Raw genomic sequence first — 57,671 nt, 5'->3', positions numbered from 1 at the left:
TATCCGGGCAATTGCTCCTACTCCACGCCATTTGATGGTTGTTGGCAAAGACAAAGAAGAAAAGCGCTACAAACATTTGGCAGCCAGTTTAGGTTGCCAGAATCGTGTACATTTTATTGGCGTACAAAATAACGTATTACCCTATTACCAGATAGCTGATGGCTTATTGCTACCGTCCTTATACGATCCATTTCCTAACGTTATTTTAGAGGCGATGGCTTGTGGGCTGCCGGTCATCACAAGCAATACCTGCGGTGGGGCAGAATTTATTGAGTCAGGAATCAATGGCTTTGTTTGCGATGCACTGGATATCCATGCATTAACCACAGCAATTAACGACTTACCGCAACATGCATTGGGCTCTTCCATGGGCCAGGCAGCCAGAGAAAGAGTGCTGCACCAAAATGCCAGCCTGCTTTCTCAGCAATTAGTGAATCTGTATCAACGCCTGATGAGTAACTAAATGAGAATTCTATTTGTTATTGACGGACTTCCCGGCGGCGGAGCCGAAAAAGTGGTACTGACGCTAGCCGAAGGCATAAAAAATTTAGGGCATCAGGTTTCGCTAATCTCTCTGCGTGATGTCTGTGATTACCCTATCCCGACCGGTATTGAATATACTGTGTTGTCCGATGATACTCGTGTTTTCTGGCGAAAACTGACAGAAATTAAACGCCGCGCCAGGCGACTCGATCAAGAAATTATTCATCGTCAAAACAGCGATGGTCAATTCGATCTGATATTTTCTAATCTGCATAAAACAGACCGTATTGTTAGTCATTGCCAAAGTCTCGATTGGTCAAAAGTTTGGTTCTGTATTCATGGTGTTTTTTCTACCTCCTATCTGGGAAACAAACAGGGTTTCAGTCGTTGGTTGAAAAAACAAAAAATCAGTCGTGTTTATCAACATAAAAATATTGTTGGCGTTTCTCAGGCTGCGCTCGACGATCTGATTCAACAATTTAGTATCACTCCGGGAAAAACGGCGCATATTGCGAACCCATTTGATATTGATGCTATCCGCGCTCTTGCTTCTGAGCCTTGTGAATTAGCCGGAACGGACTATTTAATCCATGTTGGTCGTTTACATCCTAATAAACGCCACGATCGACTGCTGAAAGCCTATGCTAAAACCCAGCTCCCTGACTCCTTAGTATTAATCGGGAAAGGCAGTAAGGAATATACGGAAAAACTGAAGAATCTGGCGAAAGCACTCAATATTGAAGATAGAGTAAAATTCATGGGCTTCTGCCCTAATCCATATCCTTATATCAAACATGCCAAAACACTGATACTAAGCTCAGATAGTGAAGGTTTTGGAAATGTATTGGTTGAGGCACTTATCTGCGGAACTCCGGTAGTCAGTACTAACTGTCCGGGAGGGCCTGCAAGCATACTCACAGGCAATTTAGCGATTGGCCTGTCTGAACTGAATGAGGACGATTTAGCGAAAAAGATCATTTCAGTGACGACTCAGCCACCAACAATAGAAGAAAAACCGCTTCTGGACTATGGTATTATTCCGACCAGTTCAAAGTACCTCGCTCTCGCGAACACTTAATTAGTTTAAAATATTACCGGATGCCAAATAGCATCCGGTAATTGTGGATATATTATGTTGCGGTTGATTTACTCATTTCTGCTGTACTTACTACAACCTCTGATATGGCTTCGCCTGTTTTTGCGTGGCCGTAAAGCGCCAGCCTACCGAAAACGCTGGGCAGAGAGATATGGCTTTTGCAAAGGCAAAGTTAAACCTGATGGCATCATGCTGCATTCTGTTTCCGTGGGTGAAACATTAACAGCGATCCCTTTGGTCAGGGCATTACGTTACCGTTATCCCACCTTGCCGATTACCGTAACAACAATGACACCAACTGGTTCAGAACGCGTATTATCTGCATTTGGTGATGATGTTCACCACGTTTACCTGCCCTATGATTTACCGGGTTCAGTGAACCGCTTCCTGAATCAGGTCAGGCCCAAGTTAGTTATCATTATGGAAACTGAACTTTGGCCAAATTTGATCCATCAACTAAATAAACGTCATGTTCCTCTGGTTATCGCCAATGCTCGTCTGTCAGAACGCTCTGCTAACGGCTACAGTAAACTGGGCAATACAATACGAACCATGCTACAAAAGATCACACTGATTGCCGCGCAAAACCAGGAAGATGGTGAACGATTTATTCAACTGGGCCTGAAACGTTCGCATTTAGCTATAACCGGTAGCCTCAAATTTGATATTTCCGTTACTCCCGAACTTTCTGCCAGGGCGTTAAGCTTAAGGCGTCAGTGGGCGCCTCATCGCCCGATTTGGATCGCGGCCAGTACTCATGATGGAGAAGAAGGCATCATATTGGACGCTCACGCCAAACTTCTTAAGCGCTTCCCTGAGCTATTACTCATTCTGGTTCCGCGCCATCCTGAGCGTTTTCCGGTTGCGCAGCAATTGACATCTCAGGCCGGAATGAATTTTATTACCCGTAGTAGTGGCGATGTTCCTGCAACTGATACGCAGGTAGTGATAGGCGATACCATGGGAGAACTCATGTTGCTATATGGTATTGCCGATCTGGCTTTTGTTGGCGGTAGTCTGGTTGAACGTGGTGGTCACAACCCTCTGGAACCAGCAGCTCATGCTATTCCGGTATTAATGGGGCCTTACATTTTCAATTTTAAAGATATCTGTAACAAGCTGGAACAGGCTGAAGGGTTGATAACCATTAAAGATGCAGACTCTCTGGTTGACGCTATCTATCCTCTACTGACTGATGAAGAGTACCGCAGCTATCGCGGACAAAGAGCCGTTAATGTATTGCTGCAAAATCAGGGGGCGCTGGAAAAACTTCTGACGCTTTTAGAACCCTATTTACCAGCCCGGAGCCATTAACTCGTGGATAAAAAACGCCTTTCCGTGGTAATAATTGCAAAAAATGAAGCCGAGCTATTGGCTGATTGCCTGCAATCTGTTCAATGGGCCGATGAAATTGTTTTGCTGGATAGCGGAAGTACAGATGGCACCCTGCAAATCGCCCAACAACATAATGCCAAAGTGTTCACTCACACAGAATGGCTGGGTTACGGTAAACAGCGTCAGATAGCTCAAAGCTATGCCAGCGGCGATTATATTTTTATGATTGATGCCGATGAACGAATTACGCCTGAGCTGCGGGCATCTATCGAGCAAATTATTCATAGTGAAACCCGTCCTGAACAGGTTTATAGCTGCGCGCGTCGTAACTACTTTTTAGGCCGGTTTATGCGCCATAGCGGTTGGTATCCCGATCGGGTTATTCGGCTTTATCAAAATAGTCTTTATCGCTACAACGATAATCTGGTTCATGAATCGGTAGATTATGGTAATGCACAGATCATTTCCCTGAATGGTGATTTATTACACTTAACTTGCCGGGATTATTTTGTCTTTCAAAGAAAACAGTTCAACTATGCGGAAGGCTGGGCTAAGCAAAGCTATCAACGAGGTAAAAGAGCATCAATGTTCTCTGCGGTAACTCATGCTTCCGGGGCATTTTTTAAAACGTGGCTGTTACGGCGTGGTTTTATGGATGGAAAACACGGTTTTCTTCTTGCCTGTATCAATGCCCAATACACATTTAATAAATATGCGGCACTCTGGGCAATCCACCAACAGGAGAACATCAGCAAATGACACTACGCAGAGCTGAATTCACTAAAGCAATCTATCCGGGTACCTTTGATCCCATGACCAATGGTCATCTGGATATCATCACCCGCAGTGTACATATGTTTGACCATCTGGTACTTGCCATTGCTCGCAGCCCGAGCAAAAACACGCTTTTCTCTCTGGAAGAGCGGGTTGAACTGGCCAAAGCAGTGACGGCTCATCTTCCCAGTGTTGAAGTCATCGGTTTTGGTGAGCTGATGGCTCACTTTGCCCAAAAACAAAAAGCCAATGTCTTGATCCGTGGGTTACGGGCAATATCAGATTTTGAGTATGAACTTCAACTTGCCAGTATGAACCGCCACCTTATGGCTGATTTAGAAAGCATTTTTCTAATGCCATCAGAAAAGTGGTCATTCGTTTCATCTTCTCTGGTAAAAGAAGTTGCCCGCCACGGCGGTGATGTAAGTTCATTTTTGCCCCCCGTTGTTGCAGAGGCTTTGCTGAAAAAGTTGAGTTAATTAACGCTGGCAGTGTCGACAGAAAAAGGTTGTTCGCTGCCCGTGCTTTTCACTTTCAATCAACATACCACAAGCCTTACAAGGTTCTCCGGCTCTGCCATAAACCTGTAATTCCTGAGCAAAATAACCGGGTTTACCATCCGCCTGTAGAAAATCCTTCAAGGTTGTTCCACCTTGCTCAATGGAACGCTGCAAAACTTTTTTGATAGTTAAGGCCAACCGCTGCGCTTCAGGTTCCGTTAATGACCCTGCCGGTCGTTGTGGCAATATTTTTGCCTCAAACAGTGATTCGCTGGCGTAGATATTGCCGACACCAACCACCAGTTTATTATCCATCAGCCATGGCTTGATAAGCGTCTTTTTGGCGCGTGAGCGAGTAAACAGATATTCTCCACTAAATCCTTCACTCAGTGGTTCCGGCCCCAGATGTTTAAGTACATTACTGGTGGCCAAATCTTCCTCCCACAGCCAGGCACCAAAACGTCTTGGATCGGTATAACGCAATACTTGCCCCGTCGACAGAATGAAATCCACATGGTCATGCTTACCCGGTTCAATAAATTCTGGCAGAATTCTGACACTGCCCGACATCCCCAGATGACCGATAATCCAGCCGTCAGGCAGTTCAATCAGCAGATATTTAGCTCGTCGCTGAACGCTTATAACAGGTGCATTTTCTAACGCCATAATTTGTCCGGAAACTGGCCAGCGTAATTTAGGCTGGCGAACGATGGTTTTGACAATATGATGCCCAACCATATAGGGCTCTATTCCGCGACGGCTGGTTTCTATTTCCGGTAATTCTGGCATTCGCCACCTTCCTGTTTTTACTTTTATGCCACAAAACATCGATCATACACATAAGCGGGTATGGCATAAAGTTACCCCGAGATTTCATCGGAAGAGAATATTGAGGCAATAAAAAACCCGACCGAAGTCGGGTTTTGATATACGTTATACAACGAAAATAAAATTACTTAATTTTAGCTTCTTTGTACAGTACGTGTTGACGGACAACTGGATCGAATTTCTTCAATTCCAATTTTTCCGGCTTAGTACGCTTGTTCTTCGTGGTGGTATAGTAGTGACCTGTACCAGCTGAAGAAACCAGCTTGATCTTCTCGCGAATACCTTTAGCCATGGTTCAGTTCCTTAAAACTTCTCACCGCGGGCACGAAGATCGGCTAACACCGCATCGATACCCTTTTTATCAATTACACGCATACCTTTAGCAGATACACGCAAAGTTACAAAGCGCTTTTCACTCTCAATCCAAAAACGATGTGAGTGCAGGTTAGGCAGAAAACGACGCTTGGTCGCATTCAGTGCGTGAGAACGGTTGTTACCGCTCATTGGGCGCTTGCCGGTAACTTGGCAGACTCGTGACATGTCAAAATTCTCCAAAAATCAAATCAGCTCGAGCTTCGTTAGGATGTTGGCTGCCTCGTCAGGCTTTAGAGCCAATCTCAGCAAATTCAGCCGAGATGAGACGTTAAGTCAGGTCGGAACCTGCTGAAATAGGCTCTCATACCACATCCGTGATCCTCAAAGGTGGCGTAGTATACGCCCTTAGCCGGCAGGGCTCAAGTACTGAACGGACAAAGATCCCATAAGATCGCAAAAAATACCTTAAATCCACCCTCTTTCAGCGAATGAAACGTATTCTCCACGCCCAATAACAATATGATCAAGCACTTGAATATCCAGTAACGAACAGGCTTCCCGCACTTTTTCAGTGACGTAACGATCCGCCTGACTGGGTTCTGCCATTCCGGAGGGATGATTATGCGCTAATATGACTGCCGCTGCATTTGATTTTAATGCCTCACGTACAATCTCTCGGGGATGTACCTCAACGCTGTTTAGCGTACCGGTGAACATTTCCTTATGATAAAGCACCCTATTCTGGTTATTCAAAAACATTACAATAAAAATTTCACGATCCCGCTGAGCCAGCAAACTTTGTAAATAACGTCGGGTAATCTGTGGATTATTGATCGAACACTCTTTAGCCAGTTGATGCCCTAAAAAGCGCCGGGAGAGTTCAACGGATGCTTGTAACTGAGAATATTTTGCTAGTCCCAGCCCCCTGACATCACAAAATCGAACATAATCTGCAGAGATCAGCCCATATAAAGAACCGAATTCTTTTAATAATTGCCGGGCAAAATCCAGCACATGAACCCCGGAAACGCCCGTACGTAAAAAAATAGCCAGTAATTCATCATCAGAAAGTGATGCAGCCCCATTTTGTAGCAGTTTCTCTCTGGGAGCACCCTCAGCACTCCATATATTTATTGTTGCACTTGTCATTTTATCCTCCCGCTATCAATATTCTGATAGGGGAGGAAAAGAGATACGAACCGGAAAAATGATTTCTGGAAGAAGTATCGAAAAAATAAAATGGTAGAGTTCATTCGTTACTATTTATTCCGGGGGATATCACACAAATCATTCATCAAGACAGTATTAGAAAGGGGATAAACAAGACGCTGAGTCGACAAACAGTTATGATTTTTTGTTATAGCATCTTGCAATTACTGTATATATAATCAGTAAAAGATGTTCGTTTTATGCTCATCTCGTCGACATTGATATATAACGGTATTCATACAGCAGACACCGCTTGCCTGTAATCTGTCACTGTAACAGTGGCAAAGTTACCTCAGACAGATAGCTCGCCTTCGACGGGGTTATGATAAAATCCGCAACACGCTTTTAATCATCAGGGGCAATGACCCTGACAATCTATAGGGCAGTTATCATGGCAATGTTGAATGGTAAAAAAATTGTGCTGGGTATGAGTGGTGGTATTGCTGCATATAAATGCCCGGAAATTGTACGTCGCCTGAAAGATCAGGGAGCAGATGTACGCGTTGTCATGACGGCAGCGGCAAAAGCATTTATTACCCCACTCACTCTGCAGGCTGTTTCTGGTTATCCGGTATCCGATGATTTACTTGATCCCGCGGCCGAAGCCTCTATGGGCCACATCGAGCTGGGTAAATGGGCCGATCTGGTGGTTATTGCCCCTGCCACTGCAGATATACTGGCTCGTATTGCAGCCGGAATGGCAAACGATCTGCTAACAACGATTTGCCTGGCTACCAGTGCTCCTGTGGCTGTGGTTCCTGCCATGAATCAGCAAATGTACCGGGCTCAGGCAACTCAACATAATTTACACACTTTAGCGTCACGAAATCTCCTTTTATGGGGGCCTGACAGCGGTTCACAAGCATGTGGTGATGTCGGCCCGGGAAGAATGTTAGATCCGCTTTGTATTGTTAAGCACTGCGTTGATTTTTTTAATCCCGTTCAGGATCTTGCAGGTATCAACATTATGCTTACCGCAGGCCCGACCCGGGAAGCGCTGGATCCGGTGCGCTTTATCAGCAACCACAGCTCAGGAAAAATGGGTTATGCTATTGCAAAAGCCGCTGCTGAGCGGGGTGCTTCCGTCACGCTGGTCAGTGGCCCGGTTCAATTACCCACTCCTGTGAACGTTACTCGCATTAATGTCACCAGTGCGTTGGAAATGCGCGAGGCCGTTATGCAGTTGGCGGGGTCACAAAACATTTTTATTGCCTGCGCTGCCGTTGCCGACTACCGTGCTGAACATATCGCCAATGAGAAAATTAAAAAACAGGGCGACGATTTAGTCTTAAAAATGGTAAAAAACCCCGACATTGTTGCTGAGGTAGCGGCGATGACCGCTAACCGCCCTTTTGTTGTAGGGTTTGCGGCTGAAACCCAGAATGTGGAAGAATATGCGCGGCTCAAGCTGGCCCGCAAGAATCTTGATCTTATTTGCGCGAATAATGTATCGCTATCTGGTCAAGGTTTTAACAGTGATACCAATGCATTACACCTGTACTGGTCAAACGGCGAGATGAGTCTGCCTTTAAGTGATAAATCTTCGCTTGGTCAAAAACTGATGGACGAGATAGTCAAACGTTATGATGAAAAAAATTGACGTAAAAATTCTGGATCCGCGCATTGGCAGTACTTTTCCGCTGCCAACCTACGCAACTGTGGGTTCTGCCGGGTTAGATCTGCGCGCCTGTCTGGATGCAGCAGTTACATTAAATCCGGGAGAAACCCAGCTGCTACCAACCGGTCTGGCGATTCATATTGCCGATCCTTCGCTTGCTGCAGTGATCTTACCTCGTTCGGGTCTTGGTCATAAGCATGGCGTGGTATTAGGCAATCTGGTTGGTTTAATTGATTCTGACTATCAGGGGCAGCTTATGGTTTCCGTCTGGAACCGCGGTCAAACCCCATTTGTCGTCGAACCCGGTGAACGTATTGCCCAAATGGTTTTTGTACCTGTGGTGCAGGCCGAATTTAATATTGTTGAAGACTTTGAAAGCAGTGAACGTGGTGAAGGTGGTTTTGGCCACTCTGGCCGCCAGTAATTATTTCCGTTCTGAATGCCATAATAAAATAGTGTAACTCAACACTATACTATCGTTAGTTGTTTGGAAGTGGGCGGAACCCCACTTCTTATTAGGATGTCACTGGACATGGTCGAAAAAGTAACAAAGAAAAATCGCAAGGAAGACATACTGCAGGCACTGGCTCAAATGCTTGAGTCAAGCGACGGTAGTCAGCGAATTACTACAGCAAAACTTGCTGCCACTGTTGGTGTTTCAGAGGCGGCTTTGTATCGCCATTTTCCCAGCAAAATGCGCATGTTTGATAGCCTGATTGAGTTTATCGAAGATAGCCTCAATAGCCGTATTAACCTAATCTTGCAGGATGAGAAGGATACCTATAATCGCATCCGCCTAATCATATTATTAGTGCTTGGTTTTGCCGAAAAAAATCCGGGTCTAACCCGAATTATGACCGGACACGCGTTAATGTTTGAGCAAGACAGGCTTCAGGGACGAATTAACCAGCTATTTGAACGAATAGAGACCCAACTACGTCAGGTTCTAAGGGAGAGGAAACTGCGTGAGGGACAGTCGTTTAGTTATGATGAAGGGCTGATTGCCAGCCAGTTACTCGCCTTCTGTGAAGGGATGATGTCACGCTTTGTTCGCTCAGAATTCCGTTATCGCCCAACGGAAGAGTTTGAACTGCGTTGGCCAATGCTGGTTTTGCAATTACAGTAACCTGTACGGCATTATCAAATACCTGAATAGAAAAACCCCCGAAGCATTAACCTCCGGGGGTTTTCTTTTAGCTAAATGGAAACAGAGAGTAAAGACTCGACGCTTACGGGTTATTTCTGGCTGTTTTCAGGTTTAGCGGCTGCACCATATTTTTCGGCTTTTACCTCTTCCCGTACTTTTGCTACATCACTTTCAGTCACCGTAGATGCCTTATTGCCCCAACTGTTGCGAATAAAATTAACCACATCAGCGATTTGTTTATCCGTCAGTCGGACATCAAAAGCCGGCATATCATACGATGTTGGCGCTTTTATGGTCGCAGGTACAACCCCACCTTTCAGAACAATATGGATCAGCGAGGTGGCATCGCCGGTTGCCAATACCGGATTACCTGCCAGTGCAGGGAACACTTCTGCATAACCTTTACCATCAGTTCGGTGGCAGGCTGCACAGTTATCAACATAAACACTACCACCAACCATACTGTCATCGCCGTTGAACAGTGCTTTAGATACTGTTTCATCGTACTTAAACGGTTGTTGATCGGCAGATTTCGGCGGCAAGGTTTTCAGATAGCGGGCAATGGCCGTCAAATCTTCGTTGCTCATATACTGCATACTTTGAACAACCACATCGCTCATACCGCCAAACACGGCAGTATGGGCGGTACGCCCGGTACTGAGAAATTGAACCAGTTGCTCTTCAGTCCAACTACCTAAACCGTCCCGCTGATCGCCACGTAGGTTCTTCGGTACCCATCCATCCATCGGCTCACCGCCGGACAAATAAAGATCGCCCTCTTCACTGGTTAACGCTTTTTCCTGCATCCCAAAACCACGAGGGCTATGACATGCACCACAGTGTCCTAATCCTTCAACCAGATATGCACCGCGCGCAACCACGGGATCCTGATGCTCTGTTGCTTTAAATGCTTTAACTTCCGGCGCAAACGTCCAGCGCCAAACAGAAAGTGGCCAACGCATAGAGAGCGGCCAGGTAATATCAGTATCTTTGTTTGCCTGATTAACCGGTTGTACACCATGCATAAAATAAGCATACAACGCCTGCATGTCCTCATCCGTCACCCGAGCATAAGAAGGGTAAGGCATGGCCGGATACAGCGTATGATCCTTACCAATACCGTGACGTACAGCATTATCAAAATCGGTAAAGCTGTACTCACCGATACCCGTCTGTTTGTCTGGCGTTATGTTAGTAGAAAAGATGGTGCCGATCGGAGACTCAATGGGCAATCCTCCGGCAAATGGCTGACCACCCGATGCGGTATGACATGCCACGCAGTCACCGGCACGGGCGAGGTATTCACCCTGCTTAATCAGCTTGGCATCAGTATAATCAATATTTTCCGCAGCCCAGGCAGACGTTACCAAGCCCATGGTTAAACTGGCGGCAAGAAGCAGTTTTTTCATTTTTCCGTCTCCTGTTATGCCTGCACCAGTGGGCCAGGGTTTTTCAGATATTGCTCACGTATGGCATGTGCTGACCAGTAGGTCAATGCTCCCACCAACCCGGTTGGGTTATAACCAAAGTTCTGCGGAAACACGCAAGCCCCCATAACAAAGACGTTCGGTACATCCCAGCTTTGCAAATAACGGTTTACCACACTGGTTTTAGGGGCGCTGCCCATAATCGCGCCCCCGGTATTATGGGTTGTCTGGTAAGGTCGGGTGTCATACTGAGCACCCAATTTTTTGGCATTCACCTTATAAGATTCAGGGTTCATTGCTTTAGCAATTTCCCCGGCTTTGTTGGTCGTAAACTGCGCCATCTTGATCTCATTGTCATGCCAGTTAAAGGTCATACGTAGCAGCGGTTGGCCGTTGCTATCAGTATAGTTGGGATCCAGATCCAGATAGCTGTCGCGATATGACATTACCGAACCGGATGAACTGATGCTCATTGCTCGTTGATAGCTATCCTGAACAGCACCCTTCCATTCAGAGCCCCATGCTGGCGTACCGGCAGGAACCGTTGTTTGTTTAATTGGACGACCACCGGAACGGTGATGGTTAATATTCGCACCACCAACAAACCCTAATGGGCCGTGGTCAAAGTTATCACCGTTAAAATCATCAATCGCCTGCCCACCGGCACCGGTACCAATAAATGGATTTAGTGTTGTACCTTTAGGCATCATCAGGCTAACGGAGGTCAGCATTTGATAGGCATAGTTTTTACCCACTACCCCTTCATTAGTCATTGGATTATAAGGTTGACCAATTTTAGATAGCAGCAGTAAACGCACATTATGCATCTGGAAAGCACTCAAAATAACGATACTGGCAGGCTGCTCCACTTCCCGTCCCTGTGGATCTATATAAGTTACTCCAGTAGCTTTTTTACCGGTGGAATCGAGATTGACCCGAATAACCTGGGACTGAGTACGCAACTCAAAGTTAGGTTTTCTTAGTAACACGGGAAGAATGGTGGTTTGTGGTGATGCCTTAGAATAGAGATAGCAGGTATAGTGCTCACAGTAACCACAGAAATTACACGGCCCCAGCCTGACACCATAGGGGTTAGTATAGGCCTCCGAAGCGTTGGATGCCGGAATAGGGAATGGTTTATAACCCAGTTCGCTGGCTGCTTTAGCAAACAGCTGAGCGCTGTATACATCTTTTAGCGGTGGTAGTGGGTAAGGCTTGCTGCGCGATGCTTCAAACCGGTTACCGCCTTCCAGCTTTTCACCATTTACGTTACCCGCTAATCCGGAAACACCGCATACATATTCAAACTGAGTAAAATAGGGTTCAAGTTCTTCATAACTGACCCCAAAATCCTGAATCGTCATCCCTTCCGGAATAAAATCTTTACCGTATCGCTCTTCATAATGGCTACGAATTTTCAACTCTTCCGGTAAGGCTCGCCAGTGTAAACCATTCCAGTGCAGACCTGCACCACCTACGCCGGTACCTAATAAAAACGATCCGTGCTGGCGATAAGGTACGGCCTGTTCACTCACACTGTGACGGATAGTCACCGTCTCTTTGGAGAGATCCTGAAATAGCTTACCGCGAACAGAATAGGCCAGCTCATCCGCCACATTTGGGTATTTACCATCCGTTGGCGTATCGCGCATTTCTCCGCGCTCCAGCGCCAGCACGCTTAAACCCGCTTCAGTTAACTCTTGCCCCATAATGGCACCAGTCCAGCCAAAACCGACCAGAACAACATCACGGCTTCTTTTTTTATCGACATGTTTATTATCCCCGCTCGCCTGATATGGATACTGGCCCCAGTGGATAAGGCCGTTCAGAATGCTCAACCCAATCCATAAAGTCGGCACGAGCACCAGGGAAGCCAACCATCTTCCATCCCACCAGATGACGATTTCCGCCATATTGAGGATCGGCAAAATAGCCCTCTTTGGTATTGGTCAGCAAATAGGAAAAGAAAGTTTTCGCCGGCACGTCACCCAAATCAATCTTTCCTGCTTCCAATTGCTTAAGCACCGCTATCTGGGTCTCTTTATCCAGTTCCGCGAAAGTTTTCTTATATTGTTGCTGGCACCATTTATCACAACCGCTGATGCCCAGGTGGTAAAGATCCCGGGGTACCAGCTTTAACTGATAGCCAAACTCGGGGGCTGCATCCGGATGAAAAGGCCCTTTCATGTACCAGAGTTCACCACGACCGTAAGGGGTATCCATCTGGCGATCGATAAACTCCGGAACGCAGGCTTTAATCGCGCCAGCGCCGTATTGATCTTCAGGGATCAGTAAATCGCAGGCCGCTATAACGAAGGCCCATTCCGCTTGATTAAAAAATGTTGGCTTATAGTCGCTGGATGGTGAAGGGGAATCCGCCTGAGCGATATTAGAAACTAATCCGCTGCTGGCAATGGCGACCACGGGAATAACACCAAACCCTTTACGCAAGAAGTCGCGCCGGGAATTGGAATGTTTGATATCAGACATTGGCTTCCTCGCTTATCCTATTTTTATCGCTTTTTTTGATTTTGATCATATTTTATTAACATAATTGCTTAAATAGAATAACTCTTCATTTACAACTCAAACGAACATATCGTGCCTAATAACAGAAAATAACCAGAATAATTATAAGGGGATGCCGGGAAAGGAAAGTGTAACCACCCGCGAGATTGAAATCAGTTTATCTGTTTGAATTTTATAATTATTAATAAAAAAGCCCTGAGTAATACTCAGGGCCTTGATGATGACTAAACGACAGACTTAGTGCTTATTTAAATTTCTGGAAGAAGTCATTACCTTTATCATCCACCAGGATGAATGCCGGGAAGTTTTCTACTTCGATTTTCCAAATAGCTTCCATATCCAGCTCAGGATAAGCCACGCACTCCAGGCTCTTAATGCTGTTTTGTGCCAGAATAGCGGCCGGCCCACCAATACTACCCAGGTAGAAACCACCGTGTTTCTTACAGGCATCCGTTACCTGCTGACTACGGTTGCCCTTAGACAACATAATCAGGCTACCACCGCGGGACTGGAAGGCATCCACATAAGAGTCCATACGACCCGCTGTAGTTGGGCCCAGTGAACCGGAAGCATAACCTTCAGGCTTCTTCGCCGGCCCCGCATAATAGATTGGGTGGTCTTTAATGTACTGCGGCAGATCTTCGCCTTTATCCAGTAGCGCCTGCAAGCGTGCGTGAGCGATGTCACGACCAACGATGATAGTCCCCGTCAGAGAAACGCGGGTAGAAACCGGATATTTCGACAGTTCAGCAAGGATCTCAGGCATCGGACGGTTGAGATTGATATGTACCGCTTCGCCTTCACCCGCTTCCCGATATGATTGTGGAATATATTTACCCGGATTATCTTCCAGCTTCTCAATCCAGATACCTTCTTTGTTAATTTTCGCTTTAATATTACGGTCTGCGGAGCAGGAAACCCCCATGCCGATTGGGCAAGAAGCGCCGTGACGAGGCAGACGGATCACGCGAATATCATGAGCAAAATATTTACCACCAAACTGCGCCCCGATACCCAGGTTTTGCGCCGCCTTCAGCAGTTTTGCTTCCATATCTAAATCACGGAATGCCTGACCGCCTTCGTTACCCGTGGTTGGTAGCTCATCATAATATTTGGCAGAAGCCAGCTTCACGACTTTCAGGTTAGTTTCAGCAGAAGTACCACCAATAACGAAAGCCACATGATATGGAGGGCAAGCCGCCGTACCCAGACTTTTCATTTTTTCGATCAGGTATTTTTCCAGTTTTTCTGGCGTCAGCAGCGCTTTGGTTTCCTGATACAGCATGGTTTTATTCGCCGAACCACCGCCCTTAACAATGCACAGGAACTTATACTCGGAGCCCTCGGTGCTATAAATATCGATTTGTGCAGGCAGGTTACAGCCAGTGTTCACTTCATCGTACATATTTAGCGGAGCATTTTGCGAGTAGCGCAGGTTATCTTCTACGAAAGTGTTAAATACGCCGCGTGATAAGGCTTCTTCATCATTACAACCCGTCCAGACGTTCTGACCTTTTTTCCCCATAATGATAGCGGTGCCGGTATCCTGACAGAAAGGCAAAATGCCTTTAGCAGCAATTTCAGCATTACGCAGGAATGTCAGAGCGACATACTTATCGTTTTCACTGGCTTCCGGATCTTCAAGAATTTGAGCAACTTGAGCCTGATGTGCAGGGCGCAACAGGAAAGAGGTGTCATGCAATGCATGCTGTGCCAGCAGTGTCAGTGCTTCAGGTTCAACTTTAAGGATCTCATTTCCATCAAACTCTGATACCGAAACGTGATCTTTTGTCAGTAGATAATATTCTGTATCGTCTTTTCCTAATGGAAAGGACTCCTGATATTTAAATTCAATTGTTGACATGTGCTTCCAGCCTTTTATAAGTTTTTTGAAAAAATCAACACGATATATCGTGACTGATGCCTGAGCGACGCCGACACCATAAAGTAAGGAGACTCTTTATACAACTGTTTGTGAACCCATTCGGTTCATAAATTTAAAGCGTTTTTATTATGCTGATTTTATAAGAGTTTTATTTATTTTTATTATGATTTTAATGAACAGAATCGCACTGAAAGGGCTAAAGAATAATCAGTGGATATTCCTGAAAGCGGTGCGCTATATCCTTTTACCACTGCTTTTTTATTGCAGATATAGCGCACGCTAATTACATCACAGGAATCCGTACGCTGCGGCGAATATCCAGCCGAATACGCAAGAGACACCCACACCGATTAATCCCGGCAGAATGAAGCTGTGGTTAATAACAAAACGACCGATACGGGTAGTACCAGAGCGGTCAAACTGGATAGCTGCCAGGTCACTTGGGTAAGTTGGCAGAATGTAGTAACCATAACACGCCGGTGCAGAAGCAACGATGTATGCAGGGTCAACACCAATCGCCAGAGCCACTGGAACAATCGCCGCCAGTGCAGCCGCCTGAGAGTTTACAAATTTCGATACCAGCAGTAACACAATGGCGTATGCCCACGGATACTTAGTTACTAAGTCGCCCAGTACAGATTTGATTTCAGACATATGCGCGCCGAACATGGTTTCTGCCATCCAGGCAATACCATATACCGCCACGATAGCAATCATCCCCGAACGGAACACCTCATTCTTGGAAATCAATGCCGGATTGGTTTTGGTAATAATGATGATCAATGCCCCTGACAGCAACATGAACATCTGGATAACCAGTACCATTGACAGCGCTTTGCCATCAAAGGAAGGACGCAGGTTAGAGAAGGCACCCAGCAGAGCAACAACCGCGATAGAAGCCAGGAAGATCCACATGGCAATCCAGTTACTGGTTGGCAGTTTTTTGTCTAACAGCGTAGCGGTCTCGCCATAAACATAATGTTTGTTTTCCGGAACAGAGATAAATTTCTGGAAGTCTTCATCCTTATCCAGATCTTTACCACGGAACCAGCTGAAAATACCAATCGCCAGAATACCAATCAGGGTTGATGGGATGGTAATTGACAGCAGGTCTAAAAACTCCAGATGCTTACCATTAAAGGTAAAGTTCCCCAACATCGCTACCAGAGAAACTACCGCTACGGATACCGGGCTGGCAATGATACCCATTTGGGCACCAATAGAGCTGGCCGCCATTGGGCGTTCAGGACGAATATTATTCTTAATCGCCACGTCATAAATTATGGGGAGGATGGTATACACCACGTGACCAGTACCGCAGAGGATCGTCAGTATACAGGTCACAAAAGGTGCCACAATAGAGACATACTTTGGATTTTTACGCAGCAGCTTTTCCGCTATCTGCAGCATTACGTCTAAGCCACCAGAGGCTTGCAACGTTGCCGACGCGGCCACCACCGCAATGATTACCAGCATTACATCAACAGGAGGTTTACCCGGCTGAAGATGGAACACAAACACCAAAATAACTAAACCTACACCGCCCAGTAAACCGAGCGCAATACCACCTTTACGTGCCCCATAGAACAGACAGATCAAGATGATAAGAAGTTGTATAGCAAAATCCATGTATACCCCCGAACATACCAATTAATAATCAAAAAAAAGTGAATCTGTTATCTGAAATTTAATTGTTTGTTATTTTTAATTTATCAGTGATTTTCATCACATTATTTAAGGCTTACCCGAAACGATGAGTGGCCTTGCCAAAACATATGAAATTATAAAATTAATAATTATCTCAAAATCTAATTATTAATTTCCCCTGTTCTACTCCCATATGGTTATTCGACTATATATGGTTTAATTCATCTATTTTTTGATGCAGATATAATTTTTAACTAATAGTTTGCGCTCAGGCGATATATAAAAGGGAAATTAAGATGGTATAAGAGGAAATCGAATAGCTCAGTGATACCAAGGGTTAACGAGCTGTAAATTGTTAGCTGAATATATATACAAATAGATATTCAATTCATTAACCAATAAATAACAATTTAATATTGTATGGATTTATCAGGCAGTCATTTAATTAATATAAGAGAAAGGATAAAATAGACAGGCAAAATCTGAAGCATCAAAAAATAAAAAAAGCAGGCTACTAATACCTCACGTTACTATCAATTTAAAATATAAAAGCCACACAATGATGGCTTTTAAAAACGACTAAATTTTATATTTTACAACCTTCACAATCATCTTGATCCTGAATAATCTCAGGAATTTCGTTCACTTTTTGTTCGGCTTTTTTCTCTGCTTTCTCTAATTCAGCATCGATATCGAAATCAAAAATATCATCACTCATATACAATTCTCCATTCGGCCAGAAACAAATTATAGCGCACTCCTCAGCCATTCAGTACCGCTGAATACCCCTTTATTACCCCGGTCAATAGAGAAGAAAGATACTGCGCTGATTTACCACACATTTCGGTTGTTAACTTCCAACGGAGAGGCATATAGTATTCATATATTGAGTTTCTCATCCGAACAGGAAGCAATCGTTTTAATGGCACTGTTACTTAAATCACTCATCGGCGCCGCCATGGTTATTTTGATTTCGCTGCTTTCTAAATCAAAATATTACTATATCGCCGGGCTGGCGCCTCTTTTCCCTACTTTTGCTCTGATCGCTCATTACAGCGTCGGTTCTACCCGCTCAACGGCAGACTTACGGGAAACTATACTGTTCAGCGGGTTCGCCACCCTGCCAATGATCAGCTATTTAGTGGCGCTCTATTGTCTGGTAGGTTATTTCAGGCTGGTACCCTCACTGCTAATGGCCTGTATCGCCTGGGGCATTGCGGCCTGGATTCTGGTCACATTATGGGGCTATGCTCACGGGCATTAAGTCAAACGCCTACCAGAGGTAATCGCGGCTGCTAAATATCCATCACCATTTCATGCCACGACATTCCACCGTGATCGGACTCAGACTGCTTTACATAAACAAAGCCAAACTTTTCATACAACCCAATATGACGCTGCTTGCACATCAGATGAATCGTTTTCTTACCCAGCGCCTGCATATGTTTAATAAATGCCTTCATTAAAACGCTGGAATAGCCCTTACCCTGAAAATCCGGGTCAACCACCACCGACATAATCACCACGTTCGGCGCCTCCGGATCGTGCCCGATAAGCTCTTTAAACTCTTCGTCAGACATCACAACGTCATAAGCACAGCCACAGTTAATAAAACCCGTAATACCTTCTGGTGTTTCTAATACCAGAAATCCTTCCGGGTAAGTCGCTATACGTTTAGCAATTTTCGCTTCGGTAGCGGCTTCATCACCTTCATAGGCGGTTATTTCAATCTGATAGCAACGTGCAGTATCCTGCGGCTGAGCCGTTCTGATTTTTATGGATTCCACTGTGTCATTGTCCTTTAGCTTATGACCAACATTCTTTGTGCCAAACTCAGGCAAACTCAAATACTTTACCCACACCAACTTCATTCACGTTCGTTGTGCGCGCCAGAGCAATTTTGGCATTCAGATCGGTGCAATGGCACGGATACAAACGCTCTGGCTGTATACGTCCTAAATGCTCAGCGGTACGATTCATCAAGGTTTCACTGGCGTTCTGTAAGTGGAAACCTCCAATCACTGCCAGCACCCGTTGCTCTCCGGTTACGCTGATAGCATAATCCACAATATTGCAGATACCGGAATGAGAGCAGCCAGAAATCACCACCAAACCTTCGGGGCTGATATATACCAATGCACTATCATCCAGCACGTAATCCCCCACCAGATTGCCACAGCAGTCTTTGGTTTGTCCCACCGGTCTCTGGGCTTCAAAGTCATTGGTGCGCTCTATTTCACCGAGAAACAGTAAATTGTCAGTAATGTAATAAGGCTGCTTAGTTTCCACCTTATCCAGATAGTTGCTATAGCAATCCTGCGGGTAGTTTGCGCCAATAATTTTATTACCGTGGAACTTGGGCGCGAAGGCATCAGGATGGGCAATCAGTTGAATGCGCTGTTCCACAGAGCGGTCAGTACGGTCAAAGTACTGCATCAGGTGACCTAATCCCCAGGTATGATCGTTATGCCCGTGGGACAAAACAATGGTATCCACCTGTTTCAAGTCGATACCCAAAATATCAGCATTTTGCATAAAGACATCAGAGTAACCGGTATCCAGCAAAATTTGTCGGCCATCAATATCAATGTGGTAGCAGACACCCGGCTCACCCACCAGATAACGGTCGATAAGCGTATTATTATCCAGCAAGACTGTTAACCGCATAGCATTCCTTATTGGTTTCCCGTACTCCCACCTGTAAAAAGCGACCCTCGTCTTATCAGGCAGACATGAATGCAATATAAAAACTCTGCTCAATAATCACAAGCAATATCCGGTTATTAAAGCAACAAAAAACCCCGCTATCAGAGTGCGGGGTTAGATTAATCAACCCTATGATTACTTAACGACTTTCACATCCTTAACGTTAAAAGCCTCATTCTTATATTGCAAATTAATCACCTGAATACCATCAGCTTCCGGTAAGCGATAGTCAGGGATTCGCTTATTCAGGAACGCTTTTACAATCAATGGATGAGTAAATACCACCACATTACCTTTGCTGAACTCATACTGGTAACCGATCTTTGATAGCAACGAATCCAGACGGAAAGCGGCGATATCACCATTTTCACCATCGTCCGGCGATAAAAAGTGGATAACACGATCGGCGGAGAACAGATCTTTTGCGGCCTGAGAATCACTGGCTTTAATCGTCTCTCTCTTTTCTGCTTCCCAGTGACCAAGGAACATTTCATCCAGATTTTTATCTTTAATTAAGGTTTGTTTATGTCCTGCAAGCACGGCTTCTGCGGTCTTATGTCCACGCCCCAGTTCACTGCTGTATGCAGCGATAAAGCGGGTGTTTTTCAAATCGTGATTCAATTGTTGATTGGCTTTTATTCCCTGAGTAGTAAAGTCTGAATCTGAAGTTCCTTCCATTACTCCGGCTTTATTCAGAATAGTCATTGGGTTGATCACCAGCGTAATGTCTAACGGAGGTAGCTGCTTCTCTTTGGTGTAGCCGGACTTCAGATATTCAGTGTTATTAAAGTCCACCAGCGAAAATTTCCCGTCTTTCAGCTCCAAAACCGATACGCTGGTATTAGATAACCCGGAAAGTGGTTTATCTCCCCGATACTTTTGCAGATAGAAAGCCATGGATGAGTGAGCCGTGACTAAAATATTCCCACTTTGTCCCTGATGTTGACTGGCAATCTCTTTTAGCGCGCCTTCAAATCGCTCAGAAAACTGATACATATTTTCCGCGTTCACCGGCGATTTAAAGCCCGGATCGTTAAACTTGCCAAAGTAGAACTCAAAATCATTACCGGAATGGCCAAACTTACCGGTTAAATCATCAATACGCCCACCTTCAGCATCACCCCATGAGATATCTTTCAGATTCTCAATCTGCGTTACCGGCATGTTTCTGCCCCGCAAAATTTGATTGGCGGTTTCGTAGGCTCGTCCTAACGTGCTGCTATAACCCGCAATAAACTGCACATCCGCCAGACCAAGTCCCAGGCTGCTGGCATCATAACGGCCTTTTTGCGTTAGCTGAGCGTTACCTCCGCCGCCAATGGTCATCTCTTTAATATTTGAATAAGTCTGACCATGCCTGACCAAATAAAAGCGTAATACCTTGGCTTCATCGGTCTTCGATACCGAAGCTGCAAATGCAGAAATCGGCCCCCATGTCATGGCCGTTACCAGAAACAGCGTAGCCAGAGATTTTATTGTATTTTTCATCGATTACTCCTTTTGGCACATAGTTGGCCGGAGTGGATATAACGTTCAGCGTTTTAGGATTTAGCACGCTGAATATCACACCATTCACCGGCCCTAAATATCATCGCGGGAATATCTGGTGATATCCCCGCGAATCTGAGAAAAGGAAAAACTAAGAGGCCATACCCATACCAACAATGTTTGCCGCCAGAATAATCACCAGACAGCCAATACACAGGATACGTACCGGTTTGCGGCCAACACCCAGCCACTCTTTAAGCAGCAGGCCGACAATGCCACCACACAGTACATAGAAGCTCATATGCAACATCCAACTCATATACCCATAATGTTCCGGAACGTTGGCATGTCCCCAGGCATAGAAGAAGAACTGCAGATACCACATCACGCCCCCCAGAATGGAGAACAGCGCGTTGGTTATCAGCAGTTTTTTCGCCACAGAGAGGTCGGCTTTAACGGAAAGCTCTGGCTTAATCGCCAGACGAATAAAACAAAAGCCAAGGTTAACAATGGCGCCACCACCCATAATCACCACATAGCTCGGCAATGCTACATACAGCGGGCTGATACCTATCTGTTCTGCCGCCTGATGCATTGGCTTGGCCGCATCCATGGCAAATGACATACCGGCAGAGAAAATGCCGCACATAATTGCCAGAATCAGTCCCTTTTTCAGGTTGAACTCTTCAGCCTGAATCCCGAGTGCCCGCTCTTTTAACAAACCGGCGTAACTAACAATCGCGACCCCAATAACCGCAACAAACACCCCCAGCAGCGTCATCTGCCCACCAGAAGTATTGAGCAACAGGCCAAACTTGCCCTGTAATACCGGCGTCATCAGGGTACCGATAATCAGCGTCACCCCAATAGCAATGCCTATTCCCAGCGACATACCGAGAAAGCGCATGGTTAAGCCATAGTTAATATTGCCGATCCCCCACATTGCGCCGAACAGAAATATCGGCAACAGCGTTGCAATAGAGAACGATCCAAAGTAAGCCCAAAAATCAGGCAACAGAAGATAACTGACAGTCCAGGGAAGGATAATCCATGAAAAAAATCCACCGAGAGACCACATAGTTTCCCATGACCACTTTTTTACCTGTTTAAATGGCGCATAAAAACATGCGGCGCTGGCGGCGCCAACGAAGTGCCAGAAAATACCCAGAAGAATAGAACCACTCATACCGGTAACCCTTTATTATTAAAAATTATTTAACCGCAGGGGGCCGTAATCCGTATCACGGCATTATGAATGAGGAGTACCTCATCACTACAATGCCTTCATTCTAAAAATGAATCTGTCTGCCAGCCTTTATGCCAGTGCCACTGTCTTACGGGTATTGGCAAAAAACAAAAGATGAAGGTGAGCGGAGTCACAAAATAGTGAATTAAAACAGCATGTCTCGCTTAACGACCACAAATCCTGTGGTTTTAGCAAAGCTAGAAAACAGGTAAAAAAGCTGAAAAATAGGGAATAAAAGAAGAGAAATAAAAAAGCCGAAACAAGAGAAGCTCCCCCCCTGTTCCGGCTATCAGCCCGCTGGCAAAAAACAAACTCATCGTTAGTCCAGATAGAATACCTGACGCAGCTCAGCGCTCACCGGGCTATTATCCGGATTAGAAGGCATAACATCAGACATATACTTCCACCAGCGTTGGCAAACGTCGGTTTTTGCTACCGCATTCCAACGCTCTTCTGATTCAATCTCAACATAACCAAACAGTTGATGACCACGTTCATCGAGGAAAATACTGTAATGGTGCGCCCCATGGGCTTTCAATACCTGTTCCAGCTCTTCCCATATCGGACTATGCCGCTGCTGATACTCTTTATGTGAGTCAGGATTTACCTGCATTAAGAAGGCTTTACGAATCATAATAATTAACTCCATTCACTACCTGACAAAAGACTACCAATGTCTTGCAGTCTCAGATTCATGACAAAATCTGATTTGTTCAGTTTGTGTTTTGAAATGGTGAATTGTCGGGAGGGGCTCCCGTGGGGGTCGACTTGGCGCAAGCCAACGAAGTACCCGTAGGGAGACCAGGCCCGACACGCTCTGAAGCCAAATACAGGCGGTCTTCCGGTCGAGCACAACGTCAATATAATCACTTTCGATGTTACGACCGGAATATTCATTGAGGCCAATTTATTGGGTTTGTCAGCAGCCTGATACGCTACAGCTTAACCGCCGACGCCATCGGCGTAACACCAAACCGCTTAGCTAAAGCCACCAGCTCCTCCGAAGAGATAGTCTGTTTTTTACCGCCCATGGATCGAACTTTCACCATGATTTCTGCCGATTTCTCCGCGGTATCGATTAATCCAAAAGCATCATCCAGCGTTGGGCCGGTACCGAAAATACCGTGGAACGGCCAGAGCACCAGCGGGTGGTGCTGCATCTGTTCTGCGGTGCTAACACCAATGCCATCAGTGCCCGGCACCATCCATGGAACAATCCCTACCCCATCAGGGAAAACCACCAGACACTCGGTACTGCCTTCCCATAATTCACGGGTAAACACTTCGTTTTTCAATTCCAGCACATAGCTAAGAGCAATCAGGTTAGTGGCATGACAGTGCATGATGACACGATCTTTACCTGCGCTGACGCCCATACGCACAATGTGTGACTGGAAATGAGCCGCCAGTTCAGAGGTCGGTAATCCCCCTTTATCCAGTCCCCATAGAATACCGTATCCGGTACCTTCTCCATTCACCTGCAAAACCACCAGATTCTCCGCCGGATTTAACTGCACATTGCGGAAGAACTTGCCGGAACCGGTCACAATAAAGTAGTGATTTGCCAGCTGCGGCATCGCCTGACTGAGCGCTTCATAACGAGGTTCCGCATAGAAGTCTTTTTGATAAGGGGCGATATCTTCAGGCAGTAAACGCAGGCTGATATTCCCGCCGTTACGCTCGTCCCAACCTTTAAGCCACATATCGCTGGTCGCTTTGACCATATCCTGAACAAACCAAGAAGAAATAATGTGTTGCATAATAGAGACCCTTAACGTTTGCTGAGTACGGATTGTTCATATTGGCGAACGGTTTGTAACCACTCACTGCCCGCCGGTACGTTATGACGCTGGCAGTAGGTTTCCCATACGGCCTGCCACGGTAAACTTTTTTGCTCTTCGAGCATCGCCAGTCGAGCGGTGTAATCACCGTCAGCTTCCAATTTTCGTAACATATCGGTAGGTTCCAGCAGCGCCCGCAGCAGTGCTTTCTTCATATTGCGGGTACCAATAACCCAGGCAGCAATCCGGTTAATGGAGGCATCAAAGAAATCCAGACCGATGTGTACACGATCAAACAGGCGGTTACGGATAATTTCATGGGCAATGGCCTGAGTTTCGTCATCCAGCAGGATCACGTGGTCGCTGTCCCAACGAACCGGACGGCTGACATGCAGCAGCAGATGTTGCACAAACAACATCGCGGTCGAGATTTTGTCGGAGATAACTTCGGTAGGGTGGAAATGGCCAGCATCCAGACAAAGTGCGGTTTTACGGGTGGTAGCATAACCCAGATAGAATTCGTTAGAACCCACGGTAAAGCTTTCAGCACCGATACCAAACAGCTTACTTTCTACTGCATCAAGGTGATATTTCTCATCAATCTTCTCACTAATCACTTCATCCAATGCAGTCATCAGACGTTCACGGAAGGCAAAGCGGTCAACGGTCAGATCTTTCATGCCATCCGGAACCCAAATGTTCATCACTGAAGCGGTGCCCAGTTCACGCCCAAAGTAAGCAGAGATACGACGGCTGGCCTGACAGTGTTCAATCCAGAACTTGCGGATCTCCGGATTCGCGTGGGACAGCGTAAAGCCATCGGCACTTAGAGGATGAGAGAAGCAGCTTGGGTTAAAGTCCAGCCCCAACCCCTTTTGACGCGCCCACTCAACCCAGTTGGCAAAGTGCTTTGGCTCAATTTCGTTACGCTCAACGGCAGTATCAGACTCCAGATAGATAGCATGCAGATTAAGGCGTTTCGGCCCCGGAATTAAGGCCATTGCCTGTTCCAGATCCGAACGCAGCTCCACCGCGTTACGGGCTTTCCCGGGGTAGTTCCCCGTCGCCTGAATGCCGCCCGTCAGAGCACCACCCGTGTTCTCAAAACCAGCAACGTCATCCCCCTGCCAGCAGTGCATAGAAACGGGTAAGGTATCCAGCAGCGTCAGTGCGGATTCCACATCCACGTTAAATTCGGCATAGCGGGCTTTGGCCAGATTCCAGGCCTGGTCAGTTGATGTTGTCATAGTACAAATTCCTCATAAGAGTGGCTGAGTGCCTGAAAGCGGCACCAGTGTTGTGCAAAATCAAAAACAGGATTTGGGGTATAGCAGCGCAGCGGGAAGCTTTCCGTCAGCAATTTGCGGTAACTGGCAACGCTGTCGATTTCTCCCAACCCCATCAGTTGGCAACCAATATTTCCCAGAGTGGAAGCTTCAACCGGGCCGGCTAATACCGTCAGTTGGCAAACATCGGCACAAAGCTGGTTTAGAAAGGCGTTCTGACAACCGCCACCCACAATATGCAGCTGTTTAATGGGTTGCCCTTGCAGTGCAGAAAGCTCCAGCATCACCTGACGGTAGAGCATGGCCAGACTGTCAAAAATACAGCGAGCCAATTCCTCCGGCGCTTGTGGCACCGGTTGCTGATGCTCCGCGCAGGCCTGACGGATCTCCTCCACCATGGAAGATGGATTGATAAACCGCTCATCATTGGGATTAATCAGGCTGGTAAAAGGCGGCAGCTTCTCTGCCTTGGCAATCAGCTGTGGTAGGTCGGTTATCTTTAGCTCGCAGCAGATGCGCTGCAACAGCCACAGACCCATAATATTTTTTAACACGCGGTAAGTACCGTTGATTCCGCCTTCGTTGGTGATGTTAGCGGCCATGGCTTTCAGGTCATTAAACGGACTGATGCTTTCAATTCCCATCAGCGACCAGGTTCCTGAGCTCAGATAGGCACAATAGTGTCCGGTTAACGGCGCGGCAATCACCGCGCTGGCGGTATCATGGGTGGCAACAGATACTACCGGAACCGAACGGCCTGACGGCGCCTGCCATTCACCAATCGGTGTTCCCGGCTGAGAGGGTTTCGTTAGCCAGTGAGCAGGAATACCCAAATAATCCAGTAAATCCTGATCCCAGTCACCGCTGCTCAGATTGAGCATTTGCGTAGTGCTGGCATTGGTATATTCATGGTTAATTTTGCCAGTGAGGCGATAGTGCAAGTAATCAGGCATCAGCAGCAAATGCTTAACCTGCTCAATCAATTCCGGCTGTTGCTCACTGAAGGCTTTCAGTTGATACAGCGTATTAAAAGGCAAAAACTGAATACCGGTTTTCCAGTACAGATTTTTCTGCCCCAGCTCGTTGATCACTCTGGTCATTACGCCATCGGTACGATGATCCCGATAGGCATACGGCAGTCCAACGCGTTCACCGCGCTTATCCAGCAGAACATAGTCAACGCCCCAGGTATCGATACCGATACTGGCGATCCGCACGCCATTATTATCAATGGTGGTCAGTCCGGTGAGTATTTCGCGCTCAAGCGTTGCCAGATCCCAGGTATCGTGGCCATCCACCGGCGTCAGGCAATTGGCAAACCGATGGATCTCTTTAAGCGTTAAGCGTTGAGTTGAAGTACACCAGGTTGCCAGCATCACCCGCCCGCTGGATGCGCCTAAATCAATGGCGACAATATTGCGTACGCTCATAGTTACCTTCCCCTTATTCATCTATAGCGGGAAGTCTACGGAGAGTAAGCCGCCTCTACCTTCGGGACACTGCCATGCCACCAGCAGGATTGGCAAAATAACAAAGACCCATGTGAAATCGATCACAAAATGGCAAAACCGTAACGGTTTATCAGGTTAGAAATGCAATGTGACCTTCTGCACAAACTAATCAATAAACTCGCTAATCTTAAAAATATGGTGATTTTTAGCCAATGTAGTGTCTGATTTCTAAGGCGAAGCGCCCCGATTTTCCTCTAAGCTTTTAGCCACACGATGTTGAAAGGAGTCACAAAAATGACCTTACTAAAAAGTGATGGCTTTTTTGCATCCGATGCCTCAACAGTTGCAATTGAGAACCGGGCACCACAATGTGTCTTTCCTGAACATAGTCACGATTTTTATGAAATCGTACTTGTGGAGCACGGTTCCGGCGTGCATATCTTTAACGACACTCCCTACGCACTGTGCAGCGGCACCGTTTGCTTTGTTCGCGATAAAGATCATCATCAGTTTGAAAATGTGGATAACCTGCATTTAACCAATGTGCTGTACCGTTCACCAAAGAACTTTCGTTTTCTGACGGATATTGAGGCCTGGTTACCTGGCTCTCATACCCGGCAGCAATCACACTGGCAAATCAACTCATCTGCATTAAAAAAAGCAAAAAACTGCATTGATTGCCTGCAAACAAGTGCCAACAGCAGCGAACTGGAAGATATCGCTTCCAGCGAAGGGTTATTCTTACAGCTATTAATGTTACTGCGCCAAAGCTGTTTCGAAACCGTCAGGCAAGACAGTCGGGAGGCCTGTGTGGGGGCGCTGCTTAACTGGTTACGCCATAACTATAGTGAAGAGGTTAACTGGGAAACGCTGGCAGAGAATTTCTCGCTGGCGCTTCGCACCATGCACCGTCAGGTAAAACAGGCCACCGGTATGACACCACAGCGCTATCTCAACCGACTCAGACTGCTGGAAGCCCGGCGGCGTCTGTTTCAAAGTGATGACAGTATTACCGACATTGCCTATGCCTGTGGTTTTAGTGACAGCAACAACTTTTCGGTTCAGTTTCGGCGGGAATTCTCGTTATCACCACTGCAAATGAGAAATGCCACCCGCCAGTAATAACAACAGGTTACTTTAATCAGGGTGACTAATAACAACCAGATTAAGACCTCCATCACCGTAACGCTGACTGTGATATGTCACACTGGATACCAGAAGTACCGGCGGGGAAACAGATCGCATGTCATTACTGAAACTTCACACTCATGATTTTTTCTTTAGCGAGAAAAATACGGTAACCGTTGCTGAACGGTTACCCCAACCGGTTTTCCCTATTCATACCCACGACTTTTATGAACTGGTGATTGTCCGGCGCGGCAATGGCCTGCATATCGTCAATGACGTGCCCTACTATATTACTTGTGGCGACCTGTTTTATATCAATGCCAGCGACCACCATGGCTATGAGTCGGTTAACGATCTGGAGCTGAACAATATTCTCTATTGCCGCTCACGGCTAAACCTGGCCGCTGACTGGGAGACACTGATCCCCGGCGATAATGACAGTCAGGAAAAGCGCTACTGGCGACTGGGCATTCAGGGAATATCCGCTATTCAGACCGTGATTGATGCGTTGGCAAAAGAGTGTATTAAATCCGATGCCCTTTCTATTCAGTTAAGTGAATCGCTGTTTTTACAGTTAATTTTACTGTTACAACGCTATCGTCACCCACCGGACAGCCACCAACTGGCCGATGCACAATTACTGGATCGCCTGATGTTAGATCTGCATGCCGGTATTGGTAACGCCTTTCGGCTGGAAGATTTTTGCCATCGCCATCAGCTCTCCCCAAGAAGTATACAAACGCTGTTTAAGCAACATACGGGGGTCAGCATCAGCCATTACCTGCGACAGCTCAGGCTGTGTAAGGCCATGGCCCTGCTACGACAAAAGCAGATACAAATCAGTGAAATATCATCAGAATGTGGCTTTGAAGACAGTAACTACTTCTCTGCGGTCTTCAGTCGGGCTCTGGGCATATCCCCCAGCGAATATCGCCAGCGTTTCCGTTAAAATGCCTTATCTGTATCCCAACTTTACCTCTGTCAGGAGAAAATATAATGGGAAAATTACTGGAACAACTAAAAGCCGTCTTACCCGAAAAACTTTGGGTTCCGGATGAACTGGCACAGCTTTATCAATGGATTGAGCAGCAAGGCTATTATGAAGACTACGACGATGGTCACCGCACCGGGTTTTTATATCCCGACGATAAGCTGGAAGAGAGCTGGAAGGACGATGAGCGACAAGGAGGAACCATCATTTTGTTTAACGCGAACAGAAATGATGGATTGCGCTACTGGTTTGGTCTGGAGGAAGATACCCCGGAAATTTGCCAACGCCTGTGCGTTTTTGCCCGCACCGGTGCAGAAGGTTCAGAGGCAGCGCTATGGCTGGACGATAACGGAGAGCTCAAAATAGTGCATATGGGCTCCGGTTCCGGCTCTATTCTCAGCTGTGTTCTGGCTGAGAATATGGTGGATTTTCTACGGTTACAGGCCATTGGATATGATGAGATATGCTGGAATGAAGAGTTCCCTTATCCCCCCAATCATCAGCAAGCCGGTAACAGCATGTACATTCATCCTAATGTAGAATTCCAACAGTGGGTGCAGACGACTTTCAATACCACCATTCCCACCACAGCGCTGGAAATTGTTAAGCATCCATCAGAGATGGGCGAGCGGGACAGTGAAGATGCGTTTTGCCGTTGGGCAGAAAAACAGAGTAATTAAGTTATGATTAAACTATGACAAACAACAGTAACAGGACAGAACATGCCGCACATTAAGACCGGGCTAATCGCCTGCATTTTGCTGGGTATAACGGCGGGTACTTCGGTGGCTGCAAGCAATATGGTGCTGTCGGGAGAATACACCTTCTATACCGACGAGATGAGCCTGGAGATGATCGGGCAAAATATCTGTATGTTCCCCGATACTCAAAGCGGCAAGCAGCTCCCCCGCAGTAAGAGTGATGAGCGGGATCTTTGGTTCTGTTTCAGTGATTTCCAGCAGGCCAGAAAAGTATTAGATATTCCCGCCACCCCGCCCAAGCAGGGCTGTGGCTATAGCGGTAAGCTAACGGTAGAGGTGGCGGATTACCGTATTAATGAGCAACAAAATGATGACTTTGATGTTGCCAGGTTGGTGAAGGTTATCAGCCATGATAAGCCGGAAGTGATTGAGTGCCAGCCATAGCTGAGTCATTCATATGATGCAGGCCCGTAATGGAGAATTCATTCAATGCCAGAGGTAAAACGTCGGGCTATTCAGGAAATGTTTGGTTCTATTATTGGTACAAAACTAATCGGATACACGACTGCCGAGATTAAATTTGATCACTGGGAACCGTGGCCAGACTTACCTATTCGCCTGCAATTTGATACCAACAAACAAATCGCCGTATCCTGGTCGCATTTCGATAACCTGTGGCTGACTGACGATATGTCGTTACCCTTTGATACCAGTTCTGACCCAGTAAGATGGGTTCAGAATGCAATAGCAGAGATTAATCCTGTTATCGGCTCCACCTTACGCTCAGTAGTATTACGGCCAGATTATATTGAACTGAATAGTAAAAATATTGAGATCTGGACACGACTGCAACTTCGAACAGATAACGGCTATCTGGAGATATTTAATGCTTTGGACGAAAATGGATACCGGTATTTTGTTAAGTAAAAAATGGAACTGATGGACATTACAGGTGCACATTAGCACCTGTAAACCTCAAAGAATAACCTCAAACCTGAACTTAGCCATTACTGGCATATAACACAGCAAATAACGCTGCCATTTTCTCTTGCAGAATAAGCTGTAGTGACTCTTTTGTCGGTGTGTCATCAAGATTAACCACGGTACTAATCAACGCAAGACACTGTTCCGCCAGTTCCAACGGATCGTTTGAGGTGAAATCAACTGGATTAATCATCGATACGCCCTCCAGTTTTCAGGTAACAAACTGCAATGGAGGATCGTTTTTCCGATCCCGATCTGAAATTGAATAGGGGGCGAGCTATAAATTCAGGGTGAGTTTGGGTATGCTTCACGACAGCCATGATGTTACTCCTAATAACGTTGTGGTTAGAAACCCCGCTAGTGTTCCCGCACTACGGGGTTTTGCTTTTTAGCAGCCATATTGACCTGCACCGCCACAGTATATTTATACAGCAAAGGGGTCAATTGAATGGCCAGAGTTTTGATGGGGAAATTTGGAATTTTGGGGGAGTATCGCAAAAATGGAATGGCGGCTGAGATAGACATAATTTTTTGATGATTTAAAGCTCAAACATCGTTAAAAACAACGAGTTTAATTTTACTAAAAAATAATTACAAACGACAACAATCACAATATTAATAAGGAATGACGTAATAAAAAATTTCTGAACGTGTTCAGCTCAGAACTATCAGAAAATAGAATACCCGATAACTTAGAAATATTTATTTTTAAGTATTAATTGCAATTATTCCCCCACCAAACTAATAACATTCTCAGGAATGATCTGTCGCCCCAGGTCAAAAAAACGCTGAATTTTTTGTGTTTTATCTTCCGACCAGTAAGTCCAGGTACCTGTCGATATTCCTTGCTCCAGATAGCCTTCGCTTTTAGGGCTACCATCAGCGTACCAGCGTTTCCAGAGGCCGTTTGGTGAACCATTCAGATATTCACCTTCCTCTGTTTTTATACCGTGAGAATTCCAGTATTCCCACCGGCCATTAAGTTGCCCCTGCTGATAGACCATTTTTTCTGACAGCCGGCCATTCTGATGCCACGCCAGCCAGACGCCCTCTCGTTGCCCCTTACGATAAATACCAGACAGGCGCTCCAGATGCCGCGTTGGCCAGTAGTCTATCCACATGCCTTCCTGTAAACCTTGCTGATAATAGCCAGATTGGCTCACCTGACCGTTAACATCCCAGCGCCGCCATTCCCCATCTTTTTTACCCTTTAAATAACCACCTTCAGCCGCCTTTATCCCATTCTGGTGCCATTCACGTTCAATACCGATAGGTTTACCATGTTGATAAACAATTTCTGATAATTTCTGACCGTTTTCATACCAACGCAGGCTAGCCCCATTCGGTTTATCCTGATGATAAAAAGTCTCCTGAGATTTTTGCCTATTGTTATACCAGGAAGTGGATACGCCATGCCGGTTACCATCCTGATAATGAATGATCCAACCCGGCTGACCTTCTTCACTCCAGCCTCGCCAGAGGCCATCACGCTTAGCGTTTTTATAATATACCGTCGAATTTTTCTGGCCGTTTTTATACCAATAGTTCCACTCACCCTCTGGCTGATTTAACTGGTAATTTCCTTCGGCAATTTTTTGGCCATCTTTACTACATTGAATCCAGAGCCCGTTTCTCACCCCATTAATATAGGTTGCCTGTTCTTTCTGTCCATCATCATCCCACTGAATAACAATACCGTTACGTGGGACAGAATTGGTTTGATTATGGTTCTGGATGTATTGGGATTGCGGAGGAAGGGGACTGACGCAGGAAGTAACAAGCGGCAAAAACAAACATCCGATAATCCTGGAGTATTTTACAGGTTGCATTCGCCGTTCTCCTTACTTCTCTGGCAAATTTGAAATCGTAGCCTTACACAGGTCCGCAGGCAGAAAATGCGGCCTTTACCATGCCGGATGTGCAGGAACTATTACATCCTGGCTCACAGCGCTTATTGCATCCGGTAAGAAGAATACCGCAAAACACCATCGTCATAATCAATTTAATCATCGCCATTACTCATTATTAGTTATTCAACGTTGATAACAGTATTACTGCAACGTGAAGCCAGAATGAAGTGATGTACCGATGATCTCATCATCTTAAATATAAATAGCGCCCAAAAAAAAGCCCCTCAGCGAGGGGCTCAACCAAATGAGGTCTTAAATACGCTTACTATTATGTGTGTACAGGTAACACACATTCCCTTCAAATTTAGTCACCCATTCGTATGATTTCAAATGCCAGCAAACATATTATTAATAATATTGACTAACTATTTTATATATCGAAGAAAATAGATATAACCTGTATTTAATAGGGTTATTTGATCATTTAACCATTAATTCCACTTATTTCTCTCTGATTAAATTGGGTAATTTATTCATCACAGAAGAAGATCCCGGATTATGACCTTTTAGTGCTCTGTTACGATACACCAATATGCGACTTTTTCACCGATACTGACGATAAACCGACGGCGTCTCATCAAACAACTTTTTAAACGCGCGGGTAAAGCTCTGGTGAGAATCAAACTGATATTGATAGGCGATATCGGCAATCGTTCTCTCACTCTGTTTTAGCTCAAACGCCGCTTCCCGTAAGCGTTTTTTACGAATGTAGTTAGCAACAGAGTCACCGATAACTTCGCGGAAAATTCGTTGCAAGTGCCATTGGGAATAACCTGATTTATAGGCAACACGATCAAGGGATAATGGCTCTTCCAAATGTTCTTCAATCCAGTCAACTAACTCATGGACAACGAGGGATCGATACATAATTTATCTCCTGTAACTCATTCAGACAGGCCTGCGTTATACCTGCCTGATAATTGATTTGATCTGATACAAGCTAGAAGGTATAGGCCACCATCAATCCGGCGCCGGGCTCCGCCTTGCGTCTTATCAGTGGGCCTTTTGATGCATCCCTCATCAGTTGAGCTACCCCAGCCTTGGTGGTGAGTGACCAACCGTCAGCGGCGCCATATCGCCAGCTCAATTCGGTGCTCACGGCATATATTCCCGCTTTGGGCTTATATTGTTTTAAACCGGTTTTCTCTGACTGCCGTTGGGTTACGCCATAGTAAGTTTGCATGTACTTACTGTCGGCAAAGTGAGTGGCAATATTCCAGCCGATTTGATGTCGGTCGGTTTGCAGCAACAGAGCATCCATACCCACCTGCATGGCATTGCCATTTTTATCTTCGGTCAAAGGAAGATTCATTTGGGCATTCACACTCAGATAGTCGGTTAAGCTGTAGCCTAAGCCCAGATCGGCGACCATTGAGGCTTTAACATTCCCCATTCCTTTCAGCGTGCCTTTCTTATCCTGACTATCGCGCAGATCTTTACTTTTACGTTCTGAGCGATAGTTGAGCGCAGCACTGTAGTCAAAATTGCCAATTTCACCACGATAACCAATCCCCCTCAGGGTACTGGCAAACAGACCATTCTCCATTTGATAGTCAAATACAGGCAGTACCGTAAACGCCATCTTCTTTGCACCGGAATATTTCGGTTCAACGGCGGTCGCCACGCCTAAGGTCAGCGAATTACCCGACTCTGGCTGATAGTTTGCGAACACATTGCCGCAAGATAGTGCACCAAAAGCCACCAGCAACAGGCGAATGCCAATGGTTCTGTTTTTCTGATTTTTATTTTTATGATACGGCAACATAAATTCTTTCTCCTGATTAGATAAAAACAAACGTATTAATTCATCCAGTCAGTAGTATTCACGCCCCAAATTAAGGATACATGAGCCGAATCTTAAGATTTAATTAAGAAACCACGCTTTATCTATCTTCATCCTTTCTTCAGATTAGGATGGTGAAATAGAATCAGAATTATTCTTCGAACGTGAAAGCAGGCAATAATGAAAATATTACTGGTAGAAGATGACTTAGACTTGGGTAACGGCGTACGCATTGCGTTATCCGATCAGGGAATGGAAGTGGTATGGCTGCGTCAGCTTTCCGCTACGCTGCGCTATCTGGAAACTAACTTATGCGATCTGGTGTTGTTAGATCTGGGTTTGCCGGATGGCGATGGATTAAGTTTACTTACCTGGCTACAACGCAAGCGTCAGGGACTACCGGTGATTATTCTGAGCGCCAGAGATAGCCTGAATGACCGACTACGCGGCTTAGATAACGGTGCTGATGATTATCTGGTTAAGCCTTTTGAACTGTCTGAATTGCTGTCTCGAGTACGTGCACTGGTACGACGCAGCTATGGCTTTGACGGTGAAAATCTCACCATTGGCGATCTAAAACTGAATATCTCAACCCATCGGGTCTGCATACAGGGAAAATCATTAGATTTAACCGCCAGTGAGTACGCACTACTAAAAACCATGCTGGTACGCGTTAATCGGGTGATCACCCGTCGTCAGTTGGAAGAGCAGGTTTTATCCGGTAATCCAAACAATATTAGCAATAGCCTGGATGTACACATGGCCAATCTGCGCCGCAAAATTGGCGATGGCTATATTCGTACCGTACGCGGTGTTGGCTACATTATTGAACAGCAAAATAAATGAATATCATTAAATCCTGTTGGCGCTGGCTGCTCCGGCCAACCCTGGTTCGCCGCCTGTTATTCTGGCAAATGCTGTTGCTCATTCTGGTGTGGAGCTTCAGCCTGATGTATTCCATGACGGACGACAATGTCGGTTCAGAATTCCCAAAATTAAATCACAGCTATATTTTGCTTACGGAGATCGCCGAACAGCTGGCCGATACGCCTGATAAGCAACAGCAATTTATCCAACGTTTTGATCTGGCTCTGCAACAGGATTACGGCGGTGATATACCGGGGTTCGCCTATCGCATCATAGTATGGAATGGGGATAAGCTCCTCTATCGCTCACCCGAATTACCGGCAGACCTGCATTATCAACAAATTGAACAATTCGAAACGTTATGCAGCCCCAGTGATAACAGCTGTTGGAATACCTATACTCGCCAACAGCCAGAATCCAATATTCGCGTAACGTTTTTAGCCAGTAAACTTGGCGGTTTTTTAATTTACTCCACTATTCATACAAAAAATTTCTATTTGTTGCCGCTAATCACTAGCCTGCCGTTGCTACTGTTTCCCGCCTGGCTGACCGTCTATTTAGGGCTTCGGCCGCTGAATAAAGTGATTCATGAAATTTCACAACGAGGGCCGGGGAATTTGAATGCTCTTTTATTCCGACCAAAACATAAAGAGCTGGCGACAATAGTAGATAGCATCAATATCTTGCTGCACCGCTTAAGAACCAGCAACGCCAGAGAACGGAGTTTTATTGCCGATGCCGCCCATGAACTACGAACGCCGCTGGCAGCAATGCACATCCACGTTGAGGCCTTAGGGCAGCAAGTCAAAGATATACGTTCAGGCGAACTGCTCACTGGCATTCTGAGCAGTACCCAACGGGCAACTCGTCTGGTGAGTCAGTTATTGAACCTGATGCGCAATGATGTGATAGATAAGGTATCCATTTGCTCAATTGATTTGGAAACCTTACTGCAAGAGCGATTAGCTATTTTGTCCAACCTTGCCTGGCAAAAAGGTATCGAGCTGGAACTGTTATCGGAGCAATCACTGTTTATTGATGGCTATCGGGAAGGGGTAATTTCACTGATCGATAATCTGGTGGAGAATGCGATTAAATACAGTCCGTCAGAAAGTACCGTCACTGTCAGCCTGCAAAAAACGGACAACAACATCGAATTATGCGTCAAAGATCAGGGGCCCGGTATCCCTCCGGCACTGCGCGAGCGAGTATTTAGTCGTTTCTTCCGGGCACCGGATCAATCGGAAAATGGTAGCGGGCTTGGGCTGGCTATCGTTCATGCTGTAGTACTGCAACATCAGGGAGCTATCGAGCTGACCAACCGACAGTTAGATGGAAGCGGATTGAAAGTGACCGTTCTGTTACCAGCCGCACTACCGCCGGTAACAGATTCTATAGGCTAATTTTGTTGTCGGGCACTTTGATATAATCCAGAAACGCCCGCAGCCCACATGACATATACTGACGGTTAGGATAATAGAGTTGGAAGCCGGGTCTCTCCGGCAACCACTCCTCCAGAACCGACTCCAACTGCCCGCTCTCCAGATAGGGTTTAACCTGGTCGTAAAACAGATACCCTGCTCCTGCCCCCATCAGTACTGCATCCAGCTCCGCATCCATATCATCCAGCACAATATTGCCGGAAGACGCCACGTCTAACCGCCCTTCAGGCCCTTCAAATTCCCAGTGATAAGGCCTTCCACTTGGAAAGCGGAACACCACACACTGGTGATCCACCAGTTCACGTGGATGTACGGGTTTCCCATGTTGGGCGAAATAATCCGGTGTTGCCACGACAGAAAGTTTCACCGGTGGCCCGAGAGGGACGGCAATCATGTCCTTTTCCACAATGCCGCTTAACCGGACGCCGGCATCAAACTCCTGCTGTACGATATTAGCCAGCGAATCATCGGCGGTAATTTCCACCTTCAGGTCTGGATACTGGCGGACAAATCCGGCCACGTAAGGCATCAGAAATAGTCGAATGGCCTGACGAGCCGCATTGATTTTCAGCGTTCCCATTGGCGTATCGCGAAAGCAATTCACCTCATCGAGCATGGTATTGATTTCATCAAACGCCGGGCGGAGCCGTTCATAAAGACTACTGCCGGCTTCCGTCAACGACACGCTGCGAGTGGTACGGTTGAAAAGCCGTATTTTAAGCCGTTGTTCCAGTTGCTTAATCGCATGACTGATAGCCGAGGATGATAGCCCCAGTTCATCACTCGCAGCCCGAAAGCTTCGGTGGCGAGCGACAGCAATAAAAGTAGCAAAGTCAGCAAAATTCATCCGCATTAGTGAAAATATCTCATTACTCTATCTAAAATCATTACGTTTACAGGATAATCCCGCGTCGATAAAGTGACAACCATGATTTAACCTATTGAGATAACGTCATGAAATCACAGAATATGTATATTATTTGGTCGCACCCAAGAGCTGACTCGTTAACGGCGAAAATTGTTGAAGAAATTCAGGGTGAAGCGACTCGAAACGATATTAACGTCACCACTCTGGATCTGTATCGCAGAGGCTTTAATCCGGTACTTGAGCAGGACGATGAGCCAGACTGGCAAAATCCACAAAAACAGTACACGCCTGAAGTTCATCAGCTTTTTGGTGAGCTACAGGATAAAGACACCCTGGTGTTCGTGTTTCCACTGTGGTGGTACAGCTTCCCGGCGATGATTAAAGGCTATCTGGATAGGGTATGGAACCACGGACTGGCTTACGGTAAGGGCAGTAGTCTGGCAGGTAAAAAGATTCGCTGGGTTGCCCTGATTGGCGGTTCAGAGGATAAGTTTATCGAATACGGTTGGTGTAAAAACATAACTGACTTCCTGAACGGTGCCGCCAGCTATTTAGGCATCGAGGATAATGGCATCACTTTCCTCTACAACACCATTGGCGTTGAAGAAGATATTGGTGATAACCAGAGCCACTATGAAAGTCTGTTTGAAAAATCACGCCGTATTGTGGACACCTTACTCTGAAGCAATGCGTGATAGTGCTGCCCCACAGATCCACGGGGCAGCATAAATTACCGATAAACCAGTTTGCTAACGCAGATTTCCGGCATGAACTGCTCATATGCCAGTGTGGTAAAGCAACTCCATTGATTGGTTGCTATCGCGCCGCCAATCACCGCCCGCTTTTTTGAAAACGTCAGCCAGATACCCTCTGCATCACCGGTAAAATCAACCTTAATATCACCCGTTGCCTGATTGACATTATATTTTGGTGACGTTGAGCTGCCTGAAGGGCAAGCGGCATCCACATCGATAACTTTGTCCATCAAACTGAGTTGAAGATCGACTTGATAGCGACATGAATTGGCAATTTTAAATCCTTCCGCCACCGCTGATTTCACTAACTCAGCCGCTTTGCGGGCATTAATGCAGTTGGTACTGTCGTCATCGGATTGGCATTCAGAAAGTTTGGTTATCAGCTCGTTCTTATCTTTTATATACCAATCAACCGGCTTTTCTGCCTCACAACCGGCAATGAACAGCGCCAGTGCGGGTATCAAAAACAGTAAATTCCTTTTCATCTCAATCACTCGAAAAACCTGTATTGTCTTATCATAACAAAAGTTATTCAGCGGGTTCAGGGTTTATCTGTGTGCTGTCTGATGGCGTGGTACAGACATGTTATTTATCAATTCAATACGTTGCCAGAACAGATAGTTATTACCATACCGGACTGTTTTCAATATATATCCTTTGTGTATACTGTGCTTCAGCTAACAGTTTGAAAGCGGCAATCAAGGCGAGAATGAACGCTAAGATCGAAAAATGCCCAACGGATATTTCTCACTGAAGAAAAACATACAAGGATGTATGACCATGAACGAAAAACTCTTCCTCATCGCTATTGGAGCGGCTCTGCTTATTTTATTTAAACTTATCTGTGATTTTGAAGGTGGTGTTGTTGGGCTGGTGGGGTGAATTGAGATGTGGTGATGGCACTAACCTCATGTTAAGTCTGTGGTGTTTTAAGGCGGATGGACATAAAAAGTGCTCGTTAATATCAGAGCACCTTTAATAAATTTATTCTCTCCCATTTAACAGAGATAGATTTAGCGATGAATGACAAATAATGCCCTGCAATGAGGGCAACATAACACAAGTTCTTGTGAGATTTTCAGGGTCAATTGCTTTGAGCTTTCCTTGCATACCGGGCATTCCACGGTAGAAGTGCGTTCCCTCACCTTCTGAATAATTTCATTAAGATAGGACATCATATTCGACCTTTTTGGTGAATGGGTCTTATCATATCACACCATCACCTCTGATTATTTTTTATACGATGAATAAAGCGTCTTATCGTGCTATATTTGATGCCCTACTCGTCAGGAGTATCAAATGAAATCGTCAGAAACGTTAGCCTGGTATCCCTCTCAATTACCCACGGTCAAACTCATACTCGGAACGGCTGTAATTGCCGTCGGAAAGCAAGGTCGTCCAATCAATACCAGAACGCTGATTGAATATTTATATGTGGTTCAGGCAAAAAAAATGAAACTCAATGACCGGATTGCAATGCAAACGGCGATTGCGGTTTTAGAAGATAATCAAGTTACTCATGGGCATGTTTAACAACATAAAACGTTTATGGCGCTGATAATCTTAATACCGTGTTCCTGTCTTGCACAGAAACGCTCTTTTATCCATTGCCGGGACAAGAAGTTTCCCGAACAATAAAAATGATGACGCTCACCAAAATTATCTTGCCTTAAATATTCTCTGGAATGTATAAATCTGAATGAAAATCTATTTTTCAATAGTAAATTATGATCTAACAAATTATATGGAAATAAAAAATGAAATGTATTCATTGTCACGAAAATGAGCCGAATAAAGAATCCGGACTTTGTGATAATTGTGAAGAAAAAGAATCATCTAAAATTAATGGTATTTTGTACCTGCCCGCCCTGGGATTGTGCCTCGCAGCTGTACTGGCGCCGATTAATTTTATTAAATATCTCAATATGTTATCCGGCGACCTCCCCGGATATGTGGCTTACTATCTCTATCTCGGTATATTAATTTTATTAATTGATTTATTCATAACCTATTTCACCGTATGGAGCTTCTTTAAAAAGAAGAAAAATATAAAGAAAGTTATTATCCCCTATTATATTTTTAACACTGTGGTAACGCTGTATTTCACAGTATTTGCCTCGTATCTTTTTAAAATGCCATTAGATACTCCCGATATCAGAGCATTGACTTCGGCAGCAGTAGGTTTAATTTTCTGGACACCTTACTTCTTATTCTCAAAAAGAATTCCGGTTGTTTTTAGCAAATAAAAAATTCACTATAAAAGTGTGAGTATTCATACCTGATAAGATACAAAATGCAAAACCATAATCCGGAAAGACCTGAGATGAACAAAATGATCGCAGTCAGAGCCCTGATCGCCGTATTATCACTCGGCGTAACGGGTATCGCTTTATCACAAGATGAGTTAAACGAAAGCCAAATCAATACCATTTTGTCCACCGCGTTTACCGACCTCAAAAATGTGCCAGTGAGTGCCTGTATCACCTTACCGGGGGCTGCCGCAGAACTACCGGCAGATGTAGAAACGGCGTCATTACAGACGATGGAAGGCAAGGTAAGAAAAGACGTGGAAGCCCTAATCAGAAACGGTCTGATTACGGTTCAATTCAATACGGGAAAAGGGGCTCCAACCGTTAAAAAACCCGGTTATACCGCCATTGAAAAAGAGGTTTCTTTAAGCCACGTTGAAGTCACACCTTTGGGTAAGTCATTTTATCGATACGATGAATCTAAGAGCAGCGGCGCACTGAACGGAAAGAAAGGCCTTTATACCGATAATCGTTTCTGCGCACATATTGTATATGGCGGCATGGAAAAATTTATGCAGCCGACCAAAAATCCATTTGATAACAATCCCCATCTGGTGACCTGGGTCGATTTTTTATGGAAGCCAGATGAAAGCAAAACAGCCTGGCTTGCTGATAAAGACCTCGGAAGTTCGTTAGGATTCTTCCCTAAAAAAGATGGCTGGGCGCATAGAGGAATTTTGCTTGAGCAGAATGATGATGGCCGTTGGGAGTTGGGAACGGAGCCATATACTATTCGGTGGTGATTTTTGGGTGGTGGCTCAAACAGAGTTGACGTTATCGGTAATCTTGGAACCGACCAGCCTTGCGGCTGCCCCGCTTGCGCCACCATTGATTCATCTCGAAACAGCTAACTCTTGCCGTCTCGTCTGAATTGCAAAATACGTTTGCCCAGCTGCTATAACGGGCTTGCTCGGATCACCATTTTGTACAACGAGGTAACAAGCGTAACGTGATAAATTTACATCATCTATTTCTCGCTTTGCACCAGACCATTTTGTTGGCTTCAACGAAATGGTGTGAAGCCTCTTGATTACTAGCTTCGCACGCCTGAATTGCTTTACTTAATACCTTCAGGAAATTTCGCCAATCTTTATAGTCTAACAATGAAGCCAGTTCTCTCGCTGACCAGTATTCCAAGCCGTTCTCACTGAATATTTTTATTTCTTAAAAAGGTTGGTGGTGATGCTCCATGTATAGTTCCTTTTATATTGATTAATAACCATCAAACTAATATCTCTTACAGATTACCTTGAATATAAATCAAATACTGTTTCACGGTAATCGCCCTATATTAAAATTCAGTATGTATAAGGGATTAATAGACATTTATGAAATGTGAAAATAACTGAATTGGCGGAAAGTCACAGGAGTCGAACCTGCCAGGGACCGCTGGCGGCCCCATCTGGATTTGAAGTCCAGCCGCCCCACCGGGGACGATGACCTTCCGTTTTAGAAGCAACAGAAGTGCTGTAACAGATGAGCCCGTCGATTATACCGTTAAACGAATGGGATGGAACTGCTAATTTTTCTCGTATTTCACGGTTTTTGCTCATGCTCACCACCACCGCGAAACCGCACTCAATACACCAGCTCGCCGAACTTATCCCGATACTCTTTTGGCGTGATGCCGTACTCTTTCTTAAATACCGAATAGAAATACTGTAACGATGGATAACCGCACATCTGGGAAATCTCGTTAATCGACAGGGTACTGGCAGCCAGAAACTCACTGGCCCGATTCAACTTCTCCTGATGGATCAGGCCATGAATAGTATTGCCGGTTTCATCACGAAAACGCTTCTCAAGATTGGAACGGGAAATCCCTACCGCATCCAGCACCTGCTCTACTTTGATCCCCTTACAGGCATGGTAGCGGATAAAATGCATTGCCTGAATCACCGCCGGATCGTGCAGCGAACGGTAGTCCGTTGAGCGGCGTTCCACTACTTTCACCGGTGGTACTAAAATGCGCTGAACCGGAAAATCGCCCTGCTTCAGCAATTTATGCAACAGCTTGGCTGCCTGATAACCCATCTGACGCGAACCTTGCGCCACCGAAGAGAGCGCTACCCGCGACAAATAACGGGTCAGTTCTTCATTATCAATGCCAATAACACACATCTTCTCCGGTACCGCGATATCCAGATGCTCACACACCTGTAGCAAATGACGGGCTCGGGCATCGGTGACCGCAATAATTCCCGTGTGGGCCGGCAGGTTTTGTAGCCAGTCCGCCAGGCGGTTCTGAGCGTGTTTCCAGTTTTCCGGCGCGGTTTCCATCCCCTGATAAATAGAGTGACGGTAATTTCCTTCGGTGACCAGCTGGCGGAAAGCGTGCTCCCGTTCCGTTGCCCAGCGATGAGAGATATGGTGGGGTAGGCCGTAAAAAGCAAAGTGATTTAGCCCTTTCTCTTTTAAGTGCATAAAGGCAGTGCTCACCAGCGCATGGTTGTCGGTGGCAATATAATGAACCGGAGGATAATCCTCAGGCCGATGGTAAGAACCGCCAACCCCGACTACCGGAATATTAGCCTGATTTAGCGCTTGCTCGATTTCCGGATCGTCAAAATCGGCTATCACCCCATCGCCCAACCAGTCTTTAACGTTGTCTATGCGGCAGCGGAAATCCTCTTCAATAAAGATGTCCCAATCGCATTGAGAAGCCTGCAAGTATTCACCAACACCTTCAATAATCTGCCGGTCATAAACCTTATTGGCATTAAACAACAGCGTAATACGGAAGCGTTTTTCAAACATGGCGTTCAATTTCCCGATCAACACACAAGATAAATCACCACTGCCGCTGGGTCGGCAACCCTCTGTTCAGGTTGAATTGAGTAACACAATTATCCATAGCCTGTCAGGTCGTACAGCTGAAAGTACAACGCTCCGCACACTTTTCAGCTAACCGATAAACACATAGCTGAAAAAATATACGGAGCCGCTGAGCCAAACTATCAGGCGCGTTTTTTGGTCGCAGAATCCATCCACACCGCCAATAGTAAAATGGCACCTTTAACGATGTACTGCCAGAAGGTCGGAACATCCAGCATACTCATGCCGTTATCCAGCGATGCCATGATAAACGCCCCCATCACCGCACCGGCCACGCTGCCCACACCACCTGCCAGACTGGTTCCGCCAATCACGCAGGCAGCGATGGCATCCAGCTCGGCAATGTTACCGGCAGAAGGCGAACCCGCCCCTAAGCGAGAACTGAGGATCAGGCCAGCAATCGCTACCATCAAACCGTTAATGGCAAACACCGCCAGCTTGGTACGCTCAACGTTAATACCTGACAGTCGAGCTGCATCAATATTGCCACCAATGGCATAAATACGACGGCCAAATGCAGTGCGGGTTGCCATAAAGATACCCACCATCATCAACGCAGCCAGAATCAGTACCGGCGTTGGCACACCGCGATAATCATTCAGCAGGTAAATAGCACCCAACAGAATCACTGCCGTAATCGCCTGACGCCCCACATCACTGCCTTTACCGGGCACCGGTAATCCAAGCGCTTCACGATGTGCCCGCTGACGCCATTGCCAGATAACAAACAGCACCATCACGCCGATACCAATACCAAAACCCAGGCTGTCCGGCAGATAGCTCTGCCCAATTTGCGACATGGCATTGCTGGTTGGTGAAACCGTAGTACCGTTGGTAATTCCCACCAGAATACCGCGGAAGGCCAACATCCCTGCCAGCGTAACGATAAATGACGGCACTTTACGATAGGCAACCCACCAGCCATTCCATGCGCCTAATAACAACCCCATCACTAACGTGACCACAATCGTCAGCGGCAAAGGCCAGCCAAACCAGACGTCAAAAATTGCCGCCGCTCCACCGAGTAACCCCATCATTGAACCGACCGACAGATCGATCTCCGCTGAAATAATGACAAATACCATCCCTACCGCCAGAATGCCGGTAATCGCCGTCTGGCGCAGCAGGTTAGAGATGTTACGTGCGCTAATGTAAGCGCCATCCGTTGCTACGCTGAAAAACAGAATGATCACCACGATGGCGGCCAGCATCACAAAAACCTGCAGGTTAACGCGCTTAGGCTGCCCCGGACCAGCCGCCTTTCCGCCAGTGTTTCCCGTGGTTGATAACGTTTCATTAGACATGTTGTTCACTCCTGAGTGCCGCTTCCATAATCTGTTCTTGTGTCAAAGACCGATTAGCTAAATCCGCTTTAATACAGCCTTCGTGCATCACTAATACCCGATCGCTAAGCCCCAGCACTTCGGGTAATTCTGAAGAGATGACAATCAGGGCAATACCCTGCTCAACCAGTTGATTAATCAGCTTATAAATTTCATATTTGGCACCGATATCAATGCCCCGGGTTGGCTCATCCAGAATCAGAATTTTAGGATTGAGTAACAGACACTTAGCCAGAATGGCTTTTTGTTGATTACCGCCGCTCAGGCGGGCAATGACTAATTCCGGCGATGAGGTTTTTACCTTCAACCGCTCAATAGATTGCTGAATGGTGGACTGCTCTTTGGCATCGTCCAGTATGCTCAACCAGCCACTAAAATCATCCAGTGCCGCCAGCGTCATATTGGCGCCAACCCCCATCACCGGGATAATTCCGTCTTTCTTACGATCTTCCGGTACCATCGCGATACCGTGGCTGATAGCATCCTGACAGTTGCGAATTTTTACTGCTTTGCCACCAACTTTAATTTCTCCTTCCCACCGCCCACGATAGGCACCAAACAGGCACTGGACGGTTTCGGTTCTGCCTGCACCCACCAAACCGGCAATACCCAGAATCTCCCCTTTATGCAAAGAGAAAGAGACATTATTCACCCGGCGAATATGGCGGTTAATCGGATGCCAGGCGGTCAGGTTATCCACCCGCAGCACCTCTTCACCAATAGTGTGTTCTGATTGAGGGTAGAGTTCTTTTAGCTCACGGCCTACCATCATGGCGATAATGTCGTCTTCGCTCATCTCACTGGCCTGACGGGTACCTATATGTTTACCATCGCGAATCACACAAATCAGATCGGAGATAGCTTTCACTTCATTCAGTTTGTGAGAAATATAGATACAGGCAATGTCATGGCTTTGCAGGTCACGGATAATATTCAGCAAAATTTCAGTTTCGCTTTCCGTCAGTGATGCCGTTGGTTCATCCAGTACCAGCAGGCGAACTTGCTTGTTCAGCGCTTTGGCAATTTCCACCAGTTGCTGCTGTCCTAACCCCAGCTCACCCACTTTAGTATCCGGACTTACTGCTAGTTTCACCTGTTGTAACAAGCGCTGGCAGCGTAAAAACATGCTGTCATAATCCATGATGCCGAAACGCCCGCGTTCCGAACCAAGGAAAATATTCTCCAGCACGGTCATCTCTTTCACCAGAGCCAGTTCCTGATGGATAATGGCAATGCCTTTCTGCTCGGTATCGCGAATGGTTTTTGCCTGTATGACGTCACCGGAAAACAGAATATCGCCCTGATACTGACCGTAAGGATAGATGCCGCACAGCACTTTCATCAGCGTTGATTTACCGGAACCATTCTCCCCACACAAGGAGAGCACCTGACCGGCATCTAACGTTAAGGAGATGCTATCGACGGCTTTGATATCACCAAAAGCTTTGGTGATGTTTTTCATTTCTAACAGATGTGGCATCACATGTACTCCACAAAGAGATAACGAGCATTAAGCTGATGTCGGATGCCACCCGGGCAGCACCCGATTACAGGTAAATCAGTTATAGATGCTCTCTTTGCTGTGGAAGCCATCGGCCACAACAGTTGAATCGATATTGGATTTATCCACCTGAATTGGCGTCAGCAGATAAGATGGCACATCCTTTTTGCCGTTATTCAGGGTGGCGTTGGCTTTTGGTGTCTCGCCTTTACCCATTTCTACCGCAATCTCTGCCGCATCGTTTGCCAGCTTACTGATTGGCTTATACACCGTCATGGTTTGAGTTCCGGCAACAATACGTTTAATACCGGCCAGGTCGGCATCCTGACCGGAGATAGCCACTTTACCCGACAGCCCCTGAGCTACCAGTGCCTGAATCGCACCACCGGCGGTGGCGTCATTGGAGGCAACCACTGCATCAATTTTGTTATTGTTAGCGGTTAAGGCGTTTTCCATAATTTTCAACGCGTTTTCGGCTAACCAGGCATCAACCCACTGGTCGCCCACTATCTTGATTTTTCCTTCTTTAATCAGCGGATTAAGTACGTTCATCTGCCCCTGACGGAACAGCTTAGCGTTGTTATCCACCGGTGAGCCACCCATCAGGAAGTAGTTACCCTGAGGTACACGCTCAACCAGACTCTGAGCCTGTAACTCACCCACTTTTTCATTGTTAAAGGAGATATAAAAATCGATATCCGCATCGTTAATCATACGGTCATAGGCCAGCACTTTGATGCCTTCGCGTTTAGCTTCTGCAATCACGTTACTCAACACCTGACCGTTGTAAGGAATGATCACCAATACGTCTACGCCACGGTTGATCATATTTTCAATCTGTGACATTTGGGTCTCTTCGTTACCGTTGGCAGACTGAACAAAGACTTTGGCGCCTAACGACTCGGCTTTTTTAACAAAGATATCGCGATCTTTCTGCCAGCGTTCTAAACGCAGATCGTCAATCGCCATACCTATTTTGACTTCTTTGGCATTTACCATGTGTCCTGATAGCGCCAGTGATGCACAAACGGCAAGTAAAACATGCTTTAATTTCATTTGATAACATCCTATTTTGGTTAAGCTATTTCAGTGAAAGTGGGTATTTTCCCGTTTCTATTTATTACCGATAAATATTTAACCGCTATAGTGTTATCAGTTATAACCAGAGTATCAATTACAGATTCTTACCCCGTTATTACGTTTTTTAGTTTATTTCCATTTTTTTGAGAGAGGTCATGTTTTGCTAAGGAAACAAAAATGGCAATAAATATATTAATTTAAATCAATTAACTTAACTTAACTTAACTTAACTTAACTTAACTTAACTTAACTTAACTTAACTTAACTTAACTTAACTTAAGTTAACTTAACTTAATTTAACTTATTGTATATTAATGAAATAATTAAAAAACCCTCATAAAAATAAACATAATAAAAAATAATCACCCTGCATTTTTAAGGTTTATTATTGTGAGCATAATCACAGTAGTTAAATTTCATAATTCACTATTCAAATCTAGGAATAACCCTCATTTTTTTAAATCTCTATGATTCCCTCTATATAAAAGAAATAGCGCTAAAACTGCATCAATTTATATTTTTAAAAATGTAATAACGTAATTTTATTATTTATTCAGTTTGTTGTTTCAATAATAAATAAATCGCGCTCAATACACTCTGACCTAATGACCTAAATACATCGCTTAAAGGAAACCACCATGACTCAGTATTTCGATAAACTTGACCAGGTGCGCTACGAAGGCACCGCCAGTAACAATCCACTGGCCTTCCGCCACTACAATCCGGATGAGTTAGTTCTGGGTAAACGTATGGCTGACCATCTGCGCTTCGCCGCCTGTTACTGGCACACCTTCTGTTGGAATGGTGCCGATATGTTTGGCGTAGGTTCATTCGATCGCCCATGGCAATCAGCGGGTGATGCCATCAAACTGGCAAAAGCCAAAGCGGATGTTGCCTTTGAGTTTTTCCATAAGCTAAATGTACCTTTCTACTGCTTCCACGACGTAGACGTATCGCCTGAAGGCAGCACGGTTAAAGAGTATCTGAACAATCTGGCGATAATGACCGATGTACTGGCAGAAAAGCAGCAGGCAACCGGCGTGAAACTGTTATGGGGCACGGCAAACTGCTTCACTAACCCACGTTATGCTGCCGGTGCGGCCACTAACCCGGATCCGGAAGTATTTGCTTACGCCGCCACTCAGGTAGTCAGTGCTATGCAAGCCACTCAACGTCTGGGGGGTGAGAACTATGTACTATGGGGCGGCCGCGAAGGTTATGAAACGCTGTTAAATACTGACCTGCGTCAGGAGCGCGAGCAGCTTGGGCGCTTTATGCAAATGGTGGTGGAACATAAACATAAAATTGGTTTCAACGGCACTCTGTTAATTGAGCCGAAACCACAAGAGCCAACCAAACATCAGTATGATTACGATGTGGCAACCGTGTATGGCTTCCTGAAGCAGTTTGGTCTGGAAAAAGAGATTAAGGTTAATATCGAAGCCAACCACGCTACGCTGGCGGGTCACAGCTTCCATCATGAAATTGCTTCTGCCATTGCATTAGGTATTTTCGGCTCAGTCGATGCCAACCGTGGCGATGCTCAACTTGGCTGGGATACCGACCAGTTCCCGAACAGTGTAGAAGAAAACGCGCTGATTATGTATGAAATCATCAAAGCCGGCGGTTTCACCACCGGTGGCCTGAACTACGATGCCAAAGTACGCCGTCAGAGCACCGATAAATACGACCTGTTCTATGGCCATATTGGTGCCATGGATACCATGGCGCTGGCGCTGAAAATTGCCGCGAAAATGGTACAAGACGGTAAACTGGATCAAAAAGTCTCCGAGCGCTACGCTGGCTGGAATGGCAAACTGGGGCAACAAATTCTGGAAGGCGAAAGCTCACTGGATTCACTGGCGAAATATGTGGAAAGCAATAACCTGCAACCACAGCATAAGTCAGGGCAGCAGGAGTTGCTGGAGAACTTAGTGAACCGGTATCTATTTGGATAGTTCCTTGACCTTGACGTTATTATTTGAGCACTTGAACTCAGCCGACGACTGAGAGAGGGTAGCACGACCCGCATGGACGCGGGTCGAGGCACTGCTTCGCCTGGAGCGAATCAGTGCAGGGGCATTCGCCCTAATGCCCCTGCTCGCCGGTAGCACAATGCCGATATAGACACTGAACGATTAACGGCGAAACTAACACCATTCAGGACAAACATCCTGAACAACAAGGATCACTCACTATGTACATCGGTATCGACCTCGGTACTTCCGGCGTAAAGGTTATCCTCCTCAGCGAGCAGCAGCAGGTTATTGCCACTCACTCTGAAGCACTTTCTATTTCCCGCCCTCATCCCCTTTGGTCAGAACAAAACCCTGATGACTGGTGGCAAGCCACCGATCGGGCAATGCTGGCGCTGGCAGCGCAGCATGATTTGAGTTCAGTTAAAGCCATGGGGCTGACCGGACAAATGCATGGGGCTACCCTGCTGGACAAGCAGATGAAGGTATTGCGCCCCGCTATTTTATGGAACGATGGCCGCAGTGCTGCCGAATGTGTGGAGTTGGAAAAACAGGTTCCTCAGTCAAGAGCCATTACTGGCAACCTGATGATGCCCGGATTTACCGCCCCTAAACTAAAGTGGGTGGAAAAACATGAACCCGCAATCTTTCAGGCAATAGATAAAGTTCTGCTGCCAAAAGATTACCTACGTTTACTGATTACCGGCGAGCTGGCCAGCGATATGTCGGATGCAGCTGGCACTATGTGGATGGACGTGGGTAAACGCGACTGGAGCGATGAGATCCTCTCTGCCTGCCATCTCAGCCGCAATAATATGCCGAAACTGTTTGAAGGCTGCCAGATTACCGGCAACGTTAAAGCGGATATCGCTGCTCGCTGGAAGATTGGCCAAATTCCGGTAGCCGCCGGTGGTGGTGATAACGCCGCCGGTGCTATTGGTATTGGACTGTACCGTACAGGTCAGGCAATGCTTTCATTGGGTACTTCCGGTGTCTATTTCGCCGTCAGCGATGGCTTCCTGAGTAATCCGGAAAGCGCGGTTCACAGTTTCTGCCATGCGCTGCCCAATACCTGGCACTTAATGTCGGTGATCCTCAGTGCCGCTTCCTGTCTTGACTGGGCCTGCAAATTAACCAATATTTCCAGCGTACCGGAACTGTTGAAAGCCATTGAGCAAACCCCTGCTGCCGATACGCCAGTCTGGTTCCTGCCCTATCTTTCCGGAGAACGCACACCGCACAATAACCCGGCGGCTAAAGGCGCATTTTGGGGGCTGACGCATCAACATAACGCAACCGACCTGGCCAGAGCGGTGCTGGAAGGTGTGAGCTTCGCGCTGGCTGATGGTATGGACGTATTACACGCTACCGGCCTGAAGCCAACTCAAATCGCACTGATTGGCGGTGGTGCCCGTAGCCCATACTGGCGTCAGCTTCTGGCCGATATCAGCGGCCAAACGCTGGAATATCGTACCGGTGGCGACGTTGGCCCGGCATTGGGAGCAGCGCGACTGGCGCAAATTGCCATGAACCCTGGCGTTGCACTGGCCGATCTCTGCCCGGAACTGCCGTTAGAACAGCGCCATCAGCCAAATCCTGAGCTTTATGCCCGCTATCAGGAAAGAAGAGCGACGTTTAAAACGCTTTACCAGCAACTCCTGCCATTGTGTTAATCAAACCAAAACCTGTTCATTAAATCCACATGATGAACAGGTTTAATCAACCATTTGAATTATAAAAAATTATCTCTGATTTACCGATCGTCACATCGGTAAATTTTTTGCCTCTCAGTGTCACTTTATTACGACAAGGACTATGCTTATCACGATTTCCACTATTTGAAGGGAGTAACCATGATGCGTATTTCTTCTGTTTTACCCGTTTTACTAAGCCTTTGTTTTTTATCCGGAGCGGCGATGGCTGCGGACACAACGGCAAAAGAGCCAACTAAAGCTCAAACCGCCCAGCGCGATAAAATGAGCAGCTGTAATAAAGAAGCAACAGACAAAGATCTTAAAGGTGATGAGCGCAAAGCTTTCATGAGTAACTGTCTGAAAGCCAAACCAGCAGAAAGCGAAAAGAAAATGACCGCTCAGCAACAAAAAATGGCTGACTGTAATAAAGAAGCCGGTGAAAAAGCCCTGAAAGGCGACGATCGTAAAGCCTTTATGAGCAGTTGTTTGAAAGGTAAAGCGGATACGGCTGAAAAGGCCGTAACGCCACAGCAACAAAAAATGGCCGATTGTAATAAAGAAGCCGGTGATAAAGCCCTGAAAGGCGAAGACCGTAAAACCTTTATGAACACCTGCCTGAAAAAAGCGGCCTGATTCTTCCCGCCATCACAAAAAATATCCCGCTGTAAGGCGGGATACTACTTTTCTCATTATTCAACCTGACTCCCCCAGTTACCCCAGTATTTTTTATCACCAACCAATTGACCCAGTCTTAAGGTAAGTGCATACTTACAATTGTTATATTATAACATATCAATTCAGAGGTATTCATGCAGGTATTAAGTTCTCTACGTTCCGCCAAACAGCGCCACCCGGACTGTAAAGTGGTGCGCCGCCGGGGCAAGATTTACGTTATATGCAAAACCAATCCACGATTTAAAGCGGTACAGGGTGGAAAGAAAAAACGTTAACCCTTATTCACAGCAATTTAGTAAAAAGCACTCTCCCAGTGAGTGCTTACTAACGATTCTTCCTTATTGATTCGCTTTTCAGATTATCTGCATCAAATACCAGAAAAAATAAATATCCTTAATAATCATTTAAATAGATTTATTTTTCATTATTAAGTTAGTGACCACTAACATATTCATTGCCTGAGCCACCGTTCATCGCTCGATTTTTAACCGTATTCAACACAAATTGTGTTTAATCTGTTCACATAACGCTCTATTGTTAATGCCAACAGGCTATTTACAATGCTTAATAACGATCTGATAGCGGGAGGATGTCGCAATGTTGGCTGGATTAGAACAAAAAAAATGCAAAGTTAATCATATAGATATTAGTTATCGCACCGCCGGTCAGGGGCCTGCGCTGTTGATGCTTCATGGCCATCCCCAAACTCATATGATGTGGCATAAGGTGGCTCCGGCTCTGGCACAGCACTTTACCATTGTGACGGCCGACCTGCGTGGATACGGAGACAGCGATAAACCGATCTCTCCACCGGGTCAGAGCCTCTATTCCAAGCGTCTGATGGCTCAGGACATGCGTGAACTGATGAATCAACTGGGGTTCTCTCAATTCTATGTGCTGGCACATGACAGAGGTGCGCGTGTAGCCCACCGTCTGGCACTGGACCATGCAGATGCGGTATCAGGAATGGTTCTGCTGGATATTGCCCCAACGCTGGCCATGTACCGCCAAACCGATGAAAAATTTGCCCGCGCCTACTGGCACTGGTTTACGCTGATTCGCCCTACCCCTTTCCCGGAAAAATTAATCGAAAGTGATCCCTTACTTTATCTGCACAGCGTAATGGGAGTTCGCAGCGCGGGTATGGCGCCATTTACCCCACAAGCACTGGCTGAATATCAACGCTGCCTGAGCCTTCCCGGTGCCGCTTATGGCGTCTGTGAAGATTATCGGGCCAGCGCCGGTATCGATCTGGAGCACGACCAGCACGATCTGGATCGAGGGCACCACATGACTTGCCCAATGCTGGCACTGTGGGGACAACATGGCGCAATAGAGCAATGTTTTGATGCGCTGACGGAATGGAAGAAAGTCTCCACCAATGTGCAGGGAAAAACTATGCCATCCGGCCATTATATTGCTGAAGAAGTGCCTGAGCTGCTCACCAGAGAAGTAATGGATTTTTTTGCCTCCATTCGCTAATGCCAACCAGAAAACGAACCAAGAGAACAACATCATGGCTTGTGCAAAAACCTTATATCGAAAACTGATTGATTCCCATACCGTCCGTGAGCTGGACGATCAGGGCAATGTGCTGCTGTATATTGACCGTTCCATACTGAATGAATACACCAGCCCACAGGCATTCAGCGGGCTAAGAGAGAAGAACCGCAAGGCATGGCGACCTGAAAGCGTCTTGCTGAATGTAGACCACGTAAACCCTACCCGCCCGGTGCGCGATAACAAAATGACCGATCCCGGCGGTCAGTTACAGGTGGACTATTTTCGCGAAAACAGTCGCGATTTTGGTATCGAGCTGTTTGATGTTTTAGATATCCGTCAGGGTATCGAGCATGTGGTTGCCCCCGAACAGGGATTTATATTGCCGGGTATGGTGATCGCTGCCGGAGACAGCCACACCACCACCTACGGAGCCCTTGGCGCCTTTGGCTTTGGTATCGGTACTTCTGAAATTGAACACTTTCTGGCAACCCAAACCTTGGTTTACAAACGTCTGAAAACCATGCGGGTTAAGGTTATCGGTAAACTCGGTTCGGCAGTCACCGCCAAAGATATCATTATGTTACTGATTCAGAAGATTGGGGCTTCCGGCGCTACTGGTTTTGCCATCGAATTTACCGGCCCGGTGATTACTCAACTCAGCGTTGAAGGTCGAATGACCATCTGTAATATGGCGGTGGAAGCCGGGGCTCGCGGAGCCTTTATGGCGCCGGATGAAAAGGTCTATCACTATTTGCAGGATAAGCCCCGCTCGCCAAAAGGCGAAATGTGGAAGCTGGCGCTGCAATCATGGCAAAACTTATATACCGATGAGGGGGCAGAATTCGACCGGGAAGTAGAACTGAATTGCGATACCCTCGAACCTATGGTGACTTGGGGCATCAGCCCGGATCAGGCCGATAATATCAGCGGCAGACTGCCCGACCCTGTAAACGAAAAAGATCCTCAGAAGCGTCTGGCACAGGAAAAAGCCCTGGCCTATATGGCGCTGAAACCGGGTATGCATTTAACCGATATTCAAATTTCTCTCGCCTTTATTGGTTCCTGTACTAACGGAAGAATTGAAGACCTGCGTCTGGCGGCAGAAGTGCTGAAAGGCAAGAAAATCGCGCCACACGTCAGAGGGATGATTATTCCCGGCTCAACGCTGGTACGGCAGCAGGCGGAGCAGGAAGGTCTGGCGAAGATCTTTATCGATGCAGGATTTGAGTGGCGTCAGTCCGGCTGTTCCATGTGTCTGGCAATGAATGAGGACGTACTGGAACCCGGCGATCGCTGTGCCTCCAGTACCAACCGTAACTTTGCCGGTCGGCAGGGTGCCGGCTCCCGCACCCATTTAATGAGCCCGGCTATGGTCGCCGCGGCAGCTATCGCCGGGCATCTGACGGATGTGCGCTCAATCAACGGTGGAGAACAATAATGCAAACTTTCACAGTGGTAACAGGGAAAGTGGCACCGATGATGGATGCCAATATCGATACCGATGTCATTATGCCGAAGCAGTTTTTAAAAGGCATCGATCGCCAAAATCTGGATCGTGGCCTGTTCTTTGACTTGCGCCTGCTATCAGACGGTCAACCCAATCCTGAGTTTATTCTTAACCGTCCGCCGTGGCACGATAGTTCATTTATGGTGGTTGGCCCTAACTTTGGCTGTGGTTCCAGCCGTGAACATGCGGTATGGGGCTTACAGCAAACGGGCATTCGCGCCCTGATTGGTACCTCATTTGCCGGGATCTTTGCGGATAACTGTCAGCGCAACGGTGTATTGCTGATTTGCCTGACACCGGAGCAGGTTGCCGAAGTGGCGGCAGTCGCCGCTCAGCCGCAGCACAACACCATCAGCATTGATTTATCGGTACAACAAATTCAGTTGGATGATGGTCGCACTATTGGCTTTCAACTGGATGAACGCAACAGACAGGCGCTAATGAAGGGGTTAGATGCCATTGGGGTGACGATGGAATATGAGGGAGAAATCAGGGATTTCGAAAAACAATACAGGGAAAGGAATCTATGGGTGAAAATACCACACCATGATAATTAGTAGTTATAATCAATGCATTATGAAAAATTGATATTGAACTCTTTCCGATTACTAACCATATCGTGTTTACACTAAAGAATGACAGAGAGGCGTTAAAATAAACGCCTCAGATTGATGATAAAGTCTGATAGTTCAGTTTAGTTCCTTAAGATAGCCAACCATCGGGAGGGACGGGTGTTGGGGTCGACTTGGCGTAAGCCAACGACAAACAGGCAAAGCCTGTTTGAACAGCGCAAGCGCTGACCCGAAGGGTGAAACACCGCAAGGTGTTTCATAACGGCCCCTAACCCGGCCAGGCCCGATGTGCTCGGTAGCTAAGTACAGATGGTCTTCCGGTCGAGCACAAAGTGGATATAAACACTTCAGATTTTACGACCGGAATGTCCATCGATGCTGATTGATTAGGTTTGTCAGCAGTCTCAGGCGTTAAAATAAACGCCTCTCTATTTCCCCACACCCTGCACCTCCTGCGTTGAAGCCTAATCATGTTGAGCTCGAAGATGAAAAATATGCGCTTTGACGTTTCAAACATAGCAATGCAAACCCCTTTATATCGTGATTAGAGAGGCTACGGCCTTTACTTGCTGATTTTCATTTCTGCCCGATGAAGCAAAAGCATTGCATTTTCATATATTATATATTATATATGATTTGCCGATGCCAATCAGAGGATAAAAAAATGAGAGAGTTGGGCATTACCTATGAAGAGGTTTATGACCTCCTTCACCAAGCCTGTACCACAATTTCTCCTGATGTGCTCTACCTCATGAGAAATGCGGTGGTTCAAGAAAGCCACCCGGAAGCAAAAGTATTTTTACAAACAATGATAGATAACGTCGCTCAGGCAACTGAAAAAGATAAACCCGTGTGTCAGTCCCCTGGCTACCCCACCGTTTGGATCCGTTTTGGTGAAGCATTCGATATGGATCCGTTATTAAGCTATCTGCCCAAGGCGTTAACCGAAGCGACCAAAGCAGGCTTAATTCGCCCCAGTATTGTTCATCCACTGACTCGCCATAATCCTGGCGACAGTACCGGTGAAGGGGTGCCAAATATTGAACTGCAACATGTATCTGGTCAGGAATATGTAGAAATCATCATGAGTGCCAAAGGATGCGGTGCCGAGCTGGGTAACGTATCAAAAATTCTGACGCCAGCGACGCTGGGTAAAAACTACAGTGGATTAAAACGACTGGTGTTGGATACGGTCATTAATGCCGGTGGATTCCCCTGCCCACCTTCCGCTATTGGTATTGGTCTTGGTGGGCAAATGGACGTTAGCGCCAAACTGAGCCGCGAAGCAATTAGTACCCGTAGCTGGCTGGATAACAACCCCGACCCATTGCTGGATCAACTGGAACAAGAATTACTGGAAGATATCAACCAGCTGGGTATTAGCCCTGCGGGAATTGGTGGAAAAACAACGACGTTAGCAGTGAAAATAGCCGGTGCCGCCACTCACACCGCTATTTGCCCGGTCACTATCAATTTTCACTGCTGGGTCGCCCGTCGATTTGGCGTTCGTATTTACCCGGACGGCAAACGTGAAATGCTCTTTCAGGTGAAGGAATAATTATGGCCATTTATGAACTAACCATACCGTTACAAGATACTGACATTGAGCAGCTTAATGTTGGTGATGCAGTGTACCTGAGCGGCACTGTTTGTACCGCCAGAGATATGGCCCATCTTAATATGCGTGAACTGGTTGATCATCACCATCCGCTGCCAGAAAACCTTCAGGGCGGAGTTATCTTTCACGCAGGGCCAGTCATGGTGAAAGATGCACAAGACCATTGGCAACTTAGGGTCATTGGCCCCACAACCTCAATTCGTATGGAGCCTCACGCTGAGTTTATCGGTCAACAGGGTATTAAACTGATTATCGGTAAAGGTGGAATGGCAGAAGGTAGCTTAGCTGCATTTAAAAAACACAAACAGGCGTATTTACAAGCCGCTCCTGGTTGTGCCGTCGTGCTGGCCGAAGGCGTCAAAAAGGTTAAAGCCGTTCATTGGCTGGAAAACGGAATGCCGGAAGCGATGTGGGTCATGGAGACTGAGCGCTTCGGGCCATTTATCGTCACGATGGACTGTAAAGGCAACAGCCGTTATGACGCAGTGAAGGCTCACGCTAAAGAAAAAGCGGACGCCATAATGAAAGAAAAAAGCTAAATTCGTTAAGTTTGGTTCTTCAGCCATAACAAAGGCAGCGTGAACGCCTTTGTTATGGCTGGTCGTTATCTTGTTCTTTAAGCAGATTAGAAAAATAGTCGTTAAGCTTATCGTAAGAGCGACTCTTGTGTTTAAGCATCAGCTCCGCCATCTCTTTCCCTTTCTTTTCTGCAATCAGCCGAATCATTTCCCGATGCTCTTGTAATGACATATCAACCACGTCAGGAAACAGATCGAAAATGGTCTTAGTGCGTCGCTCATTGCTCAAAAGCTCACTCAATAGCTTTTTTAAATAAGTATTATCGCTTGCTTCAACGATCAGTTGGTGAAACTCACGGT

At 46.2% G+C, this 57,671-nt stretch carries 59 protein-coding genes, 1 tRNA gene and 1 pseudogene (2 of these 61 cut by a window edge); 29 read left to right on the top strand and 32 right to left on the bottom strand.

The window, feature by feature from the left end:
* The 5 genes in view from I2494_RS09440 to coaD are tightly spaced (at most 54 nt apart) and all read left to right on the top strand, a layout consistent with a single transcriptional unit that may run on beyond the window.
* Positions 1-463: the final stretch of a glycosyltransferase family 4 protein gene (locus I2494_RS09440; RefSeq protein ID WP_218466604.1), read on the top strand. It extends 668 nt beyond the left edge of the window; 463 of the gene's 1,131 nt are visible here — the last part of the coding sequence; its start codon lies off the left edge, out of view; its stop codon occupies positions 461-463.
* A complete protein-coding gene (locus I2494_RS09435; RefSeq protein ID WP_218466603.1) occupies positions 464-1,561 on the top strand; it encodes a glycosyltransferase in 1,098 nt (365 codons plus the stop codon). It begins immediately after the preceding gene.
* Between the two features lie 54 nt (positions 1,562-1,615).
* Complete coding sequence (gene waaA, locus I2494_RS09430) at positions 1,616-2,893, top strand: lipid IV(A) 3-deoxy-D-manno-octulosonic acid transferase (RefSeq protein WP_407657886.1); 1,278 nt, start codon at positions 1,616-1,618, stop codon at positions 2,891-2,893.
* 3 nt (positions 2,894-2,896) lie between these two features.
* Positions 2,897-3,673, top strand: a complete 777-nt coding sequence (locus I2494_RS09425; RefSeq protein WP_218466602.1) for a glycosyltransferase family 2 protein — start codon at positions 2,897-2,899, stop codon at positions 3,671-3,673.
* Positions 3,670-4,167, top strand: coding sequence for a pantetheine-phosphate adenylyltransferase (gene coaD / locus I2494_RS09420; RefSeq protein WP_218466601.1), 498 nt, complete (start codon positions 3,670-3,672; stop codon positions 4,165-4,167). The genes I2494_RS09425 and coaD overlap by 4 nt, the downstream gene beginning before the upstream one ends.
* Here coaD and mutM read toward each other — a convergent pair whose 3' ends face one another.
* The 4 genes from mutM to radC all read right to left on the bottom strand — a co-directional run bounded on the left by mutM (position 4,168) and on the right by radC (position 6,465).
* Positions 4,168-4,977, bottom strand: coding sequence for a bifunctional DNA-formamidopyrimidine glycosylase/DNA-(apurinic or apyrimidinic site) lyase (mutM, locus tag I2494_RS09415; protein ID WP_218466600.1), 810 nt, complete (start codon positions 4,975-4,977; stop codon positions 4,168-4,170).
* Between the two features lie 163 nt (positions 4,978-5,140).
* The gene (gene rpmG / locus I2494_RS09410) at positions 5,141-5,308 is read right to left on the bottom strand and encodes a 50S ribosomal protein L33 (protein WP_029093261.1); all 168 of its coding nucleotides are present in this window, start codon (positions 5,306-5,308) and stop codon (positions 5,141-5,143) included.
* An 11-nt stretch (positions 5,309-5,319) separates the two neighbouring features.
* Positions 5,320-5,556 carry a 50S ribosomal protein L28 gene (gene rpmB, locus I2494_RS09405; RefSeq protein ID WP_108900751.1) on the bottom strand — a complete coding sequence of 79 codons (237 nt, stop codon included), beginning with the start codon at positions 5,554-5,556 and terminating at the stop codon, positions 5,320-5,322.
* Between the two features lie 240 nt (positions 5,557-5,796).
* Complete coding sequence (gene radC / locus I2494_RS09400; RefSeq protein WP_407657894.1) at positions 5,797-6,465, bottom strand: RadC family protein; 669 nt, start codon at positions 6,463-6,465, stop codon at positions 5,797-5,799.
* A gap of 466 nt (positions 6,466-6,931) precedes the next feature.
* Here radC and coaBC point away from each other — a divergent pair, with 466 nt between their 5' ends.
* The 3 genes from coaBC (at position 6,932) to slmA (ending at position 9,284) form a co-directional block, all read left to right on the top strand.
* The gene (coaBC, locus tag I2494_RS09395; RefSeq protein WP_218466598.1) at positions 6,932-8,140 is read left to right on the top strand and encodes a bifunctional phosphopantothenoylcysteine decarboxylase/phosphopantothenate--cysteine ligase CoaBC; all 1,209 of its coding nucleotides are present in this window, start codon (positions 6,932-6,934) and stop codon (positions 8,138-8,140) included.
* Positions 8,124-8,582 carry a dUTP diphosphatase gene (gene dut / locus I2494_RS09390; RefSeq protein ID WP_218466597.1) on the top strand — a complete coding sequence of 153 codons (459 nt, stop codon included), beginning with the start codon at positions 8,124-8,126 and terminating at the stop codon, positions 8,580-8,582. Before coaBC ends, dut begins: the two co-directional genes overlap by 17 nt.
* A gap of 108 nt (positions 8,583-8,690) precedes the next feature.
* On the top strand, positions 8,691-9,284 hold the full coding sequence (gene slmA / locus I2494_RS09385) for a nucleoid occlusion factor SlmA (protein ID WP_130593311.1): 594 nt from the start codon (positions 8,691-8,693) through the stop codon (positions 9,282-9,284).
* 110 nt (positions 9,285-9,394) lie between these two features.
* Here slmA and I2494_RS09380 read toward each other — a convergent pair whose 3' ends face one another.
* The 6 genes from I2494_RS09380 to I2494_RS20545 all read right to left on the bottom strand — a co-directional run bounded on the left by I2494_RS09380 (position 9,395) and on the right by I2494_RS20545 (position 17,511).
* On the bottom strand, positions 9,395-10,714 hold the full coding sequence (locus tag I2494_RS09380) for a cytochrome c (RefSeq protein WP_218466596.1): 1,320 nt from the start codon (positions 10,712-10,714) through the stop codon (positions 9,395-9,397).
* A gap of 14 nt (positions 10,715-10,728) precedes the next feature.
* On the bottom strand, positions 10,729-12,441 hold the full coding sequence (locus tag I2494_RS09375; RefSeq protein ID WP_218466784.1) for a GMC family oxidoreductase: 1,713 nt from the start codon (positions 12,439-12,441) through the stop codon (positions 10,729-10,731).
* Positions 12,442-12,508: 67 nt separating this feature from the next.
* Positions 12,509-13,222, bottom strand: a complete 714-nt coding sequence (locus I2494_RS09370) for a gluconate 2-dehydrogenase subunit 3 family protein (protein WP_218466595.1) — start codon at positions 13,220-13,222, stop codon at positions 12,509-12,511.
* A gap of 283 nt (positions 13,223-13,505) precedes the next feature.
* Positions 13,506-15,125: a fumarate hydratase gene (locus I2494_RS09365; RefSeq protein ID WP_218466594.1), complete on the bottom strand. Its 1,620-nt coding sequence runs from the start codon at positions 15,123-15,125 to the stop codon at positions 13,506-13,508.
* Between the two features lie 309 nt (positions 15,126-15,434).
* The gene (locus I2494_RS09360; RefSeq protein WP_130593316.1) at positions 15,435-16,775 is read right to left on the bottom strand and encodes an anaerobic C4-dicarboxylate transporter; all 1,341 of its coding nucleotides are present in this window, start codon (positions 16,773-16,775) and stop codon (positions 15,435-15,437) included.
* A 604-nt stretch (positions 16,776-17,379) separates the two neighbouring features.
* Positions 17,380-17,511 (bottom strand): hypothetical protein, encoded by a 132-nt coding sequence (locus I2494_RS20545; protein WP_267081263.1) that lies wholly within the window; start codon positions 17,509-17,511, stop codon positions 17,380-17,382.
* Positions 17,512-17,715: 204 nt separating this feature from the next.
* Between I2494_RS20545 and I2494_RS09355 the strand changes: the two genes are divergently transcribed.
* Positions 17,716-18,057 carry a GlpM family protein gene (locus tag I2494_RS09355; protein ID WP_218466593.1) on the top strand — a complete coding sequence of 114 codons (342 nt, stop codon included), beginning with the start codon at positions 17,716-17,718 and terminating at the stop codon, positions 18,055-18,057.
* 31 nt (positions 18,058-18,088) lie between these two features.
* Here the strand turns inward: I2494_RS09355 and I2494_RS09350 are convergent, their stop codons facing one another.
* The 8 genes from I2494_RS09350 to rhaB all read right to left on the bottom strand — a co-directional run bounded on the left by I2494_RS09350 (position 18,089) and on the right by rhaB (position 26,730).
* Positions 18,089-18,580: a GNAT family N-acetyltransferase gene (locus I2494_RS09350; RefSeq protein ID WP_228350909.1), complete on the bottom strand. Its 492-nt coding sequence runs from the start codon at positions 18,578-18,580 to the stop codon at positions 18,089-18,091.
* Between the two features lie 46 nt (positions 18,581-18,626).
* A complete protein-coding gene (locus I2494_RS09345) occupies positions 18,627-19,460 on the bottom strand; it encodes an MBL fold metallo-hydrolase (protein WP_218466591.1) in 834 nt (277 codons plus the stop codon).
* A 174-nt stretch (positions 19,461-19,634) separates the two neighbouring features.
* Complete coding sequence (locus I2494_RS09340) at positions 19,635-20,987, bottom strand: 2-carboxy-D-arabinitol-1-phosphatase (RefSeq protein ID WP_218466590.1); 1,353 nt, start codon at positions 20,985-20,987, stop codon at positions 19,635-19,637.
* Positions 20,988-21,138: 151 nt separating this feature from the next.
* Positions 21,139-22,173, bottom strand: a complete 1,035-nt coding sequence (rhaT, locus tag I2494_RS09335) for an L-rhamnose/proton symporter RhaT (protein WP_218466589.1) — start codon at positions 22,171-22,173, stop codon at positions 21,139-21,141.
* A 379-nt stretch (positions 22,174-22,552) separates the two neighbouring features.
* Positions 22,553-22,867 carry an L-rhamnose mutarotase gene (rhaM, locus tag I2494_RS09330; protein WP_130593788.1) on the bottom strand — a complete coding sequence of 105 codons (315 nt, stop codon included), beginning with the start codon at positions 22,865-22,867 and terminating at the stop codon, positions 22,553-22,555.
* Between the two features lie 301 nt (positions 22,868-23,168).
* On the bottom strand, positions 23,169-23,993 hold the full coding sequence (rhaD, locus tag I2494_RS09325; protein ID WP_218466588.1) for a rhamnulose-1-phosphate aldolase: 825 nt from the start codon (positions 23,991-23,993) through the stop codon (positions 23,169-23,171).
* An 11-nt stretch (positions 23,994-24,004) separates the two neighbouring features.
* Complete coding sequence (locus tag I2494_RS09320; protein WP_218466587.1) at positions 24,005-25,261, bottom strand: L-rhamnose isomerase; 1,257 nt, start codon at positions 25,259-25,261, stop codon at positions 24,005-24,007.
* Positions 25,258-26,730: a rhamnulokinase gene (gene rhaB / locus I2494_RS09315; RefSeq protein ID WP_218466586.1), complete on the bottom strand. Its 1,473-nt coding sequence runs from the start codon at positions 26,728-26,730 to the stop codon at positions 25,258-25,260. Before rhaB ends, I2494_RS09320 begins: the two co-directional genes overlap by 4 nt.
* A 315-nt stretch (positions 26,731-27,045) precedes the next feature.
* Here rhaB and rhaS point away from each other — a divergent pair, with 315 nt between their 5' ends.
* The 5 genes from rhaS to I2494_RS09290 all read left to right on the top strand — a co-directional run bounded on the left by rhaS (position 27,046) and on the right by I2494_RS09290 (position 30,498).
* A complete protein-coding gene (rhaS, locus tag I2494_RS09310; RefSeq protein WP_218466585.1) occupies positions 27,046-27,873 on the top strand; it encodes an HTH-type transcriptional activator RhaS in 828 nt (275 codons plus the stop codon).
* 121 nt (positions 27,874-27,994) lie between these two features.
* Positions 27,995-28,828 carry an HTH-type transcriptional activator RhaR gene (rhaR, locus tag I2494_RS09305; protein WP_218466584.1) on the top strand — a complete coding sequence of 278 codons (834 nt, stop codon included), beginning with the start codon at positions 27,995-27,997 and terminating at the stop codon, positions 28,826-28,828.
* A gap of 47 nt (positions 28,829-28,875) precedes the next feature.
* Positions 28,876-29,550 (top strand): hypothetical protein, encoded by a 675-nt coding sequence (locus I2494_RS09300; RefSeq protein ID WP_218466583.1) that lies wholly within the window; start codon positions 28,876-28,878, stop codon positions 29,548-29,550.
* Positions 29,551-29,592: 42 nt separating this feature from the next.
* A complete protein-coding gene (locus I2494_RS09295; RefSeq protein ID WP_218466582.1) occupies positions 29,593-30,015 on the top strand; it encodes a hypothetical protein in 423 nt (140 codons plus the stop codon).
* Between the two features lie 45 nt (positions 30,016-30,060).
* Positions 30,061-30,498: a hypothetical protein gene (locus I2494_RS09290; protein WP_218466581.1), complete on the top strand. Its 438-nt coding sequence runs from the start codon at positions 30,061-30,063 to the stop codon at positions 30,496-30,498.
* 73 nt (positions 30,499-30,571) lie between these two features.
* On the opposite strand, the gene I2494_RS09285 is transcribed toward I2494_RS09290, so the two are convergent.
* The 4 genes from I2494_RS09285 to I2494_RS09270 form a co-directional block, all read right to left on the bottom strand.
* A complete protein-coding gene (locus I2494_RS09285) occupies positions 30,572-30,748 on the bottom strand; it encodes a hypothetical protein (RefSeq protein WP_218466580.1) in 177 nt (58 codons plus the stop codon).
* Positions 30,749-31,280: 532 nt separating this feature from the next.
* Positions 31,281-32,384 (bottom strand): toxin-antitoxin system YwqK family antitoxin, encoded by a 1,104-nt coding sequence (locus tag I2494_RS09280; protein WP_218466579.1) that lies wholly within the window; start codon positions 32,382-32,384, stop codon positions 31,281-31,283.
* Between the two features lie 624 nt (positions 32,385-33,008).
* Complete coding sequence (locus I2494_RS09275; protein WP_218466578.1) at positions 33,009-33,332, bottom strand: helix-turn-helix domain-containing protein; 324 nt, start codon at positions 33,330-33,332, stop codon at positions 33,009-33,011.
* A 73-nt stretch (positions 33,333-33,405) separates the two neighbouring features.
* The gene (locus I2494_RS09270) at positions 33,406-34,230 is read right to left on the bottom strand and encodes a MipA/OmpV family protein (protein ID WP_218466577.1); all 825 of its coding nucleotides are present in this window, start codon (positions 34,228-34,230) and stop codon (positions 33,406-33,408) included.
* A 198-nt stretch (positions 34,231-34,428) separates the two neighbouring features.
* Between I2494_RS09270 and I2494_RS09265 the strand changes: the two genes are divergently transcribed.
* Positions 34,429-35,094, top strand: coding sequence for a response regulator (locus I2494_RS09265; RefSeq protein ID WP_218466576.1), 666 nt, complete (start codon positions 34,429-34,431; stop codon positions 35,092-35,094).
* Positions 35,091-36,518 (top strand): sensor histidine kinase, encoded by a 1,428-nt coding sequence (locus I2494_RS09260; protein ID WP_218466575.1) that lies wholly within the window; start codon positions 35,091-35,093, stop codon positions 36,516-36,518. The genes I2494_RS09265 and I2494_RS09260 overlap by 4 nt, the downstream gene beginning before the upstream one ends.
* Here I2494_RS09260 and I2494_RS09255 read toward each other — a convergent pair.
* Positions 36,508-37,410, bottom strand: a complete 903-nt coding sequence (locus I2494_RS09255; RefSeq protein WP_218466574.1) for a LysR family transcriptional regulator — start codon at positions 37,408-37,410, stop codon at positions 36,508-36,510. The two genes, I2494_RS09260 and I2494_RS09255, sit on opposite strands and share 11 nt — an antisense overlap.
* Positions 37,411-37,511: 101 nt before the next feature.
* On the opposite strand from I2494_RS09255, the gene I2494_RS09250 reads away from it, so the two are divergent.
* On the top strand, positions 37,512-38,108 hold the full coding sequence (locus I2494_RS09250; protein WP_218466573.1) for an NAD(P)H oxidoreductase: 597 nt from the start codon (positions 37,512-37,514) through the stop codon (positions 38,106-38,108).
* 47 nt (positions 38,109-38,155) lie between these two features.
* Here the strand turns inward: I2494_RS09250 and I2494_RS09245 are convergent, their stop codons facing one another.
* Positions 38,156-38,665, bottom strand: coding sequence for an EexN family lipoprotein (locus I2494_RS09245; RefSeq protein ID WP_218466572.1), 510 nt, complete (start codon positions 38,663-38,665; stop codon positions 38,156-38,158).
* Between the two features lie 528 nt (positions 38,666-39,193).
* Positions 39,194-39,355 (bottom strand): YnfU family zinc-binding protein, encoded by a 162-nt coding sequence (locus I2494_RS20685; RefSeq protein ID WP_407657885.1) that lies wholly within the window; start codon positions 39,353-39,355, stop codon positions 39,194-39,196.
* Positions 39,356-39,479: 124 nt separating this feature from the next.
* On the opposite strand from I2494_RS20685, the gene I2494_RS09240 reads away from it, so the two are divergent.
* The 3 genes from I2494_RS09240 (at position 39,480) to I2494_RS09230 (ending at position 41,232) form a co-directional block, all read left to right on the top strand.
* Positions 39,480-39,713 carry a hypothetical protein gene (locus I2494_RS09240; RefSeq protein ID WP_218466570.1) on the top strand — a complete coding sequence of 78 codons (234 nt, stop codon included), beginning with the start codon at positions 39,480-39,482 and terminating at the stop codon, positions 39,711-39,713.
* 224 nt (positions 39,714-39,937) lie between these two features.
* Positions 39,938-40,426: a DUF2569 family protein gene (locus I2494_RS09235; RefSeq protein WP_218466569.1), complete on the top strand. Its 489-nt coding sequence runs from the start codon at positions 39,938-39,940 to the stop codon at positions 40,424-40,426.
* A 77-nt stretch (positions 40,427-40,503) separates the two neighbouring features.
* Entirely contained in the window at positions 40,504-41,232 is a 729-nt protein-coding gene (locus tag I2494_RS09230) for a hypothetical protein (protein ID WP_218466568.1), read from the top strand.
* A gap of 102 nt (positions 41,233-41,334) precedes the next feature.
* On the opposite strand, the pseudogene I2494_RS09225 reads toward I2494_RS09230, so the two are convergent.
* The 6 genes and pseudogenes from I2494_RS09225 to xylF form a co-directional block, all read right to left on the bottom strand.
* Positions 41,335-41,650 (bottom strand): annotated as a pseudogene (locus I2494_RS09225) (BRO family protein); the annotation flags it as partial.
* Between the two features lie 190 nt (positions 41,651-41,840).
* Positions 41,841-41,935, bottom strand: a tRNA-Sec gene (locus I2494_RS09220).
* Positions 41,936-42,067: 132 nt separating this feature from the next.
* Positions 42,068-43,246 (bottom strand): D-xylose utilization transcriptional activator XylR, encoded by a 1,179-nt coding sequence (gene xylR, locus I2494_RS09215; protein WP_218466567.1) that lies wholly within the window; start codon positions 43,244-43,246, stop codon positions 42,068-42,070.
* A 200-nt stretch (positions 43,247-43,446) separates the two neighbouring features.
* A complete protein-coding gene (gene xylH / locus I2494_RS09210; protein WP_218466566.1) occupies positions 43,447-44,628 on the bottom strand; it encodes a xylose ABC transporter permease XylH in 1,182 nt (393 codons plus the stop codon).
* A complete protein-coding gene (locus I2494_RS09205) occupies positions 44,621-46,147 on the bottom strand; it encodes a xylose ABC transporter ATP-binding protein (RefSeq protein WP_218466565.1) in 1,527 nt (508 codons plus the stop codon). The genes xylH and I2494_RS09205 overlap by 8 nt, the downstream gene beginning before the upstream one ends.
* Before the next feature lie 78 nt (positions 46,148-46,225).
* Positions 46,226-47,224, bottom strand: coding sequence for a D-xylose ABC transporter substrate-binding protein (gene xylF, locus I2494_RS09200; protein ID WP_130593373.1), 999 nt, complete (start codon positions 47,222-47,224; stop codon positions 46,226-46,228).
* Positions 47,225-47,886: 662 nt separating this feature from the next.
* Between xylF and xylA the strand changes: the two genes are divergently transcribed.
* The 9 genes from xylA (at position 47,887) to I2494_RS09150 (ending at position 57,332) form a co-directional block, all read left to right on the top strand.
* A complete protein-coding gene (gene xylA, locus I2494_RS09195; RefSeq protein ID WP_218466564.1) occupies positions 47,887-49,206 on the top strand; it encodes a xylose isomerase in 1,320 nt (439 codons plus the stop codon).
* Positions 49,207-49,445: 239 nt separating this feature from the next.
* Complete coding sequence (xylB, locus tag I2494_RS09190; RefSeq protein ID WP_218466563.1) at positions 49,446-50,897, top strand: xylulokinase; 1,452 nt, start codon at positions 49,446-49,448, stop codon at positions 50,895-50,897.
* 180 nt (positions 50,898-51,077) lie between these two features.
* Positions 51,078-51,551, top strand: coding sequence for a PsiF family protein (locus I2494_RS09185; RefSeq protein ID WP_407657884.1), 474 nt, complete (start codon positions 51,078-51,080; stop codon positions 51,549-51,551).
* Between the two features lie 176 nt (positions 51,552-51,727).
* Entirely contained in the window at positions 51,728-51,868 is a 141-nt protein-coding gene (ykgO, locus tag I2494_RS09175; protein ID WP_130593376.1) for a type B 50S ribosomal protein L36, read from the top strand.
* A 322-nt stretch (positions 51,869-52,190) separates the two neighbouring features.
* On the top strand, positions 52,191-53,075 hold the full coding sequence (locus I2494_RS09170) for an alpha/beta fold hydrolase (protein ID WP_218466562.1): 885 nt from the start codon (positions 52,191-52,193) through the stop codon (positions 53,073-53,075).
* 34 nt (positions 53,076-53,109) lie between these two features.
* A complete protein-coding gene (gene leuC, locus I2494_RS09165) occupies positions 53,110-54,534 on the top strand; it encodes a 3-isopropylmalate dehydratase large subunit (protein ID WP_218466561.1) in 1,425 nt (474 codons plus the stop codon).
* Positions 54,534-55,160, top strand: coding sequence for a 3-isopropylmalate dehydratase small subunit (gene leuD, locus I2494_RS09160; RefSeq protein ID WP_218466560.1), 627 nt, complete (start codon positions 54,534-54,536; stop codon positions 55,158-55,160). The genes leuC and leuD overlap by 1 nt, the downstream gene beginning before the upstream one ends.
* Before the next feature lie 679 nt (positions 55,161-55,839).
* Positions 55,840-56,733 carry a fumarate hydratase gene (locus I2494_RS09155; protein ID WP_218466559.1) on the top strand — a complete coding sequence of 298 codons (894 nt, stop codon included), beginning with the start codon at positions 55,840-55,842 and terminating at the stop codon, positions 56,731-56,733.
* 2 nt (positions 56,734-56,735) lie between these two features.
* Positions 56,736-57,332, top strand: a complete 597-nt coding sequence (locus I2494_RS09150) for a FumA C-terminus/TtdB family hydratase beta subunit (RefSeq protein ID WP_218466558.1) — start codon at positions 56,736-56,738, stop codon at positions 57,330-57,332.
* Between the two features lie 52 nt (positions 57,333-57,384).
* Here I2494_RS09150 and I2494_RS09145 read toward each other — a convergent pair whose 3' ends face one another.
* Positions 57,385-57,671, bottom strand: partial view of a GntR family transcriptional regulator gene (locus tag I2494_RS09145; RefSeq protein ID WP_218466557.1) — the end only. 379 nt of this gene lie beyond the right edge of the window; the window shows 287 of its 666 coding nt (coding positions 380-666); its start codon lies off the right edge, out of view; the stop codon is at positions 57,385-57,387.

The organism is Limnobaculum allomyrinae, assembly GCF_016649425.1.
Taxonomy (GTDB): Bacteria; Pseudomonadota; Gammaproteobacteria; order Enterobacterales; family Enterobacteriaceae; genus Limnobaculum; species Limnobaculum allomyrinae.
Note: the sequence above shows the minus strand (reverse complement) of the source record. Positions and strands in the feature narration are given on the sequence as shown.

Coding starts and splice junctions, on each gene's coding strand:
- I2494_RS09345 (WP_218466591.1), bottom strand. CDS start 19,460: ATGCGGTTAACAGTCTTGCTGGATAATAATACGCTTATCGACCGTTAT.
- I2494_RS09320 (WP_218466587.1), bottom strand. CDS start 25,261: ATGACAACATCAACTGACCAGGCCTGGAATCTGGCCAAAGCCCGCTAT.
- I2494_RS20685 (WP_407657885.1), bottom strand. CDS start 39,355: ATGTCCTATCTTAATGAAATTATTCAGAAGGTGAGGGAACGCACTTCT.
- I2494_RS09290 (WP_218466581.1), top strand. CDS start 30,061: ATGCCAGAGGTAAAACGTCGGGCTATTCAGGAAATGTTTGGTTCTATT.
- rhaB (WP_218466586.1), bottom strand. CDS start 26,730: ATGAGCGTACGCAATATTGTCGCCATTGATTTAGGCGCATCCAGCGGG.
- I2494_RS09240 (WP_218466570.1), top strand. CDS start 39,480: ATGAAATCGTCAGAAACGTTAGCCTGGTATCCCTCTCAATTACCCACG.
- I2494_RS09205 (WP_218466565.1), bottom strand. CDS start 46,147: ATGCCACATCTGTTAGAAATGAAAAACATCACCAAAGCTTTTGGTGAT.
- I2494_RS09185 (WP_407657884.1), top strand. CDS start 51,078: ATGATGCGTATTTCTTCTGTTTTACCCGTTTTACTAAGCCTTTGTTTT.
- I2494_RS09280 (WP_218466579.1), bottom strand. CDS start 32,384: ATGCAACCTGTAAAATACTCCAGGATTATCGGATGTTTGTTTTTGCCG.
- xylB (WP_218466563.1), top strand. CDS start 49,446: ATGTACATCGGTATCGACCTCGGTACTTCCGGCGTAAAGGTTATCCTC.
- rpmB (WP_108900751.1), bottom strand. CDS start 5,556: ATGTCACGAGTCTGCCAAGTTACCGGCAAGCGCCCAATGAGCGGTAAC.
- I2494_RS09370 (WP_218466595.1), bottom strand. CDS start 13,222: ATGTCTGATATCAAACATTCCAATTCCCGGCGCGACTTCTTGCGTAAA.
- rhaT (WP_218466589.1), bottom strand. CDS start 22,173: ATGAGTGGTTCTATTCTTCTGGGTATTTTCTGGCACTTCGTTGGCGCC.
- I2494_RS09250 (WP_218466573.1), top strand. CDS start 37,512: ATGAAATCACAGAATATGTATATTATTTGGTCGCACCCAAGAGCTGAC.
- I2494_RS09340 (WP_218466590.1), bottom strand. CDS start 20,987: ATGAAAAATACAATAAAATCTCTGGCTACGCTGTTTCTGGTAACGGCC.
- rpmG (WP_029093261.1), bottom strand. CDS start 5,308: ATGGCTAAAGGTATTCGCGAGAAGATCAAGCTGGTTTCTTCAGCTGGT.
- coaD (WP_218466601.1), top strand. CDS start 3,670: ATGACACTACGCAGAGCTGAATTCACTAAAGCAATCTATCCGGGTACC.
- I2494_RS09270 (WP_218466577.1), bottom strand. CDS start 34,230: ATGTTGCCGTATCATAAAAATAAAAATCAGAAAAACAGAACCATTGGC.
- I2494_RS09230 (WP_218466568.1), top strand. CDS start 40,504: ATGAACAAAATGATCGCAGTCAGAGCCCTGATCGCCGTATTATCACTC.
- I2494_RS09265 (WP_218466576.1), top strand. CDS start 34,429: ATGAAAATATTACTGGTAGAAGATGACTTAGACTTGGGTAACGGCGTA.
- I2494_RS09170 (WP_218466562.1), top strand. CDS start 52,191: ATGTTGGCTGGATTAGAACAAAAAAAATGCAAAGTTAATCATATAGAT.
- xylH (WP_218466566.1), bottom strand. CDS start 44,628: ATGTCTAATGAAACGTTATCAACCACGGGAAACACTGGCGGAAAGGCG.
- I2494_RS09260 (WP_218466575.1), top strand. CDS start 35,091: ATGAATATCATTAAATCCTGTTGGCGCTGGCTGCTCCGGCCAACCCTG.
- I2494_RS09295 (WP_218466582.1), top strand. CDS start 29,593: ATGCCGCACATTAAGACCGGGCTAATCGCCTGCATTTTGCTGGGTATA.
- dut (WP_218466597.1), top strand. CDS start 8,124: ATGATGAAAAAAATTGACGTAAAAATTCTGGATCCGCGCATTGGCAGT.
- I2494_RS09435 (WP_218466603.1), top strand. CDS start 464: ATGAGAATTCTATTTGTTATTGACGGACTTCCCGGCGGCGGAGCCGAA.
- leuC (WP_218466561.1), top strand. CDS start 53,110: ATGGCTTGTGCAAAAACCTTATATCGAAAACTGATTGATTCCCATACC.
- I2494_RS09375 (WP_218466784.1), bottom strand. CDS start 12,441: ATGGGGCAAGAGTTAACTGAAGCGGGTTTAAGCGTGCTGGCGCTGGAG.
- I2494_RS20545 (WP_267081263.1), bottom strand. CDS start 17,511: ATGAGTGATGATATTTTTGATTTCGATATCGATGCTGAATTAGAGAAA.
- I2494_RS09300 (WP_218466583.1), top strand. CDS start 28,876: ATGGGAAAATTACTGGAACAACTAAAAGCCGTCTTACCCGAAAAACTT.
- rhaR (WP_218466584.1), top strand. CDS start 27,995: ATGTCATTACTGAAACTTCACACTCATGATTTTTTCTTTAGCGAGAAA.
- rhaM (WP_130593788.1), bottom strand. CDS start 22,867: ATGATTCGTAAAGCCTTCTTAATGCAGGTAAATCCTGACTCACATAAA.
- xylF (WP_130593373.1), bottom strand. CDS start 47,224: ATGAAATTAAAGCATGTTTTACTTGCCGTTTGTGCATCACTGGCGCTA.
- leuD (WP_218466560.1), top strand. CDS start 54,534: ATGCAAACTTTCACAGTGGTAACAGGGAAAGTGGCACCGATGATGGAT.
- I2494_RS09380 (WP_218466596.1), bottom strand. CDS start 10,714: ATGAAAAAACTGCTTCTTGCCGCCAGTTTAACCATGGGCTTGGTAACG.
- I2494_RS09355 (WP_218466593.1), top strand. CDS start 17,716: ATGGCACTGTTACTTAAATCACTCATCGGCGCCGCCATGGTTATTTTG.
- waaA (WP_407657886.1), top strand. CDS start 1,616: ATGTTGCGGTTGATTTACTCATTTCTGCTGTACTTACTACAACCTCTG.
- I2494_RS09365 (WP_218466594.1), bottom strand. CDS start 15,125: ATGTCAACAATTGAATTTAAATATCAGGAGTCCTTTCCATTAGGAAAA.
- rhaS (WP_218466585.1), top strand. CDS start 27,046: ATGACCTTACTAAAAAGTGATGGCTTTTTTGCATCCGATGCCTCAACA.
- I2494_RS09245 (WP_218466572.1), bottom strand. CDS start 38,665: ATGAAAAGGAATTTACTGTTTTTGATACCCGCACTGGCGCTGTTCATT.
- I2494_RS09150 (WP_218466558.1), top strand. CDS start 56,736: ATGGCCATTTATGAACTAACCATACCGTTACAAGATACTGACATTGAG.
- rhaD (WP_218466588.1), bottom strand. CDS start 23,993: ATGCAACACATTATTTCTTCTTGGTTTGTTCAGGATATGGTCAAAGCG.
- xylA (WP_218466564.1), top strand. CDS start 47,887: ATGACTCAGTATTTCGATAAACTTGACCAGGTGCGCTACGAAGGCACC.
- mutM (WP_218466600.1), bottom strand. CDS start 4,977: ATGCCAGAATTACCGGAAATAGAAACCAGCCGTCGCGGAATAGAGCCC.
- I2494_RS09360 (WP_130593316.1), bottom strand. CDS start 16,775: ATGGATTTTGCTATACAACTTCTTATCATCTTGATCTGTCTGTTCTAT.
- xylR (WP_218466567.1), bottom strand. CDS start 43,246: ATGTTTGAAAAACGCTTCCGTATTACGCTGTTGTTTAATGCCAATAAG.
- coaBC (WP_218466598.1), top strand. CDS start 6,932: ATGGCAATGTTGAATGGTAAAAAAATTGTGCTGGGTATGAGTGGTGGT.
- ykgO (WP_130593376.1), top strand. CDS start 51,728: ATGCAGGTATTAAGTTCTCTACGTTCCGCCAAACAGCGCCACCCGGAC.
- I2494_RS09275 (WP_218466578.1), bottom strand. CDS start 33,332: ATGTATCGATCCCTCGTTGTCCATGAGTTAGTTGACTGGATTGAAGAA.
- I2494_RS09255 (WP_218466574.1), bottom strand. CDS start 37,410: ATGCGGATGAATTTTGCTGACTTTGCTACTTTTATTGCTGTCGCTCGC.
- I2494_RS09285 (WP_218466580.1), bottom strand. CDS start 30,748: ATGATTAATCCAGTTGATTTCACCTCAAACGATCCGTTGGAACTGGCG.
- slmA (WP_130593311.1), top strand. CDS start 8,691: ATGGTCGAAAAAGTAACAAAGAAAAATCGCAAGGAAGACATACTGCAG.
- I2494_RS09155 (WP_218466559.1), top strand. CDS start 55,840: ATGAGAGAGTTGGGCATTACCTATGAAGAGGTTTATGACCTCCTTCAC.
- I2494_RS09235 (WP_218466569.1), top strand. CDS start 39,938: ATGAAATGTATTCATTGTCACGAAAATGAGCCGAATAAAGAATCCGGA.